Origin of the sequence: Clostridium sp. CX1, assembly GCF_025398335.1 — a bacterium.
GTDB lineage: Bacteria > Bacillota > Clostridia > Clostridiales > Clostridiaceae > Clostridium_AM > Clostridium_AM tanneri.
In genome coordinates, this window is sequence record NZ_JAODOO010000014.1 from 1 (window position 1) to 57671 (window position 57671).

Annotated in this window: 53 protein-coding genes and 1 pseudogene; 41 read left to right on the forward strand and 13 right to left on the reverse strand. The window is 32.4% G+C overall.

Features of this window, described 5'->3' with window-relative positions; all coding sequences use genetic code 11:
- The 6 genes from N4T77_RS14675 to N4T77_RS20300 form a co-directional block, all read left to right on the forward strand.
- The coding region (locus N4T77_RS14675; protein WP_261672584.1) for a hypothetical protein at window positions 1-197 on the forward strand (197 nt) is incomplete at its 5' end.
- A 100-nt stretch (window positions 198-297) separates the two neighbouring features.
- A complete protein-coding gene (locus tag N4T77_RS14680) occupies window positions 298-3285 on the forward strand; it encodes a DEAD/DEAH box helicase family protein (RefSeq protein WP_261672585.1) in 2988 nt (995 codons plus the stop codon).
- Window positions 3286-3443: 158 nt separating this feature from the next.
- Window positions 3444-3641: an alpha/beta-type small acid-soluble spore protein gene (locus N4T77_RS14685; protein ID WP_261672586.1), complete on the forward strand. Its 198-nt coding sequence runs from the start codon at window positions 3444-3446 to the stop codon at window positions 3639-3641.
- Window positions 3642-4048: 407 nt separating this feature from the next.
- Window positions 4049-4642 (forward strand): TetR/AcrR family transcriptional regulator, encoded by a 594-nt coding sequence (locus tag N4T77_RS14690; protein WP_261672587.1) that lies wholly within the window; start codon window positions 4049-4051, stop codon window positions 4640-4642.
- 146 nt (window positions 4643-4788) lie between these two features.
- The gene (locus tag N4T77_RS14695) at window positions 4789-7917 is read left to right on the forward strand and encodes an MMPL family transporter (RefSeq protein ID WP_261672588.1); all 3129 of its coding nucleotides are present in this window, start codon (window positions 4789-4791) and stop codon (window positions 7915-7917) included.
- A gap of 10 nt (window positions 7918-7927) precedes the next feature.
- The gene (locus N4T77_RS20300; RefSeq protein WP_396125142.1) at window positions 7928-8023 is read left to right on the forward strand and encodes a YjbQ family protein; all 96 of its coding nucleotides are present in this window, start codon (window positions 7928-7930) and stop codon (window positions 8021-8023) included.
- 103 nt (window positions 8024-8126) lie between these two features.
- Here N4T77_RS20300 and N4T77_RS14705 read toward each other — a convergent pair whose 3' ends face one another.
- Together N4T77_RS14705 and N4T77_RS14710 are read right to left on the reverse strand one after the other, a co-directional pair.
- Window positions 8127-8981: an AraC family transcriptional regulator gene (locus N4T77_RS14705; RefSeq protein ID WP_261672589.1), complete on the reverse strand. Its 855-nt coding sequence runs from the start codon at window positions 8979-8981 to the stop codon at window positions 8127-8129.
- A 524-nt stretch (window positions 8982-9505) separates the two neighbouring features.
- Window positions 9506-10363, reverse strand: a complete 858-nt coding sequence (locus N4T77_RS14710; RefSeq protein WP_261672590.1) for a hypothetical protein — start codon at window positions 10361-10363, stop codon at window positions 9506-9508.
- Window positions 10364-10770: 407 nt separating this feature from the next.
- Here N4T77_RS14710 and N4T77_RS14715 point away from each other — a divergent pair, with 407 nt between their 5' ends.
- The 4 genes and pseudogenes from N4T77_RS14715 (at window position 10771) to N4T77_RS14730 (ending at window position 14185) form a co-directional block, all read left to right on the forward strand.
- The gene (locus N4T77_RS14715; protein ID WP_261672591.1) at window positions 10771-11661 is read left to right on the forward strand and encodes an SPFH domain-containing protein; all 891 of its coding nucleotides are present in this window, start codon (window positions 10771-10773) and stop codon (window positions 11659-11661) included.
- Between the two features lie 331 nt (window positions 11662-11992).
- Window positions 11993-12820: pseudogene (locus N4T77_RS14720) on the forward strand (class I SAM-dependent methyltransferase).
- A gap of 226 nt (window positions 12821-13046) precedes the next feature.
- Complete coding sequence (locus N4T77_RS14725) at window positions 13047-13550, forward strand: flavodoxin family protein (protein WP_261672592.1); 504 nt, start codon at window positions 13047-13049, stop codon at window positions 13548-13550.
- Entirely contained in the window at window positions 13547-14185 is a 639-nt protein-coding gene (locus N4T77_RS14730; RefSeq protein WP_261672593.1) for an NAD(P)H-dependent oxidoreductase, read from the forward strand. Before N4T77_RS14725 ends, N4T77_RS14730 begins: the two co-directional genes overlap by 4 nt.
- Window positions 14186-14325: 140 nt before the next feature.
- On the opposite strand, the gene N4T77_RS14735 is transcribed toward N4T77_RS14730, so the two are convergent.
- Both N4T77_RS14735 and N4T77_RS14740 read right to left on the reverse strand, forming a co-directional pair.
- A complete protein-coding gene (locus N4T77_RS14735) occupies window positions 14326-14982 on the reverse strand; it encodes a DNA alkylation repair protein (RefSeq protein ID WP_261672594.1) in 657 nt (218 codons plus the stop codon).
- Window positions 14983-14994: 12 nt separating this feature from the next.
- A complete protein-coding gene (locus N4T77_RS14740; RefSeq protein ID WP_261672595.1) occupies window positions 14995-15387 on the reverse strand; it encodes a pyridoxamine 5'-phosphate oxidase family protein in 393 nt (130 codons plus the stop codon).
- Window positions 15388-15777: 390 nt separating this feature from the next.
- Between N4T77_RS14740 and nagZ the strand changes: the two genes are divergently transcribed.
- The 4 genes from nagZ (at window position 15778) to N4T77_RS14760 (ending at window position 20535) form a co-directional block, all read left to right on the forward strand.
- On the forward strand, window positions 15778-16983 hold the full coding sequence (gene nagZ / locus N4T77_RS14745) for a beta-N-acetylhexosaminidase (protein ID WP_261672596.1): 1206 nt from the start codon (window positions 15778-15780) through the stop codon (window positions 16981-16983).
- Complete coding sequence (locus tag N4T77_RS14750) at window positions 16980-18716, forward strand: DUF4153 domain-containing protein (protein ID WP_261672597.1); 1737 nt, start codon at window positions 16980-16982, stop codon at window positions 18714-18716. The genes nagZ and N4T77_RS14750 overlap by 4 nt, the downstream gene beginning before the upstream one ends.
- A 272-nt stretch (window positions 18717-18988) precedes the next feature.
- Window positions 18989-19186, forward strand: coding sequence for a cold shock domain-containing protein (locus tag N4T77_RS14755; RefSeq protein WP_261672598.1), 198 nt, complete (start codon window positions 18989-18991; stop codon window positions 19184-19186).
- Window positions 19187-19275: 89 nt separating this feature from the next.
- Entirely contained in the window at window positions 19276-20535 is a 1260-nt protein-coding gene (locus tag N4T77_RS14760) for a DEAD/DEAH box helicase (RefSeq protein WP_261672675.1), read from the forward strand.
- A 91-nt stretch (window positions 20536-20626) separates the two neighbouring features.
- Here the strand turns inward: N4T77_RS14760 and N4T77_RS14765 are convergent, their stop codons facing one another.
- The gene (locus N4T77_RS14765) at window positions 20627-20821 is read right to left on the reverse strand and encodes a YwbE family protein (RefSeq protein ID WP_261672599.1); all 195 of its coding nucleotides are present in this window, start codon (window positions 20819-20821) and stop codon (window positions 20627-20629) included.
- 262 nt (window positions 20822-21083) lie between these two features.
- Between N4T77_RS14765 and N4T77_RS14770 the strand changes: the two genes are divergently transcribed.
- From N4T77_RS14770 to N4T77_RS14785, 4 genes are all read left to right on the forward strand, one after another.
- Window positions 21084-24266 (forward strand): DUF3427 domain-containing protein, encoded by a 3183-nt coding sequence (locus N4T77_RS14770; RefSeq protein WP_261672600.1) that lies wholly within the window; start codon window positions 21084-21086, stop codon window positions 24264-24266.
- Between the two features lie 35 nt (window positions 24267-24301).
- Window positions 24302-24679, forward strand: a complete 378-nt coding sequence (locus tag N4T77_RS14775; protein ID WP_261672601.1) for a nucleotidyltransferase family protein — start codon at window positions 24302-24304, stop codon at window positions 24677-24679.
- Window positions 24663-24920, forward strand: a complete 258-nt coding sequence (locus N4T77_RS14780) for a hypothetical protein (RefSeq protein WP_261672602.1) — start codon at window positions 24663-24665, stop codon at window positions 24918-24920. Before N4T77_RS14775 ends, N4T77_RS14780 begins: the two co-directional genes overlap by 17 nt.
- A 341-nt stretch (window positions 24921-25261) precedes the next feature.
- On the forward strand, window positions 25262-25495 hold the full coding sequence (locus tag N4T77_RS14785; RefSeq protein ID WP_261672603.1) for a hypothetical protein: 234 nt from the start codon (window positions 25262-25264) through the stop codon (window positions 25493-25495).
- A gap of 217 nt (window positions 25496-25712) precedes the next feature.
- On the opposite strand, the gene N4T77_RS14790 is transcribed toward N4T77_RS14785, so the two are convergent.
- The 6 genes from N4T77_RS14790 to N4T77_RS14815 all read right to left on the reverse strand — a co-directional run bounded on the left by N4T77_RS14790 (window position 25713) and on the right by N4T77_RS14815 (window position 29791).
- Window positions 25713-26273, reverse strand: coding sequence for a LysM peptidoglycan-binding domain-containing protein (locus N4T77_RS14790; protein ID WP_261672604.1), 561 nt, complete (start codon window positions 26271-26273; stop codon window positions 25713-25715).
- Window positions 26274-26650: 377 nt separating this feature from the next.
- Entirely contained in the window at window positions 26651-27715 is a 1065-nt protein-coding gene (gene rsmH, locus N4T77_RS14795) for a 16S rRNA (cytosine(1402)-N(4))-methyltransferase RsmH (protein WP_261672605.1), read from the reverse strand.
- A gap of 163 nt (window positions 27716-27878) precedes the next feature.
- Window positions 27879-28022, reverse strand: coding sequence for a hypothetical protein (locus N4T77_RS14800; RefSeq protein WP_261672685.1), 144 nt, complete (start codon window positions 28020-28022; stop codon window positions 27879-27881).
- Between the two features lie 199 nt (window positions 28023-28221).
- Window positions 28222-28860, reverse strand: coding sequence for a pentapeptide repeat-containing protein (locus N4T77_RS14805; protein WP_261672676.1), 639 nt, complete (start codon window positions 28858-28860; stop codon window positions 28222-28224).
- Entirely contained in the window at window positions 28847-29095 is a 249-nt protein-coding gene (locus tag N4T77_RS20305; RefSeq protein ID WP_396125139.1) for a hypothetical protein, read from the reverse strand. Before N4T77_RS20305 ends, N4T77_RS14805 begins: the two co-directional genes overlap by 14 nt.
- A gap of 153 nt (window positions 29096-29248) precedes the next feature.
- On the reverse strand, window positions 29249-29791 hold the full coding sequence (locus N4T77_RS14815) for a tyrosine-type recombinase/integrase (protein WP_261672607.1): 543 nt from the start codon (window positions 29789-29791) through the stop codon (window positions 29249-29251).
- Between the two features lie 366 nt (window positions 29792-30157).
- Between N4T77_RS14815 and N4T77_RS14820 the strand changes: the two genes are divergently transcribed.
- The 21 genes from N4T77_RS14820 (at window position 30158) to N4T77_RS14920 (ending at window position 52814) form a co-directional block, all read left to right on the forward strand.
- Complete coding sequence (locus N4T77_RS14820) at window positions 30158-30289, forward strand: hypothetical protein (RefSeq protein ID WP_261672608.1); 132 nt, start codon at window positions 30158-30160, stop codon at window positions 30287-30289.
- 105 nt (window positions 30290-30394) lie between these two features.
- Entirely contained in the window at window positions 30395-30958 is a 564-nt protein-coding gene (locus N4T77_RS14825) for a Uma2 family endonuclease (RefSeq protein ID WP_261672609.1), read from the forward strand.
- A 365-nt stretch (window positions 30959-31323) separates the two neighbouring features.
- Window positions 31324-31446, forward strand: coding sequence for a hypothetical protein (locus N4T77_RS14830; protein ID WP_261672610.1), 123 nt, complete (start codon window positions 31324-31326; stop codon window positions 31444-31446).
- Entirely contained in the window at window positions 31424-31636 is a 213-nt protein-coding gene (locus N4T77_RS14835; protein ID WP_261672611.1) for a hypothetical protein, read from the forward strand. Before N4T77_RS14830 ends, N4T77_RS14835 begins: the two co-directional genes overlap by 23 nt.
- A 4-nt stretch (window positions 31637-31640) precedes the next feature.
- On the forward strand, window positions 31641-31856 hold the full coding sequence (locus N4T77_RS14840; protein ID WP_261672612.1) for a hypothetical protein: 216 nt from the start codon (window positions 31641-31643) through the stop codon (window positions 31854-31856).
- Between the two features lie 161 nt (window positions 31857-32017).
- A complete protein-coding gene (locus N4T77_RS14845) occupies window positions 32018-33295 on the forward strand; it encodes a hypothetical protein (RefSeq protein ID WP_261672613.1) in 1278 nt (425 codons plus the stop codon).
- A 373-nt stretch (window positions 33296-33668) separates the two neighbouring features.
- Entirely contained in the window at window positions 33669-34133 is a 465-nt protein-coding gene (locus N4T77_RS14850; RefSeq protein WP_261672614.1) for an N-6 DNA methylase, read from the forward strand.
- A 594-nt stretch (window positions 34134-34727) separates the two neighbouring features.
- On the forward strand, window positions 34728-35189 hold the full coding sequence (locus N4T77_RS14855; RefSeq protein WP_261672615.1) for an ATP-binding domain-containing protein: 462 nt from the start codon (window positions 34728-34730) through the stop codon (window positions 35187-35189).
- A 475-nt stretch (window positions 35190-35664) separates the two neighbouring features.
- Window positions 35665-37899: an McrB family protein gene (locus N4T77_RS14860; protein ID WP_261672616.1), complete on the forward strand. Its 2235-nt coding sequence runs from the start codon at window positions 35665-35667 to the stop codon at window positions 37897-37899.
- Window positions 37892-39172 carry an McrC family protein gene (locus tag N4T77_RS14865; RefSeq protein ID WP_261672617.1) on the forward strand — a complete coding sequence of 427 codons (1281 nt, stop codon included), beginning with the start codon at window positions 37892-37894 and terminating at the stop codon, window positions 39170-39172. Before N4T77_RS14860 ends, N4T77_RS14865 begins: the two co-directional genes overlap by 8 nt.
- Window positions 39173-39371: 199 nt before the next feature.
- The gene (locus tag N4T77_RS14870; protein WP_261672618.1) at window positions 39372-40052 is read left to right on the forward strand and encodes a hypothetical protein; all 681 of its coding nucleotides are present in this window, start codon (window positions 39372-39374) and stop codon (window positions 40050-40052) included.
- Window positions 40045-40491 carry a DUF6508 domain-containing protein gene (locus N4T77_RS14875; protein ID WP_261672619.1) on the forward strand — a complete coding sequence of 149 codons (447 nt, stop codon included), beginning with the start codon at window positions 40045-40047 and terminating at the stop codon, window positions 40489-40491. Before N4T77_RS14870 ends, N4T77_RS14875 begins: the two co-directional genes overlap by 8 nt.
- A complete protein-coding gene (locus N4T77_RS14880; protein WP_261672620.1) occupies window positions 40469-41275 on the forward strand; it encodes a hypothetical protein in 807 nt (268 codons plus the stop codon). Before N4T77_RS14875 ends, N4T77_RS14880 begins: the two co-directional genes overlap by 23 nt.
- A gap of 328 nt (window positions 41276-41603) precedes the next feature.
- Window positions 41604-41816 carry a hypothetical protein gene (locus tag N4T77_RS14885; RefSeq protein ID WP_261672621.1) on the forward strand — a complete coding sequence of 71 codons (213 nt, stop codon included), beginning with the start codon at window positions 41604-41606 and terminating at the stop codon, window positions 41814-41816.
- 846 nt (window positions 41817-42662) lie between these two features.
- Window positions 42663-44072 (forward strand): Wadjet anti-phage system protein JetA family protein, encoded by a 1410-nt coding sequence (locus N4T77_RS14890; protein ID WP_261672622.1) that lies wholly within the window; start codon window positions 42663-42665, stop codon window positions 44070-44072.
- 40 nt (window positions 44073-44112) lie between these two features.
- Window positions 44113-44727 carry a DUF4194 domain-containing protein gene (locus N4T77_RS14895; protein WP_396125140.1) on the forward strand — a complete coding sequence of 205 codons (615 nt, stop codon included), beginning with the start codon at window positions 44113-44115 and terminating at the stop codon, window positions 44725-44727.
- Entirely contained in the window at window positions 44696-47932 is a 3237-nt protein-coding gene (locus N4T77_RS14900) for an ATP-binding protein (protein WP_261672624.1), read from the forward strand. The genes N4T77_RS14895 and N4T77_RS14900 overlap by 32 nt, the downstream gene beginning before the upstream one ends.
- Entirely contained in the window at window positions 47919-49136 is a 1218-nt protein-coding gene (locus tag N4T77_RS14905; RefSeq protein WP_261672625.1) for a DUF2220 domain-containing protein, read from the forward strand. Before N4T77_RS14900 ends, N4T77_RS14905 begins: the two co-directional genes overlap by 14 nt.
- 260 nt (window positions 49137-49396) lie before the next feature.
- Window positions 49397-50260, forward strand: coding sequence for a hypothetical protein (locus N4T77_RS14910; RefSeq protein ID WP_261672626.1), 864 nt, complete (start codon window positions 49397-49399; stop codon window positions 50258-50260).
- Between the two features lie 35 nt (window positions 50261-50295).
- Window positions 50296-50565 carry a hypothetical protein gene (locus tag N4T77_RS14915; protein WP_261672627.1) on the forward strand — a complete coding sequence of 90 codons (270 nt, stop codon included), beginning with the start codon at window positions 50296-50298 and terminating at the stop codon, window positions 50563-50565.
- Between the two features lie 572 nt (window positions 50566-51137).
- Window positions 51138-52814 carry a hypothetical protein gene (locus N4T77_RS14920; protein ID WP_261672628.1) on the forward strand — a complete coding sequence of 559 codons (1677 nt, stop codon included), beginning with the start codon at window positions 51138-51140 and terminating at the stop codon, window positions 52812-52814.
- Between the two features lie 363 nt (window positions 52815-53177).
- On the opposite strand, the gene N4T77_RS14925 is transcribed toward N4T77_RS14920, so the two are convergent.
- Both N4T77_RS14925 and N4T77_RS14930 read right to left on the reverse strand, forming a co-directional pair.
- Window positions 53178-54074: an IS3 family transposase gene (locus tag N4T77_RS14925; RefSeq protein WP_315903176.1), complete on the reverse strand. Its 897-nt coding sequence runs from the start codon at window positions 54072-54074 to the stop codon at window positions 53178-53180.
- A complete protein-coding gene (locus N4T77_RS14930) occupies window positions 54068-54754 on the reverse strand; it encodes a helix-turn-helix domain-containing protein (RefSeq protein WP_261672629.1) in 687 nt (228 codons plus the stop codon). Before N4T77_RS14930 ends, N4T77_RS14925 begins: the two co-directional genes overlap by 7 nt.
- 437 nt (window positions 54755-55191) lie before the next feature.
- On the opposite strand from N4T77_RS14930, the gene N4T77_RS14935 reads away from it, so the two are divergent.
- Together N4T77_RS14935 and N4T77_RS14940 are read left to right on the forward strand one after the other, a co-directional pair.
- On the forward strand, window positions 55192-56331 hold the full coding sequence (locus tag N4T77_RS14935) for a DUF3883 domain-containing protein (protein ID WP_261672630.1): 1140 nt from the start codon (window positions 55192-55194) through the stop codon (window positions 56329-56331).
- Between the two features lie 63 nt (window positions 56332-56394).
- On the forward strand, window positions 56395-57285 hold the full coding sequence (locus tag N4T77_RS14940) for a DNA adenine methylase (protein WP_261672631.1): 891 nt from the start codon (window positions 56395-56397) through the stop codon (window positions 57283-57285).
- Window positions 57286-57671: the final 386 nt, after the last annotated feature.

Below are 57671 nucleotides of genomic sequence, written 5' to 3' on the forward strand. Positions count from 1 at the left end.
AGCTTCACAGTGCCGATGGTACTGCTCGGGAGACTGAGTGGAAGAGTAGGTCGCTGCCAGGTTATAGAAAAAGGACTAATTCAAAAGAAAATTTTGAATTAGTCCTTTTGTGCTATCTAGATGAAGCAACTATTTGTTTAGGTTTTATAAGTAAACACGCCACCTTAAAAAATTTCCAACTAGTGACTATATTTTAAGAATTTGTTATAATTGTTGGAGATAGATTCCTGTAGAATAATGTAAAATAGTGAAGTTATTATTTCCGTAATTTAATAGACATAAAGTTTGGGGGAGATTATGGTGGAAAAGGTACTAAATAAAAATGCAGGTATTATTAAAGTAAAAGCAGGGAAGAACCCAAAAAATCTTTATTTACATCAAAATGAGGCTATTAAGGCCTTGAATCAAAGTATAAATAAAAGAGATAACTTTAAAGGTTTATTAGTTATACCTACTGGAGGAGGAAAAACTCTCACAGCGGTACAATGGGTGTTGAAAAATATAATAGATGAAGGGAAGAAGGTTTTGTGGATAGCCCACAGACATGAGCTTTTAAATCAGGCCCTAGACGCAGTAGTTAATAATTCCTACTCAGATATTATGAAAAATAGAAAGCAATTTTCCTTTAGAGTATTATCTGGTATGCATGATAGACCTGTAAATATAAAGGAAGAAGACGATTTTATAATTGCCAGTAAGGATAGTTTAAATCATGGTATCAATTATCTTATAAATAATTGGGTTGGAAAAAACTTAGATAACCTGTTCTTAGTAATAGATGAGGCACACCATTCTACTGCTAAGTCCTATAGAAAAATTATAGATAGATTGTCTGAAGAAAATAAAAACTGGTTTAAGCTTCTTGGCCTTACTGCTACCCCTTTTAGAACCTCCGAAAGTGAAAAGGGATTGCTTAAAACTGTTTTTGAAGACGATATTGTGTATGGTGTGGATTTAAAGACATTGATAAATAGAGAAATACTAGCAGATCCAGTTTTTATTGAGTTAAATACTAAAATTGATATGACTAATGATTTAACAGAAAGGGATATAAAAAGTATACAAGCTTTTGACAGCTTGCCAGAAGATATTGCAGAACAGATTGCTAGAAACAAGGACCGTAACAGTTTAATTGTAAATCACTACCTAGAGAATGAAGATAAATATGGTCAGACCTTAGTCTTTGCAGTTAATGTAGAGCATGCTATTGAGTTAAATGCACTATTTAATAAATACAAAATACCTTCTGATTTTGTGGTGTCTTCAATAAAGGACATGTACACAGGAGTTACCATATCTAATGAAGAAAATGCAGAAAAGCTTCAGAGATTTAGAAATGGGGAGTTAAAGGTATTGGTTAATGTAAATATACTTACGGAAGGTACAGATTTGCCAGGGGTTCAGACTGCCTTTTTAACAAGACCAACTACTTCTACCATATTAATGACCCAGATGATAGGCAGAGCATTAAGAGGGAAAAAGGCTGGAGGAACGGACAAGGCATACATCGTCAGCTTTATAGACAGCTGGAAGGACAAGATTTCTTGGGTTAACCCGCAGAGGCTCTATGACGGCATGGGCACTAATGAGCCAAATGAAAGAGAAAGAAAAGAGCAGGTAGCAAGGCTTATTGCCATAAGTAAAATAGAGGAATTTGCAAGAATTATGGATGAAACGGTAGATACAGCGGATATTGAGAACTTAGATTTTGCTGAAAGAGTTCCTGTTGGTGTTTATTCCTTTTCAATTCTCATTCCTTCAAAGGATGGTGAGCCAGACGAAAAGAACTGTGACATATTGGTTTATGATTGTTTAAAGCAGGCTTATGAAGATTTTATTAATGATCTAGACTATATCTTTGAGGAGAAGAAAGTAGAGGAAAAGGAATTTCTTGATGATTATGAATTAGACTACCTTTGCAACTTTGTAAAGAAGGAATACTTTGAAGGCTATGATAAAACCTTAGGATATAGAGATGAGGATATTAAGGATATACTTCGTTACTATGCTTTAAAGGAAACAAAGCCATCTATGCTTAAGCTTGAAGATAGGGAGAATTTCGATGTTTCTAAAATAGCTAAGTATATGTGGGACGAGGATATGGGAGCTAGAACTCAGCAGAAGTATATAGATGCACTTTGGACGGCGGAGGGTAGCTTCTGGAAATTATTCTTTGGCAGTAATAAAAAGTATTTTGTAAACGCTATTAACCTAGAACTTTATAAACTAAACAATGATGATGATGAATTAGAGAGAGAAAGGCCGGAAATAATAGAAGAACAGATTGAACTTTCTAAGTTAAGCTTGTCAGAGATTAGAAGGATAAATCCTGTTTATTGGAGGAAAATAGTTAACTCTGTTTATAATAGAAGCAGAGACAGTGAAGGCTACTACCACAGTGCTATAAGTGATTTCAAGAGTAATAAAAAAAGGGATTTTCAAATTGACCATATTAAGCCTATGTCTAAGGGAGGTTTAACAGAGTTAAGCAATTTACAGCTTTTAACCAGGGCCGAAAACATGATAAAGGGAGACCAATATCCTTTTTATGATGTGCTGGAGGAGACTGCTGTTGATAAAGAAGATACTAAGAAACAATTTGAAGCCTTTAAAAGCTTGGTGAAAGCAGTAAACCTAAAGCTAGTGGAAGAGGATAACATAGATAAATTCAAAAAGATTTTACTTAAGGCTCCTTTAGAAAGTGACATAAAGGTAGATTTACAAAAAATTAAATTAGACATAAAGGCAGTTTCTGAAACCTATTCTTCAGAGAGGTTTGAAGACATGGAGGAAATTTTATTTTATGGAGAAGAGGAAAGTACAGATGTTTTAGAGGTTAAGGGACAAAAGCACCAGATGTTCTTGGCAGTTGGTCCTTGGGGAACAGAGGGGAGATTTCCTAATTCACATATAACCTTAGGTACTACCTGCAGTAAGTTTGGGGAATTTTTCTCTCAAATTGAACTTTCTCACTGCTTAGAAGATGAAAAGAGAATATACATAGTAAAAAGTATATCTAAGCTGGCAGGACAGGGAGCTATTTCCCGTTTAAATAATGGACTTAAAAAGGACAAGGACGCTAAACACAGGAGAAGAGAGCTTCTAGTTGAAAGATTTGAGGGAGAGGTTTTGAGGTTTAATGGTGACGATTGGCTTTCTATCTGCAGCATAGATAAGGAACAATTAGAAGATGAGATGAATGGAGAGCTGCTGGTTAAGTTTTTAGATAGATTTCTAACTTATTCCCTGCTTATAGAAGAGATAATAATGGAAAAAGGGAAGTAATGACACTTTTAGTAAAAATAGATGCAAATTAGTTATATTGTTAACTGATATGTGGAATACAATGGATACTTTTCCTCCAATTATTAAGTTTAAGTAATAGTTATTCGCATATAATATTAATGCTTAAATAATTCATATATAAAAAGGAGGAAAACATTATGGCAAATAGAAATAGTAATAGAGTATTAGTACCAGAGGCAAAGGCAGGGTTAAATCAATTCAAAATGGAGTCCGCAAGGGAAGTTGGGGTAGATTTAAAAGAAGGCTATAATGGAGACCTAACTGCAAGAGAAGCAGGATCTATTGGAGGACAAATGGTTAAGAAGATGGTTGAGGCTTATGAAAGAAATCTTTAAAATGAAATTAGCCTATTAAAAAGTTTATATAAATAAGGAGCTGTTGTACTAAGAATAAATACTACGATATGTTGTATGTAAATTACTTAATGCAGCAGCTCCTTCTTTAGCTGCTTTAACTTAATGTTTACAATATAATTATTAATAAAAGTGTTGAAATGGAGAACTTAAAAATGGAGATTTTCAAATAAAGTTCATTATTAAAGAATGAGCAATATTCATTTCTCTTAGCTATTTTTCTGGAATAATAGTAAAGTGAATAGATAATAATACAAAACTGGTATAATAAAATATTATATGAAGACTTGCACAGTGTAGCAATAAACTACATCATAAGCATCAAACAACCTATTTACATTCTTCAACGAATAGAATACAATTAAATAAAAATGAACGGAGGTTCATTGATGCAGTATTTAAAAGAAGACGTTAAAGAAAAAATACTTCAATCAGGGTTAAAGGAATTCAAAGAAAAAGGATACTTAGATGCTTCTGTGAGAAACATTGCACAAAATGCAGGAGTTTCTGTTGGAAGTGTCTATAAATACTTTCAAAACAAAGAATGTCTATTTAATACAATAGTTGAGCCAGTATATGATAAGCTAATGAATTATGTACTGAATCTCGGGAAGGTAGACACAAGCTACCAAGACCCCATATGGGAGTTAACAAATATAAAAAATAAGATAATAGATATATTTAAGGATAACAGCACTGAACTTTTAATTTTAATGGATAAAAGTAAGGGAACTAAGTATCATGATATAAAAGAGGATTTAATATTACATGTACACGGTATTTTGAAAGATCAGCTTGTGCAGCAACTAAAAAGTAAGGGAATAATACTTAAGTACAAAGATATTACATACATACTTGCTGCTACTTTGGTGGATGGAGTTTGTATGATACTTAGAAACAATGATGATGGGATGAAAATAAGCTATCTTATTCAGCAGCTTATAAATATTTACTTTGATGACATTGAAAAAAGAATACTATAACCTAGATTTTCATGCTACCGGCATGAAAATATTTTTGCGCTAAAAATGAACAATTGTTCATTTAGATAAATTTCAGTTTTAGATAGGCATAAGATTTAGAAATATAATTAGTTACAATGTAGCAAGAGTCTAAGGAGGATCAGTAAATGAAAAAAATATTAAAGCTCCGCTGGGTGATTTTTATCCTGTGGATTACAGCAACTATTTTACTAACTATGTTCCAGCCGGATGTTAATGCAATACTAAGAATGAGGGGACAGGAAACTATAAGCAATGACAGTCCTTCTAGGGTGGCAGATTCCATATTGAAAAAGATGGGCACAGATAAAGGTAAAAGTGACATAATTGTTTTTTATGACAAAGATAAGATATCAGATAGTGAGATGAAGGAAATACAAGCTGGGGTTGATGTAATAAGGGCAAACAAAGATAAACTCGGCATAGATGACCTTCTAGATCCTTTTGGTAAGCCAGAAGCTAAAAGCTCCTTGGTATCTGAGGATGGTACCACACTTATGGTAACTTTTAAATTAGATAAAAAAGGTAGAGAAGCTTCTGACATTAAAAAAGAATTTGAAACAGAGCTTAAGAATATTAAAGTAGAGCACTACCTAACTGGGGAGGATTTTATTAATGATGATTATTTAAAAGCTACTCAAGCAGGAGTAGAAAAGAGTGCTGCAATCACAGTACTATTTATATTGGGAATATTGATGTTTATGTTCAGATCAATAATTACTCCTTTAATATCTCTAGCGGCAGTAGGGGTTTCCTACCTTTGTTCAATGGGAATTGCAGCACAGCTTATTGATAAGGCAGGCTTTCCTGTAACAAGTTTAACTCAAATGCTGCTTGTATTGATACTATTTGGTATAGGAACTGACTACAACATACTTTTGTTTAATAGGTTTAAAGAAGAACTTTCATACGGACATTCAGTAGATGATGCCATTGTAAACACTTATAAAACAGCAGGTAAGACAATAATTTTTAGCATAATTACAGTGTTTATTGCGTTCTTAAGTTTAAGTTTTGCTGAATTTGGAATATACCAATCAGGTAATGTAGTGGCTATAGGTTCGGCTATACTTCTCTTGGAGATATTAACCTTAACTCCGTTTATAATGAAGGTTTTAGGAAAGAAGCTTTTCTGGCCATCAAAAAGTGTGAGTGGACATAAGGATAGTAAGCTTTGGGAAAAGGTAACTTCTGTATCTGTAAAACATCCTGTATTATCTCTGCTGGTAATAATAACTCTAATAATACCAACATTTTTATTTAGCAATACAAACCTATCCTTTGATACATTAAAAGAGCTAGGAAATGCGTACCCTTCATCTAAAGGTTTTAACATAGCAGCAGAGCATTTTGGTAAAGGACAGGCATTGCCTACAACGGTAGTAATAGAAAATGACAAAGCTATGGACAACAACGATTCTCTAGCAGCCATTGATCAAATAACTGAGAGAGTAAAGAGCCTTAATGGAGTTAAAAAGGTTTTAACCATAACTCAGCCAATAGGTGAACAAATAAATGATTTTTATATAAGTGATCAAACAAAAACTGTAGTAGGAGGAATTTCCGCCACGAAAGATGGTGTCAATAAGATTCACGATGGGCTAAACCAAATGAATAATAGTTTATCAGCTCCTGATTTTTCAAGTGTAAATGATCTGGTTAAAGGAACAGGAGAGCTTCAAAAAAGTTTAGGCAGCATCACTGATGGGCTGCAAAAGATAGATAATGGTATAAGTCAAGGGGATAGTGGCGCTTACAGCATAAGCGAAGGAATTGGCAAGCTGAGGGATGGGTTAGAGGCTGTAAGCAAAAACACAAATAGTATAGCAGGTGGCTTAACTCAGCTTCAAGGAGGATATGCTAAGCTTGGAGAGGGGTATAAAGGTATTGAACAAAGCATATCAGGAATACAACAAGGCTTAACAGGAATGAGCCAGCTGGTGAATTCACTGGAAGACACCGCTGTAAATCCAGATTTGGCAAACCTAATTGTAAATGATCCAAGATACGATAACCTAAAGAGTAGTGTAAATCAGCTCTCAAGTGGGATAACGCAGCTTAAGGGAGGACTTCAGCAGTTAAATACAAATTACACTGAGCTTACAAATTCCTTCGCTCAAGCAAATGATGGCCTGAAAAAGATAGGGGCTGCACAAGCTCAAATGGTTACTGGTCTTGACGAATTGCAGAAGGGAGCTGCATCTTTAGCGGAAGGACTTAAACAGGGAAGTGCAGGGCAAAAATTAATTATTGAAAATATGTCTAAGGTATCATCTGGTGTTGGCAAGATCAAGGGTGGACAACAGATGTTAAATAGCGGTTTGGAAGAACTATCTGGAGGTATGGGTAAGCTGAAGGATGGCATAGGCAAGAGCGGAAACGGATTAGGAGATGTTTCTGAAGGCCTTGATAAGACAAATAATTTCCTATCCCAGCTTAATAGCAATAAAACCTTTTTTATACCTAAGGAAGCATTAACAAGTAATGACTTTAAAAAGGTTATGGACAACTACATGTCCGGTGATAGAAAGATAACAAAGATGATGATCATATTAAAAGATGACCCATATTCAGTATCTGCTGTAAAAACAGTACAGGAGATAAATGATACTGTATCAAGTGGATTAAAGGGAACAGTTATTTCTAAAGCTAAATTCGGAACATCTGGACCTAGTTCAACAACAAATGATATGAATAATGTGCTTACCAGGGATTTAAACAGGACAACAGTAATAGTGCTTGTAGGTATATTTATAGTGCTGCTTGCTGTGATAAGGTCTTTCTGGACTCCTGTATATATAATAGGGTCACTTATGGCAGCATACTATTCGGCTATGGCAGTAACGAATTTTGCTGTATCTAATATATTAAAGCTTGATGGAATTTCTTCCTTTGTGCCTTTCTTTGCCTTCATAATAATTGTTGCGTTAGGTGTAGATTACAGTATATTTATAATGATGAGGTTTAAGGAATATACAGAACTTTCACCTAGGGAGGCGATTGTTCTAGCATCGAAGAATATAGGTGGTGTAGTAATGTCAGCAGCAATTATATTAGGAGGAACCTTTGCTACCTTAATGCCGTCAGGGCTATATCTACTGATTGAACTAGCAATAGCGGTTATAACAGGGTTGGTAGTACTATGCTTTGTATTACTACCGATATTCCTACCTGCACTGATATCTTTAACTGAACTTATTTCAAATAAGCTTTCTAGAAAGAAAGTTAATCTAGATTTAGAAACTGAAGTTTCATAAAGTTGTCGATATCTTCTCTAAGCTAAAGTTAGGAAGCTGGAAGAGTATATATTTCTGTGAATTTGATGAATCAAGAAATAGGAAGTTCTATGTAAAAATAATTTAAAAGCCAATGCTTAGCAACTAAGCATTGGCTTAAAATTTCTAAAAATAATCTCAAAAATACCGGTACTATAACTTTGACAACTTTATCATAGTATTACGTAATTTTACTTCCTTACAGGAATCCAAAGTTCACATCTATAATCAGGGGAGGACATATCTCCTATAGGAAATACATCAATATCCGGTGCACAATCATGCTGATATCCAGTAGAAGGCATCCACTCTGAATATATTCTTCTAAGAAGCTCATGTAAAGATTCAGGAACTGGACCTACTGATTCAAATACAGCCCAGGTTGCAGCAGGGATGGTTGCGGAAATATATCCTTTCGGAAGGGGATCCTTTATTTCCTCAACTGCTATCATATAATTAAATTCATCTGTAAATTTATCAAAGTCCTTAGATACACCTAGAACACCAAGCTTGCCTGCCTTTGATGTAAGCCAATCATAGGAACCATCAGCCATACAATCGTACCAAAACTTAGGCACTTGTTTAAAGTTCTCTTCTCCGGACATTGTCATTCTTTTCTGCTTACCTACTACTTTAAAACTTCCTTTTTCAACAATCTTATAATTCATATCTTTATCTCCTTTTATTGAAATATGAAAGGACAGCTTAGGATATGCCTTGAGACTTGCTCCCTGCTCTCGAGCTGCAGTAGGGCTTATTCCATGCAGTTTTTTAAAAGCCTTTGTAAAGGACTCTGGTGTTTCATAGCCATACTTATAGGCTACATTAATTATTTTTTCACCGGACAAAATATCCTGTGTAGCCAGTGTAAGTCTTCGTCTCCTTATATATTCTGCTACTGTAACACCGGTTATCATATGATACATACGCTGAAAGTGAAAAGGAGACGATAAGGCAATTTTTGATACCTTTTCAATATCAAATTTTTCATTAATGTTATCCTCTATATATTCAACTGCATTGTTCATTGCTTTAAGCCAATCCATAAAGCCACTCCTCTCTACATCTATAATAAATCTTTTACAGTTAGTTAGCCTGTCTTTAAATGCTATCTGATGACAGCTTTAAATAAGTATTGATGTTTACTAGTTCTATTATTTTAATAATATTTTACCATATAGAAGCAAGGATAGAAGTTTTTACTACGATTATAATAAAAAATATACGAAAAAAGGACAATGTTTTACTATAAAAATCCTGTCCCTTTTTGATTTTTTGGTGATTTTTAAAACAAATAATAACATAGGTATTATGGAATAGAATTGTAAACTAATTATAAAAAATAACAATGAACTTGTCTTAATATGGAGAAAAGTAATTTACTAAAAATCTCAACAAATTTGGCAAAAAAGGAGTATGTATTATGTGAAAAGAATTAAAAACATATATTCTTTGATGTAGTTTTTACCAAAGGCATAGAGAAGAGGAAAACGTTTATCGCCTTTAGTCATTAGTAAAGTGATTAGTTTATCTTTGCACAGTTTAGCACTTTCAGAATATCAAAATTAAACTAATTTAAATCTGGTTTTAAGGTATATTTTTCAACCAGAATGAATGCTGCTATAAATATTTCATAGATGATCAGCGTGTATAACAAATTCCAACCATTCTTCATAATCAATATACCCATCCTTGCAAGTATACTTTGAACTGTAATAGAAATAATAAAGGGCAGCATCTTCCAATACCATTTTTTAAGTATACAAGTGAATAATACTAAAAGGATAGATTCAATTAAATGATAGAAAAATATAATTACGATACTGGACAGGTATAAATCAACAAATAATCTATTTACTAAACTTATTTGGTAATGTTGTTTCTCCAACAGCAATAAAATTGGGCTGGGGATATGTATAATTATCATCGCCACAAAGTAGAATGTTATGGATCTTATTAATCCATAGCGCTTTTTATTCATTTCCGAAAACCATTTGCTGTAAAATGATAGAATGCCAACAACTGTAATAATCGTCATGTAGTATCTCCACCAATGATGCACATATAGTCCTTGTTTCACAAACAAATACTCTATAAAGGTGAAAAAAGCTGCAACAAAGAAAATCCAGCCATACCGAAAAGAAAATGCTACCATCACAGTTGCTGTTGCTGGATAAAGTGTAGTATTAAGTAATAAATGCCCTAACAGGTTTTGAGCCCAAGGGTTTGAAAACACACCAGTTTTGTAAGCATAGGAATTAAATAAGCCAAGCACCAAAAATTCACCAATCCATGCAAGACTTCCTGAGAATAAATAAAAAACCAAAAGCGTGGAAACTTTATATTTGTTCCTTTTTATATATATGGCATAGGCAGCAATACTTACACCAAGAACGGCTAAACAAATATACCAAAATATATTTTTCATAGGACACCTCTAAAACATTAATTATATGTATAGTAATCTTTATTGTTTACTTTTAAGTGGTGTGATATTCAACAAAAGGCTATAGTCCCTTTAAATAGGACTTTCTTTGGTCGTTATGAATAGTCTTATGGTACAGGTGTGCTGATACATTGATTAATTTAAAAGGTATGTTATTATTTGTAATAAGATGAATTTTTAACTAAGGAAAATGATGGGAGAGGACATCAAGTGAATTCTGCTGCTTACCAGTAAAATCTGTGATATATAGATAATATTAACTAATCTTAGCCCAAGTAGGATATAATAAATTATAGACTAAATACATTATATGCAGTCTATGTATAAATTAAGTAAAATAAATAGGTATATAGTAATATGTACTAGATATTTTAAGGAGGTAGTTACTTATGAAGGAAGTGGAAATTAAAACTAGTTCGGGGATTAGCATATTCTTTATTAATTTACTATTATTTATTTTAGCAGCTGCCCTATTTATTATAGGTATTAATGCAGGAAACAATGGGTCTACAAAACTATCTGTAATATTAATTATTATTGCCGTCATCAGCTTTGTAATATGGATACTGATGTTTCCGGGTTTTTTCATTCTTCAACCTAATGAAGGAGCTGCACTTGTCCTTATGGGAGCATACAAGGGAACAGTTAAACAATCAGGTTGGCATTGGGCAAACCCATTTTATACTAAAAGGAAGGTTTCTCTACGGTCTAGAAATCTTAATGGTGAAAGGTTGAAGGTTAATGATGAAATGGGTAATCCCATTGAAATTGCCACTGTTGTTGTTTGGAAGGTTAATAATACTGTGGAAGCATTGTTTAATGTTGAAAATTACTCAGAATTTGTAAAAGTACAAAGCGAGTCTGCCTTAAGGCACCTAGCTGGCATGTACCCTTATGATATAACTGATGATACAAAACAAATTTCTCTTAGAGGAAGTGCAGATGAAGTTTCAGAAGCACTAAAAAATGAGCTTCAGGAAAGGGTTGGAAAAGCAGGAGTGATTGTTGAAGAAGCAAGGCTTAGCCATCTTGCCTATGCCCCAGAAATTGCCGCATCGATGCTTCAAAGGCAGCAGGCAGCTGCTATAATTGCAGCACGCCAGAAGATCGTTGAAGGAGCAGTGGGGATGGTTGAAATGGCTATTAATAAATTAGGTGAAAATAAAGTAGTAGATTTAGACGACGAAAGAAAAGCAGCTATGGTAAGCAACTTAATGGTTGTGCTTTGTGGTGAAAGGTCTACCCAGCCTGTTGTTAACACTGGAACACCTCATAATTAGAGGCTGCATAATAGTAATATAACTGCCCTAGTAGTGATAAAGTATAAATTGAAAACATAAATTGCTAATTCAGGAGTTGAATATGTAATTGATCATATAACAGCAAGCCAATGCTTAACGTAAAAAGCATTGGCTTGAAATCTCTAAAGATAACCTTCAAAATACTGACACCTATCTTTCGATAGGTGGGTACCCCCAGAACTTAACACAGTTGAAGCGAACAGCTGCTTGGACTTTAACCCTAGTATATGATATAATACCACTTAACCCCACAAAGAAAGATTTTGTATTTAATAATTTTAAAAATAAAACAGAAGAGGAAGATAAAAACATGACAATGGAATTGGAGAAATACTATAATAAGTTTTGTGAGGATAAGAGATTAACGAGAAAATATGGACAAGTTGAATATATAACTTCTATGAAATATATTCATGAGTATTTAGGGAATAATAAGAACGCAAAAATCTTAGATGTTGGTGCAGGGACAGGCAAATATTCTGTACAGTTAGCAAATGAAGGATATGATGTTACTGCAATTGAACTTGTGAAACATAATCTAGGTATATTAAAGTCAAAAGGAAGTACAGCAAAAGCCTTTTAGGGAACAGCATTAGATTTATCAAGATTTTCAGAAAATACTTTTGACATCACCTTAGTGTTTGGACCAATGTATCATTTATATACATTGGAGGATAAGGTAAAAGCCCTTCAAGAGGCAAAAAGGGTAACCAAGCCTAGTGGTGTTATCTTAGTAGCATATTGTATGAACGAATATAGTGTGTTAACCTATGGGTTTAAGGAAAATAATATTCGTGACTGTATTGACAATGGGAAACTTACTGATGATTTTCATGTTATATCAGAACCAAAAGATTTATATGATTATGTAAGAATTGAAGATATTAATAAATTAAATGAAGAAGCAGGACTTAAGAGAATAAAAATAATTGCAGCGGATGGACCAGCTAATTATATGAGACAAGTTATAAATGTTATGGATGAAGAGACATTTCAAGCTTTTCTTAATTATCACTTTTCCACCTGTGAAAGACCAGATTTGCTTGGAGCAAGTGCACATACATTAGACATTTTGATAAAGGAATCAAGTGAGGAAGATGCAGTAATTGAGCCTAAAGAAGTGGAATTACTTGATTGAAAATAATAAATCACATGAGGATTGAACCTTATGTGATTTTTTGCTACAACTCTCAAAAATGGTAAAAAAGAAAATTATTACAGGTAGAAAAAGGATGTAATATTAAAACATGTAGTATAATTAAAGCAGAGGAGTTTAGCTAGGCAAGACACAGCAATCACTATTTTAAAGTTAAAATATGAAACCATAAAACAATATTAATTATTAGTGAAAGGAATTGTTAGACATGAAATTACTCATACATGATTTAGAAACTAAGGATTTTGAAAAATTATATCCTAATTCATTAGATGAGACAATGGTTATTTCTAATGACGGTACTATACATCACTGCATAGGATGCTTTGGATGCTGGGTGAAGACACCTGCAGCCTGTGTAATAGGTGATAAATACGGAGATATGGGAAAATATCTATCAAAATGTAAAGAGGTAACTATTATAAGCAGATGTTGTTACGGTGGATTTAGTCCATTTGTAAAAAATGTGTTAGACAGAAGTATTTCCTACGTACACCCTTACTTTATAACAAGGAACGGAGAGATGCATCACCGTAGACGATACGAAAATCATTTTGATATGAGGGTATGGTTTTATGGTGAAAATATAATGGAAAGAGAAAAGCAAACTGCTAAAAGGTTGGTAAAAGCAAATTCTATCAATTTAGATTGTAATGTTTGTGGTATTACATTTGTTAACAGTATTGAGGAAATGGAGGGGCAGATTCTATGAAGATAGCTCTTATAAATGGAAGCCCAAAAATGAAAGACAGTGCGTCTAACTGTATCTTACATGAATTGAAGGCTTTTTTGGAGAAGAATAGTAATATAATTACTGAATATTACTTTAGAAAGCCGCAGTTGAGTAAAGAAGAGATGGAGGAACTAATAGAGTATGATATTTTAGTATTTGCATTTCCTCTATATGTGGACGGAATTCCATCTCATCTGTTAAATTGCCTTATTCAATTAGAAGGGTATTTTGCAAACATAAAGGAAAAAGAAATTATGGTTTATTCCTTGGTTAACTGTGGGTTTTATGAAGGTCATCATAATGAATTAGCAATTGAAATGATGGAAAATTGGTGTGCAAAAGCAGGACTTAGGTGGGGACAGGGGATTGGTATTGGAGCAGGCGGAATGCTTCCAGCTTTAAATAATATTCCAATTGGCCATGGGCCTAAGAAAAACCTAGAAAAGGTATTGAAACAACTTGCAGATAACATAGTTAAATGTGCTTCAGAAGAGAATATATTTACTACAGCAAACTTTCCAAGAGTATTGTATAAACTTGCCGCAGAAATGGGATGGCGACGATCAATTAAAGCAAATGGTTTAAAGAGAAAAGATCTATTTTTAAGAAAATAGGAAGGTTTCAAGTGCTTAAGAAGATTTATGAAATAAAAAGTAGATGTAAAAAACCTATGCTTAAAGATTATTAAAGCATAGGTTTTGCACTGCGTAAATAATTAAGCTTAGAAGAAAATTTCAAATAAATCTTATTATGATTATAAATATTTACTGCCTTCTTTTACACTTAGGGGATGTAAAGTATTATTATCAATAAAACTTTTCACCCATTCCTTGTTTGTTTTGGAGAATTCCCTTAGTATCCAGCCAATAGCTTTATTGATAAAAAATTCTTTAGTATCTTTGTTTTCAAGAATAATCTTTTCTAAAAGCTTAGTATCTGTTTTTTCCTTATATTTAAGCTGAAAAAGAAGAGATGTACGTCTTAACCATATATTGTCACTGATACACCATTTCATAATATATTCTTCAATTAAATAGGGATATTTACTACAAAGTTCCCCTACTACCTTTGGTGCTAGAATATCCGCAGCATCCCACCAGGACTTAGTAACAATAAGCTTTTCTATTTTTTCAATTTCAGTATCTAACATATAATCTTTCATTGCTACTAGGTAGTCAGCAGCGAGATATTGAAATTCACGCTCTGGCAAAGCCCAGCATTTAAATACAAAATCCCAGTCAATTTCCTTTTTCTTTTTAGCTTCCTTTATAAAAGCTTTTTGTAACTCATTTCGTTTAGGTCTTTTCAACCCAAGAAAAGGGAATTGGTTTTTCATATATGCAGACATAGGTAAAGCATTTTCCTCTGATTTATTTCTATAAAAAATCTCAATAATATCAACTTGATTCATGGCGATTTTAGGTTAAAATTTAACTACTCTAGGAGCAGTTGTAAATGAAGAGATTGTAGCTACTACATCTTTTAGGTACAATACTTGAGTGTTGTCATCTGTTGCAGAATACATTGATTGTAAACTAGGATAACTGTCAAGCATACTTTGTTTTGCTTCTATACGGTCATCTTCAACGGCTACTGCCTGAACACGAATCCACTGACCATCATACATACCACAAATTTCAATCTTAGGATTTTTCATCATTTGCTTGGAAACATCTTTAGACTTTCCTGTCTGAATATATAATTTGCCTTCAAATATGTTAACTGTTCCAAAAGGACGTACTCTTGGTTGATCACCATCCATTGTTGCCAGATAGTAAGTCTCACATTTCTTTAAAAATTCATAAACCTCTTCCATTAGTAATACCTCCAATACTTTAATACTTACATTTTTAGTACTTATAGTAGAATTATACCACTAAGACTGCTAAATACAAGTGATGTATGCAAGTAAAAAATAGCCCAATGGGCACATTTTACAGGACTTGCTATATATTGTAGTTTGAAAAGGTTCCCAAATTTATCACCTACATGTAAATATCTATAATATTAAAACGATATAATATATAATTAAATAAACTATAGTAATTTATTATTATAGAACAAAATTTATATTTTATATTGGATACATATGAATGTTAGTATTGAATTAGTTTAAACTATATGAAAAATTAATATAAGATATAGAGCATCAAGTAGTGGAATTTTTATCTTTATTTTAAATAAAAAATTAAAATATTGAAAGAAGATGAATGAATTGATTAAAAAACCAGCATATTTTATAGTTGCAATTATGGTGTTTTTAACATTGGTGGGATGTAAAAAAATTAAAATAGAAAGCGATAATACAAGCATAAAAGTGGATAAGGCATTGGAACAAGTTAAAGGAATGACTCTGGATGAAAAGATAGGTCAGATGGTAATTGCAGGTGTGGATGGTTATATAAATGACGAGCATTCAAGTGAGCTAATTACAAAATATCATGTTGGTGGGTTCATACTGCTTGGTAAGAATGTAGAAAATACCAATCAGGTCCTGAGCTTGCTTAACTCTTTAAAGAAAATCAGCGTAGAATCTGGGAGTAAAATACCATTATTTCTGGGAGTTGATCAGGAGGGTGGAAGGGTAGACAGAATGCCTCCTGAATTTGAGAAACTTCCTACCAATAAGGCTATAGGTCAAATAAACAATAGTGCATTTTCATATTCTATGGGGAAATTACTTGGGCAGGAGGTGAAAGCCTTCGGATACAATATTGATTTTGCTCCGGTTTTGGATATAAATAGCAACCCTAAAAATCCTGTAATAGGTGACAGATCCTTTGGCCCTACTTCAGATATTGTAACAAAACTTGGAATTGAGACCATGAAAGGAATTCGCTCTGAAAATATTATACCTGCAGTAAAACATTTTCCAGGTCACGGGGATACTTCGGTAGATTCTCATACAGGGCTTCCAGTAGTTAACAACGACTTAACTAGATTAAAGAACTTTGAACTAGTTCCCTTTGCGGAGGCAATAAAGAATAATGTTGATATTATAATGGTTGCCCATATTCTTTTTCCTAAAATAGATCCAAAGTACCCTTCATCTATGTCAAAAACCATAATAACTGATGTTTTAAGAAATAGTATGAAATACGATGGAATTGTAATAACCGATGACATGACTATGGGAGCAATAGCAAATAATTACAACATAGGGGAGGCTGCGGTGACATCTGTTAACGCGGGAAGTGATATTATCTTGGTATGCCATGATTTTAATAAAGAGACCCAAGTAATCAATGCATTAAAGGCGGCAGTTCAAAATGGCACTTTGACTCAGGAAACAGTTGATAATAGTGTATACAAAATATTGAAACTAAAGCAGAAATACAATATATCTGATAAAAACATTCCAACCTTGGATGTAAATAGCATAAATAATTCAATTAAGGAGGGGATTAAATGAAAGTTGTAAAGTACATTAGGAGCATTTTCGCTGGGATTTACGCAAGTCTTAAAAGGTTTCCAATAACTATATTGTTTTCAGCTTCTGTAGCTGCCATGCTTATAGTAATATCGGAAACTACTCCGCGAGAGGATATTTTAGGAAGAATAGCTATGATTCTTGGACTGGGGATTCCTATTTCACTATGTATAAAGCTTTTCTTTGAGAAAAGAGATGAAAAAAATATCTACAAGTTTGCAGCAGGTTATATAAGTGGTTCTTTATTCCTGATTTTATATTACTTTTTATTCTTAAAGAACATGACCATGGTTCCTGTTACAAGGTATGTTGGGGTAAGTCTTATACTATATCTAGCTTTTCTTTTTATACCATACTTTATAAAAAAAGAACAATTTGAACTGTACGTTATAACTGTATTTACAGGGTTTTTTATTACTATAATTTATTCAGTTGTATTACAGGGTGGACTTTCCGCAATTTTGTTTACAATAGATAAACTTCTTGGAATAAAAATTTTAGGTAAAGTTTATTATTATACATGGCTGCTTGTAATTTTTTTATTTGCAGTATCCTATTTCCTTTCAGGAATACCACTTAAAACTGGAGAATTAAATCTAAAATCTTATCCGAAGCTGTTAAGAATACTACTTTTATACATTGTAATGCCACTTTTGACTATATATACAATAATACTATATATATTTTTTGGAAAGATAATAGTAACAATGCAGTGGCCTGTAGGATTAGTTTCACATCTGGTTTTATGGTATTCAGTTATTGTTACTATAGTACTATTCTTTATTACACCTATAAAAGATGAGAATATATGGCAAAATAAGTTTTTTAAATTTTCTCCTAAAATAATCTTACCTCTTATAATAATGATGTTTATTTCCATCGGTATAAGAATAAATGCCTATGGGGTAACAGAAAAGAGATATTTTGTTGTTATCTTAGCTTTGTGGGTATTTTGTATAATGCTATACTTCTCCTTTGCTAAAAAGTTGAGGAATATAGTAATTCCTATTACTCTTTCTATTGTTACTTTGATTTCTATATTTGGTCCTGTTAGTAGTTACTCTATTTCAAAGATGAGTCAGAATAATAGGTTTGAAAAAATTCTTGTAAAAGATAATATGATCAAGGATGGAAAGATACAAAGTTCTCTTGATATATCTCAAGAAGATAAAGCTCAGATAAGCAGTATACTTGATTATTTTAACAGGAATCACAGCTTAAAAGATGTTAAATATCTTCCAGAAAACTTTAAGTTAGAAGATATGAAAAAGGTATTTGGATTTGAATATGTTGTTCCAAACTATCTAGGTCCTGAAGGATTCTTTAACTTTATGAGAGATCCATCGGAAAGGGTTGTAGATATAAAAGGATATGATTATCTATTTGACATGAGGACTCTTAATGGAGAGGGTACTGTATCAAATGCTCCTTTAACTGCAAATTATAATTATGAAACTGCCGTTGTAAAAATAAATTATCATGGAACTGAAGTATATACTAAAGATTTAAACTCTTTTGCAAGGAACCTTTTCCATAAACAAAGTGCAGCTTTAAATAAAAACTTTATATCACCAGAGGACATGACATTTGTAGAAGAAAACGATAAAGTAAGTGTTAAATTTATTCTCTTAAACGTAGCAGGTAGTAAAAATCCATCAAGTGGAGAGTTGAATACTAATGGAATTGAATTCTATATTCTTGTAAAAATCAAGTAGCATGGCATTTCTTCAGAGATTTCACATTTAAATTCCAGTAAAAATAAAATTTTTACTGGAATTTAGATGCAAATCTCTGTATATTAATTAAAGTAGTTTGCTTTATATAATAAAAGATGATATACTTAGTAAGTAACTTAAATAAATAGTATTAATTTAAACACGAATATATTTCAATGAGTACTTATAAAATAGTATAATGATATCGAAATTTTATTAGTGAATTATTACAAAGAATTTAAGAATAATAAAGTTTCGGAGGTACACATTATATGAATGGTACAGTTAAATGGTTTAACGCAGAAAAAGGATTTGGATTTATTACAGGAGAAGATGGAGTTGATGTTTTTGCACATTTTTCTCAAATAAATTCAGATGGTTTTAAATCACTTGAAGAAGGTCAAAAAGTTTCTTATGACGTAGTTAAGGGACCAAAAGGACCTCAAGCAGAAAATATTACAGTTATTTAATTAATGAATATTTTACCCCTTAAATAGATAACTATTTAAGGGGTTTTTAGTTGTTAAAAATTAAAAACACCAATTTAAAAGGAGAACAAATGTTATTTGAAAATTTAAACTTAATTAAGCCTATTCAGAGGGCTTTAAAAGCTGAAGGATACACAAAACCTACACCTATACAACAGAAATCTATTTTACCAATTCTAGAAGGTAAGGATTTTCTTGGATGTGCACAGACAGGTACTGGAAAAACAGCAGCTTTTGCTATTCCAGTATTGCAAAATCTTTTTAATGATAAAATAACCTCTGAGAAAGGAAAGCGATATATTAGAGCATTAATATTAGCTCCTACTAGAGAATTAGCTATTCAGATTGAAGAAAACTTCACAGCCTATGGAAAATATATGGATCTTAAAAATACAGTTATTTTTGGCGGTGTATCACAAAGTTCTCAGGTAAGGGCGCTAAAGTCTGGAGTGGATATTTTAATTGCAACGCCAGGCAGACTACTTGATTTAGTACAACAAAAATACATTGATCTACACCATATAAAATATCTTGTCCTTGATGAAGCAGATCGTATGCTTGACATGGGGATGGTCCATGATGTTAAACGAATAATAGCAGAGGTGCCGAAGGTTAGGCAAACTATGCTGTTTTCTGCAACCATGCCAAGGGAAATTACTAAGTTAGTAGACTCTATTCTTATAGATCCAGTAAGAGTAGAAGTAACACCAGTTTCATCCACTATTGATACTATTCAGCAAGGAGTATACTTTGTACAAAAGAAAAATAAGAAGTCTCTGCTTATTGATTTGCTAAAAGATAAATCTATTGTCTCTGCTTTAGTATTTTCACGAACAAAACATGGGGCAAATATGATTACTAGATATCTTGACAAGGCGGGAATAAATGCACAGGCTATTCATGGAAATAAGTCTCAGTCTGCAAGACAACTTGCCTTAAATAATTTTAAGGAAGGAAAAACAAGGGTATTAGTAGCAACAGATATAGCTGCAAGAGGGATTGACGTAGAGGGATTATCCTATGTAATTAACTATGACTTACCTAACATACCAGAAACCTATGTTCACAGAATTGGACGTACTGGAAGGGCAGGGCTTAAAGGAATTGCAGTTTCCTTTTGTGATGAGGAAGAAAAGGAATACCTTAGCGATATTCAAAAGCTTATAAGAAAAGTCATACCAATAATTGAAGATCATAAATATCCAGTAGAAATTACAGAACCAGTAGTAAATATGACTAAACCTAAAAGGGATTCTAACAAAAAGAGTAATTCTAACAGTAATTCTAACAGGCGTAAAAGTGTAGCTAAAAGTAATGGTTTTAAAAAATAAAGAAGCTTTGAAGCATTAGATAGTATTATACTTCTCGGTAAATATTAGTAAGGGTACAGTAATAGGATTTACTGTACCTTTTTTTTGTACATTATTCTATTATAGACTGCACTCTACCAATACTGCCATCTTGCAATCTTACTTTAATTCCTCTAGGATGAAATTTAGAATTTGTTAGTATATCTTTTACAATACCCCTTGTTAGCTTACCTGTAGGTTGATCTTTCTTAAGTACTATGTCAACAACTCTTCCAGTATAAATATTTTCTCTATTTTGTCCGTTCATATTTTTTATCTCCTTAATTTTGCTTGTGCAATATTGTATATTTTGTTACTCGTAGATTATAGCATTATTTTTAAACTAAGTGAAATTTATTAAACTATGAAGCAAATAAAGGTAGCAAAGAAAGATTTTAAGATGCCTTATAAAATGTAGAGGGAAAGGTAAAGAAAATTGGCATTTTTACATGACATTACCAAGATGTGATAAAATAGTAATATATTATGATGTTATAAAAAGGCTGGAATAGGCAGGAGGCATATTAGCAATGATAAAAGAAGGAATTTACGAGCAGCTTATATACGAAGATCTTAAAAATAAGTTGAAGGAATTAGATTTAGATAAGTATCTTATGCAAAAAGAGACCATAGATGTAGAAGAAGCTAAAACTATATTGACAAGTTACATATCCTCAGTGGTTAAAAAGTGTCTAAGGTTTATAAGGGAAAATAACAAACAAAATGATAAGGAAGCCCTGCTTTCACAAATAAAGGCCTGCAATGAGCTTATCAAAAGCTTAAGTAAGGTGGCAGATGAAAAAAATATTGAAGGTCTAAAGATTGATGAAGAAGGGGAAATGCTTACAGCCTTATATTCAAAAATAAACAATATCAAAGCTGTAAAAGAAACAAAGGCAGTAAGACCTGTAACCCCACTTTCCCAAAGCTCACTTTTCACTGGCTCAAAGCAGGAGCCTAACATGATGAGTGAGTTGAAGAAGGAAATACTATGCTGTGATTCTATAGATATGTTAGTGTCCTTTATTAAATGGAGCGGTTTAAGATGTATAATTGAGGAGCTTAGGGAGTTTACAGAACAGGAAAACCATAAACTAAGAATTATCACCACTTCCTATATGGGAGCCACTGATTATAAGGCCATAGAAGAACTTAGTAAGCTGAAAAATACAGAAATAAAGGTATCCTATGATACTGATAGAACAAGGCTTCACGCAAAGGCTTATCTTTTCAAGAGAGAAACAGGCTTTACTACAGCTTATATAGGCTCTTCTAATTTATCTAGTGCAGCTCTTACTTCTGGTTTAGAATGGAATATAAAAGTTACTGAAAAGGATTCCTTTGATATAATTAAAAAGTTTGAAGCTACCTTTGAAAGCTACTGGAATGATGATGAGTTTACTATATTTAATGGAAGCCTAGAAGAAGATAAAAAAAGACTTAGAACTTCTCTTAAGAAGGAAGGCAACATTGGTGGTATTACTGACACTATATTTAGCTTAGATATACATCCCTACTACTATCAGAAGGAAATATTAGAAAAATTAAAAGCTGAAAGAATACTATTTGGTAGAAATAAAAATCTTATAGTAGCTGCTACAGGAGTTGGAAAAACAGTTATTGCAGCTTTTGACTATAAAGACTTTACAAAAGAGAATAAAAAAGATAAAAACAGACTTTTGTTTATAGCTCATAGAGAAGAAATATTGAAACAGGCCAGGGATACTTTTAGGGCTATACTAAAGGATAACAACTTTGGAGATCTATATGTAGGTGGTAACATACCTGAGTCCATAGATCATTTATTTATGAGCATTCAAAGTTTTAATTCCTCAAAGCTTTATGAGAAGACTACTGCTGATTTTTATGACTTTATTATTGTAGATGAGTTTCATCATGCTGAAGCACCATCCTATGGAAAACTTCTAGATTATTATAAACCAAAGATATTACTAGGTTTAACTGCTACTCCAGAAAGAATGGATGGTAAAAATGTTTTAGAACGGTTTGACGATAGAATAGCAGCGGAAATGAGATTGCCAGAAGCTATAGATAAAAAGCTCTTAAGTCCTTTTCAATATTTTGCAATATCAGATAACATAGATTTATCAAAATTAGAATGGACTAGAGGAGGCTATGACAAACAGGAACTTGAGAAGGTATATACAAGCAATGACCTTAGAGTAAATGGAATAATAAGCAGTTTATATAAATATGTTACGGATATGGATGAAGTTATTGGACTTGGTTTCTGTGTAGGTGTAGAGCATGCTAAATATATGGCAGATAAATTTACTAACAGCGGTATACCTTCAATTACAGTACTTGGAGAAAGTAATAGTGAGGAAAGAAACAATGCTAAAAGAAGACTTATAAATGGTGAAGTAAAATTTATATTTACAGTAGACCTATATAATGAAGGTGTAGATATACCAGAAATAAATACTGTATTGTTTTTGAGACCAACAGAAAGTTTAACAGTGTTCCTACAACAATTAGGAAGAGGCCTTAGACTATGTGAAGGGAAAGAATGTCTTACAGTGCTTGACTTTGTAGGTCAGGCTCATAGGAATTATGATTTTGAGCAAAAATTCAAAGTACTTATTGGAAAGTCAAAGCATTCAGTGGAGTATAACATAAATAATGGATTTTTAAATTTGCCTAAAGGCTGTTACATACATCTAGAAAAGCAAGCTAAGGAATATATATTAAGAAATATTAAAGCTGCGAAGCTAACAAAAGCTAGTATTATAAGTAAATTAAAATATTTTAAAGAAGATACAGGTAAAAAGTTAACCCTGGGTAATTTTTTAGAGCATTATAACTATACCCTTATTGATGTTTACGGCAAAAATGGGGATAGAAGTTTTACTAGAATGAAGGTTGAAGCAGGTCTAATAGAGGATTATAGAAATAAAGATGAAGAAGTTCTTACAAAGAGAATTAAAAACCTGTTTCATATTAATTCAAGAAAGCTTATAGAATTTGCAGTGAAGACGTTAACATCAAAACCTAAACTAAAAAGCAGTAATTTAAATGAAGAAGAAAAGCTTATGCTAGGTATGTTATATTACAGTTTTTATTTAGATGCACCAGAAAAACTAGGTTTTAAGTCTTTCGCAGATGCTTTATATAATCTTTATGTTCATAATAAGGAAATGATAGAAGAAGCTCTAGAAATCATTCAATATAACTATTTACATATTGACTTTGTAGATAAAAATGTTGACCTAGGATTACCTAGTCCTCTAGATTTACACTGTACTTACTCTATAAATCAAATTATGGCTGCGCTAGGTTACTTTAATGAAGATAAAAAACCATCCTTTAGAGAAGGCGTAAAGTATTTTAAGGAAATGAAGCTAGATGCCTTTTTCATAACCTTAAATAAATCAGAAAAGGATTACTCACCTTCTACTCTCTATGAGGACTATGCTATAAATGAAAAGCTATTTCACTGGCAAAGTCAAAGCAGGACTTCTGTAGAAAGTGAAACTGGTCAAAGGTATATTAGTCACTTGAAGACAGGCAACAAGATAATCTTGTTTGTAAGGGAGAATAAAAAGAAGGACGGATTAACAGCACCTTATACTTATCTTGGAGAGGCAGAATATGTAAGTCACAGCGGTAATACACCTATTAGCTTTGTGTGGAGAATGAAGGAAGAGATGCCAGCGGGGATGATGGGAGCGGCTAATAAGGGAGTAGTTTAGGAGAAGGATATGAAAAAAGGAAGCGAGACTATTATATGGATTTAAGAAGCATAATAACAAATATTGCTGATAAATATAACTTACAGTCTATTGGTATATTTGGAAGTCGTTCTAGAGGAGATTATAGAGAAGATTCGGACTATGATATTTTTATAATTGGAGACTTGGATCTAGATGAAGAATTAAAATTAGAATCAGAATTAGAGGAATTACTTAATTATACCGTTGATGTAGTAAAAATAAGCGAGAATACTGACAAACTATTACTGAAAAACATCGTTAATGATGCAGAGGTTATTTATAACAAAAATAATTCTTACGAAAACTTATATAAATTTGTTGAGAGATTTTTTATAGAAAATAGTGATTTTATACAGATAAGAAAGGCCGACTTACTTGATCAACGGAGATAGGATATTAAAAGAGTGTGCTTTAAAAGAATGGGAACTGGATTTTAAGGAATGTTTAGCTTCAATAAATTCTAGTGAGGAAAATATAAAAAAATTTCTTTATCATAGCATAAGAGCGTATTTTTTAGATTTTCATATACTATGTGAGGACTATATATCAATAACCTTAAAATATCTGAATAAGTTTAAAATTGATATATCAGCAATAGAGGGTATGGAGATGATTAAAATTCTAATAAAGTAAGCAAGGAGTTTTTTGAATTTTATAGCTCATCAAGAAAATTAAGAAACAGATTAGCACATAGATATAAGATGCCAAAAGACGAAGATTTGCTTTTAAACTTGAAAGATAACCTAAAATATTTAAGAGAATTAGAAGAAGCATTGAAAGAGTTGTTGAAATAAAATATATGTTTGATACATTAAAATATAACGAATGGCTCGTAATGGGAGACAAAGATTTAAAGGGAGCAAAGATTCTCTATGAATATGATGGAGATAGATAACACTTGCCCATAGATAACAGATAGATTATACTATAACTTAGAAATCATCCCAATTAAATAATAGATTTGAGGTACTCCTATGACAAATGATGAAATATACCAACGTATAATGGTTATGCCTAGTGTTAAAAGTGCAATTGCTTATATTGAAAAATGTAATATATCTAAAGCTGACTTAAGTAAACTATGTAAGAGATATAATATATCTATAGAAATCAAAGTTACTAAAGAAAAAATGATTGATATATTTGTTAACTCTACACTAGGTGTGAAACTAAGAAAGAAAGCAGTTTATAAATATAATAGAAAATAAAGAAGCCCAGTCACTTTGCCCCTTCGCAAAGGTACCTGGTCCCACCCGCAAAATTTCATAATTTCAGAAGTTGTCCTAAAGAAAATATAAATATATAAACAATGTTTATGAAAAATTATCAAAAAGCCAATGCTTAGTTTTTTTAAGCATTGGCTTTAAATTGAAAATTTATATCCAAAAAATCGGTACTTTGATTTTGACCCCAGGGGTGTAAAATTTAATTAGAAATTGTACCTTGCAATACTGTGATACCAAAGGCCCCGGTAACTGAATTGGAGGGCCGTATTACTGCAATTGAGTTTGGCATGACTGATGCAACAGTAGGAAGATCAATTCTAGTTGACCAAACTGGTGGATCTTGAGGATTTGCAAATAGCTGATTACCAAAGCCTCCAATGCCCGGTATAAATATTTCACCAGTATAAATGTCAAAATTACCGAAATTTGAAGGCTGTGGCAATGTTGCCATAAAGCTCACTGCCTGACCTCCTCTGGGAGCAAAATTTACACTAACTATTCCATTTGCACCAAAGGGTATAGAGGTACGAGGAGATAAAATAGTACAGCAGGGATAAGATATAAAGCCTGGGACACAAAGGACATCACCTGGGAATAATACATTTGGATTTGGGATATGTGGGTTATTTGCCGCAAGTGTTTCTATTCTTACCCTGAAAATTTGAGCAATGATATAGAAAGTATCCCCAGGAAGAACGGTATAATGGCCTAGAAAAGCTGGGGGACAGTTCTGTGGAACTCTTGGTTGTTGCCTTAGCATGAATGCTACCTCCATTATATTGATTTCCTATTAAAAAAAGCTGAACCTTAGATAGCTTAACTAATAAAACCTTTAGAATATAATATGATATAGATTTTTATTAGATGCCTAGTAAGCATAGTAGTGATGGCAATTCCTAGAACAGTCAAAATTTGTGTATTGATAACAATTGGAGTACTTCTTGGTATGATAGATTTTAGAAAAAGAGCACTTTAGATTAGTGAAATATCTAAAAAAGTGCTCTTTATATTAATTATTATTAACATTTTAGGGGAGGAAAAATGAGTTAAAAATACTTCTATTTGATTTAGACGATACATTGTTAGATTTCAATGCTATTTGAAAACAGAACCTTATTTAGTGAGGTTAACTACACCTTACGATTTGATTGCCCAACGTAATTTAGCACAACTTGCTCGACTATTGGCACGACATTCTTCTGCTGATGGGCGAATAGGCTCTGGTGCTATTTGGGAATACACACCTTCACGGAAAAAATGTTGAAAAGATTTTTTAACACGGCGATCTTCTCCTGAGTGAAATGTAAGAATGGCAACACGGCCGCCAGTTGCTAAGACACTAGGGAGTTTTTCTAAAAACTCATCTAGCACTTCAAACTCATGATTGACATTAATTCTGAGAGCTTGAAAGGTTCGCTGACAGGATTTTTTAATATCACTATCTTTGATTTTTGGAACATATTTCAGAGCCTCTTTGATGATATTTTTAAGTTGTGTTGTTGTGGTTATATCCATTCCTTTTTTTATGGTAGAAAGAATGGCGCGAGCGATTACTGCGGCATGAGGTTCGTCAGCATTTTCAAGGAGCATATCCTCTATTTCAAATAGTGTCATTTCTTTTAAAAGATCTGCTGCAGAGATACCCATATTCGGATTAAGTCTTAAGTCTAGGGGACCCTCAGCCTTAAATGTAAACCCTCTTTCAGGATTGTCTATTTGCATAGAAGAAACACCTAAATCTGCTAATACAAAATTAAAGAACTCTGATTTTGGAGTAACCTCATTTATTTTAGAAAAGTTCATTTGCTTGATCTCTAAAATATCGGAGCCATAGCCCAAACGTTCTAGACGCTCTTTGGTGCGTGGTAATTCAATAGGATCTACGTCAAGTGCGTACAAGCGTCCTTTTGAATCTAAACATTTAAGCATCTCTAAAGTATGGCCGCCATAACCTAGTGTTGCATCTAAACCGGTTTGACCTGGTTTAATTTGTAAAATTTCTAATATTTCTTTGACGCAAATTGAAATATGCATACCAGCAGGAGTGTTGCCCTTCTGAATAATCTTTGCTACATCATCAGCATATTTTTCTGGCTGTAATTCTTTGTATTTTTCTTTAAAATTCTTAGGGTGAGTGCCTTTATATCGAGGACGCCTCTGATGTTTAGGCTCTTTCTCATCCAATGTGTTATCTGCGCTCATTTTCTTACCTCATTTTCATCATATATTTTTGTAATTTTGTTATAAATTATATGATAGCAGATGCAATTTGTTAAAGCAATACCAACAGTGTAGCCTCTAATTTTCAGGTTAAATGTTTATTTAATGTTCAAAAGTATTTTATTTGTTTAAAGCAGTAAAAAGCTTAAAAATACTTGTCTTTTGAAACTGCTTTTTTCCAAACGAAAGTATACTTGTTAGCACATGCCTCTATCTTTGTACCATCAATAAATATGGTATCTCCTAATATTTCTCCAATCTCATAAAGAAAATTTGTCGTTTCAGCCATAATTGTTTCTGAACAGGGAGCAAAGTGAAGACTACGAAACCTTGCAAAAGTAGAATGATCTGGTACTGGTGAACCATATCATAAGTAAATTAGGTTTATAGCTTTAACCATTGATAGTACTTGGTTAAAGCTATTTTTAATTATAAAAGGCAGTGGTACAAGCAATGCTGTTTTTGCAGAGTATAGTTATTAAGATTTCTTACATATTCTTCAAAAATTTTATTATATAACTTAAAGTGTAGAATTCCCTATCAAGTTTTGTAACAATTAACTTTAGTCCTGTAATTATTGTTTCTTCATTAAAGTTTTCTAGTAGAAGCATAATATTTAACGTATTTAGACCACCATCTTTTGTATCAAAAACTCGTGCTTTCGCTACATACTTGTTTTCCATAGCAGTCAAAATAGCAGATCTTAATTCTTCACTGATTTCCAATTTAGGCATTTCTTCAAAAATTTTGATGCCTGTAGTATTTACATCTAGTTTTTTAGCTTTACTTATATCAGTAGATAAAAATATTGTATTTATAAACTTGGCATCCTTGAAGTTAGCATTTTCTAGTTTCGCTGAGTCAAAAATGGCATTTTCGAACACCGCATTTTTAAAGTCACTATCCTTTAAATTTGTTCCAACAAATTCTGCATATTTAAAGCTGCACTTGAAGAAATTAGTGGATTTAAAATGTGCTCCTCTAAAGCTTACGAAATCAAAAATCGAGCCTGAAAAGTCGCAGTTATAACAGTTGCTTCTCTCTAGGTTTTTGTACATAAAATTTTTATCTTTTTTCTCTATATTATTGTAGTTAAAATTTCCTGTAACACTTCTATTTGTAGCCATGGTTCTCTTCACCTAAGTCCCTTCGTGATATTTTAAATTTAATAGCTTTTTCTGTTTCTTTAAGTCTAAGGCTGTCCTTTGGATCAATAAATAGGCAGGTGTAACCTTCCTCTCCAGCTTTTTCATTCTTTATAAAACTGATACTTTCTGCCTGAACCGGTGCTGGTTCTGTGATACCATTGTTTTTTAATATTTTTACTATATCTTCACTGATTACTAATTGGGTAAAATTCATTATATTCTACCTCCCTTGTTATAGGGTTCCATTTCTATAGTTAAATTAATACATGTGGAAGAAGGTTTTGTAATTAAGAGTATATAGTGTGAGGAGAAAACAAAAATGAGGACATACATAATAAAAGTTTATGTATGTCCTCACTTTTATTTATTATTGAAAAAAATCCTCAATGGTGGTGGCTTCAATATCAGCAATACCTATATATCTAAGAGTCATATCAGAGGTAGAGTGACTAAATAAGTTCTGCAACAAGGCGACATCGTTATGCTTTTTATAATGGTGATATCCAAAGGTTTTTCTGAGTGTATGGGTGCAGATATCATCTAGGCCAAGTTTGCGGCTTGTTTCACTCAGACACTTATGGGCTTGCTTGTTTGTTATAGAACTTTTTCCACCTTGTTTACTTGGAAAAAGCAGCTCTCCTGCAGACATTCCAGATATAAACTTCTGAATTTCTTTGTGAATTTCGGGAGATAGGGCATATTTCAAGGACTTTCCGGTTCTACCTTCCTTTATTTCAATTTGAGACTTGTTTTTCACATCCCAAACTGTAAGATTTATTATATCTGTAATCTTTAAGCCTGTATTTATTGCTATATCAAATAGCAAATAATTTTTATATCCGACCTTAAGTAATTCCGATTTTAGCGTATTAATTAAGTTAATATCCTTTATTGGCTGAATAAGTTTCATATTGTTTCTCCCTCTCAATGGAAGCTCAATTAGAACCTTCTAGCTGCCATACCTTTTAATCATACACTATTCATAAGGATTATACAAATAATTAATATAAATGAGCTAATTAGAAAGAAGCTCAGTTGCTTTGCTCCTTTGCAAAGGTACCTGGTTCCACCCGCAAAATGTAATAATTTCAGAAGTTGTTCTAAAGAAAATATAGATATATAAACAATGTTTATGAAAAAGTATCAAAAATCCAATGCTTAATTTTTTTAAGCATTGGCCTTAAATTCAAAATTTATATCCAAAAAACCGGTACTTTGATTTTGACACCTATTCCTCAGTAGCTGAATGTCCTCATAGATGTCTTAATCGCTTCTAATGTCGCAGGAGATTCAGAAGAGTGCACTAGAAAAACGAACTATTCATTACACTGAAGAACTGACAGAGATAAATGCTGATAACATACAAGAAAAGATATTTAATAGATTTTCAGTGCTCTGTTTATACTAATGTAAGACTATTCACATAATATGGTATCTTCTGTTATAATATTAATATGTAAAATCTCTCAGTGTTCAGGTTCTACACTAGATGCATTAAGGAGTTGAAAATTTTATGAGTTTACCAAAAGAAAAATTAATTACTATTGATGAATTCTATAAAATGAAGGAAAGCACAGATAACATATTAGAATACATAGATGGAATTGTATATATGTCTCCTTCGCCTTCTACAAAACATCAAAGAATATCAGGTAGACTATATGCTAAATTATTTAATTTTTTAGAGGGAAAAGAATATGAAGCATTTTCAGCACCTTACGATGTACAACTGCATCGACAGGACATTCAAGATGATAAAGTAGTAATACCAGATATTTCGGTTATTTGTGATAAAGATGGAATAGAAGATAATAAATATATAGGTGTTCCAACTCTTATAATGGAGATATTATCGCCTTCTAATCAGTCAAATGATTTGGTTGTGAAATTAAACTTATATATGAAATACGGTGTCAAAGAATATTGGATCATAAATCCCATGATTAATACGGTTCAGATATATAGTCTTAATAGTGATGGACTATATGATCAAATTGATGTTGTTAAGAATAGCGGCATTATAAATTCTAGTATTTTTAGTGGATTTACCGTGGATATAGAAGAACTGTTTAAGTAGGATTTGAAATTATGGGTCTCCGTTGTCTGGCACCAGAGATTTGTATACTCTTTTTAAACGGCAACTTAAAAATTCCTAAAATAATTTAATTATAAGCATATGACAAAGCCTTTAATCAGCTATGGATTAGCTTTTACTCTGAGTTAACGAAGAGTTAAAGCTAGTCCATAGCTTCTTTTCGGTGTGAAGATAAGCTGAATAATCTTTATTTATATTTATAGCTATATAAGTAGTCTCAAAAATGATATATCTATAACATTTAGATATATGGAGAATCATACAAACTTTTAACTAATTATGTTACAATATAGTTAATTATTGGACTGAGGGGTGTAATTTTGAACAACTAACAGGCGGTGAAAAAGATGGAGGCTGTTGGTGCTAATTATGATAATGGAAGGTTTAAACTAATACCAGTAAGACCAGACTGGTCTGATGCTACGGATTTGCTTGGCTACAAAAACCTTGTTAAGCAAAGAGCAGTTTAGAAGGGATGAAAGAGCTTTTGATAAGTATGGAGATGTAAATATACCACAAAATCTATACATAATAGGTACTGTTAATATGGATGAATATTTCGATAACAGAACCGTTCTAGTTGGAGCCTTAAGAAATAAAGAACAGTTGGAAGTAAACCTGAAAGGGAATTATAGAAGTGTCAGGATATCAGGTGATTAAAGTAATGTATATCACTGAATTCTTGCTGAAAAACTCACGGATAGTTACTGAACTTTGTATCAAGTCAAAGAAAGAATATAGGTTATGGCAGGAACTTAAGAGAATTAATTCCGATGTTTACACAAAGGTAAATAAAAAGATTGATAGTGATAGCAGAATTGATGGTTTTAATATATGTGTAAATGATGGAGTTATTAATGACATTGCCCCTGGGGCGTAAACAGGATTTGAAAATATAATGTAGAAAGGTTGGTGAATACGTTATTGGAATTGTACCCCTGATATCTTACATGGTTTAATGGATTATATTGTTTTTAAAAATAAGGTAGTTAACAGCAGTGAAGTATTAGGGCCGTAAAATTTTAGATAACGGAGAGTATAGTGAATAGAGAGCTTATAATAACAGTGAGAGATCTAATAAATAAACATGGTCAAGAAATATACACAAATAGTAAGAAATTAAGGGCATTTTTAAATGACTATTATCCAGAACAGTATACAAGAGAAAAAAGATTGATGGTAGATTCGGTAGATCAAAAAATACCTGAGATTATAATTGATTACTCCGGAACTGAGATTGACAACCTAATATACATTAATTTAGTAAAAAAGCTATATGATAACTTAGGGGTGTCTCAGGATTTAGCAGAAATTACAGTACAAGGTTGGTGCCAAATATTTGATAAGACATTTGTGAGGTTTGGGAACATGACGCAAAATCCTATAAATAACCCATGGAGTGGAGGCATATCAAGTAATTCTCAGGGCAGTGGACCTTATGGAAGTAATGGTATGCCCAATGGAAATGTATCTAATGGAATGATGTATAGCAATATGAATAATTCTCAAGTAAGGCCGGGAGTATCAATGAATGCTAACCAACAGGGCTACGAAGGACAAACAGTTTTTATGGATCCCATGGCACAGAATAATAGTCAACAGCCATATAAATCCGGTAACAGTAGGAAAATTATTATAGGAGCAGTAGCCGTAATGATAGTAGCCGTTATTGGAATAATAGGATTTTTTAGTAGTGCTAATAAGGGGGCAGTCAGTGAAAAGAATGTAGCTGCACAAGCAACTACAACTGAAACAAAGACAGAAGGGCAACAAACACCGAAGTCTAGTAAACAGGAACCAGTAAAGGAAAATGCAAATAATAGTTCAAATGTTCAAGGGAAACAGCAGGTGAAAACAGATAACGACAGTAATACTACAAATATAAATACAACAGAACAACAAATAACATATAATTTTTATAAAAATTCAAGGTATGAATTTTCAGTAGAATATCCTGGTATACTGCAACCTCAACAATTACCGGCAAATGGTGATGGAATCCGTTTGTCAACTCCAGATGGCAGTACTGAGCTGGTTGTGTCTGGTATAAATAATGTTCTAAATTATACCTCAGTTTCGCTATATAATGAATTACTAGAAGAAATCGGCAGCGTATCATATAAGCAACATCAGGATAACTGGTTCGTAGTATCCTGGGTAGAGGGCGATAGAATAGTTTATGAAAAATGTGTAGTGGGAAATGGTTCAATTAACTCATTTATTTTTAAGTATCCAGTAAGTAAAAAGGATTATTATGATTCAGTTGTTTCTCATTTGAATTCTAGTTTTAATACACCAGGAATAAATGATTATCACTAGTTTAATTATCTAGACTATTGGAAGAACGTGGAGTTTGAGTTATATGAATTAATGTAGCCTCTAGCTAATGCATAGTTTATCCAATATATTTTCTGTGACAACAACAAATTGTAGTGTTCCACCTAATGAAGTTATTGAATTTGTAGATGATTGTTTAGAGTTTGAAGATCCAATGAAGAATTTTATAAAGAAACTTATTAAAGAATGAAGAAAATTTACTAAGGGGGCTGTTGCACTAAGAAATTAGCACAACAGCTTTTTTCGTACGAGATATTTGTAATTCTTCAAAGGCAACTCTGCACTAAAAAACAGTCCATAAAGTAATATTGACAATATAAATACTTAGGAAATAAATAAAGAAATATTTAAAGTCATGGAAGATATTTATTATATATGTGATATTAAAGCAACCTTAGAAAATGTTGATTCCCTAAATAAAAATGTAGAAGGAGAAAAGGATTTAGTGGTATTTAACCCTCCTTACTCAACAAAATTAAGTGTTCAGGAATTGGCGATGGAAGAACTTAAGGACAGAAAGATAAACAGGATAAGCATGGAAAGTGCATTTTTGCTTAAGGCAATACAATATGCAAAAAAAGGTGGAGTAATTGCTGCAACTATACCATCATCCTTTTTGTTCAATGTATCTAATAAACCAATAAGAGATATTATTTTAGAAAAAATTCAGGTCCTAATGATTTTAGATGCACCAAAGAGAACCTTTGAAAATAGTGCAGTCAGTGTATCAATTATTGTACTTAAAAAGAAGCAAACAAATGGGGAAAAACCTAAAGAGCTTCTTGTGGCTTCTCTAGAGGATTTTCTCCAAACAGCTTAGAGAATGAATCAATAAAGTATATAGAGCTTAGTTGTATAGATAAGGAGACAGGTAGGATAACTAGATTTAATAAAATTGAAAGTAGTGATGCTTCTGCTAGAGCAAGATTTTATTCTAATAAGGGTGATATACTAGTTCCACATATTAAGAATTTTGGCTTCATATCAACAATTGTAGAGGAAGATAACTTAGTTATATCTGATAACTTTGGCCTTATAGTCCCTAAATGTGATATTTATTATTTACTATATTGCTTGGAACATCCTGAAGTTTTAAAGCAGGTTGAAAATTCTTATAGAGGCAGTGGAGTACAAAGAATAGCTTTAAGTGCACGTTTTGGACCGTCATATTCAAGCATTGGCTTTAAATTCAAAATTTATATCCAAAAAATCGGTACTTTGATTTTGACACCTATTCCTCGGTAGCTGAATGTCCTCATAGATGTCTGAATCGCCTCTAATGTCGCAGGAGATTCAGAAGAGTGCACTCAATTCTCCGAATTGAGTGCACTAGAAAAACGAAATATTCATTACACTGAAGAACTGACAGAGATAGCAAGCTCAATGTGAACATCTCGCTATGGGGGCAGACCCCATGGCAGTAACTGGAAGTTACTGCTTGCTACTTATTGTGTATATTGGTAATAAAAGTATTCGAGGAAAAATAGGTAAAGCAGTAAATAAGTCAGATTTAAATTATTATGTACCACAGGCGCCCAGCAATAATGTTATAGAATATGATTGGAGAGATAAAGAAGGGGACAAATTCTGGAATGATGATGCAGTTACCATTGCTAATATATATGAAGCAAAGGGTAATGAAGCGAATATGGTTTATGTTTTAGGAATAGAAAATGTTGAAAAACATGAAGGAGATATGAATACCAGAAATGAGTTATTTGTAGCTTTAACTAGGGCCAGGTGTTGGGTTAAGGTTATGGGAGTAGGTAGTTATAGATTTTATGATGAGTTTAGGAAGGCTATTGAGACTAAGGGGAATTTTGAGTTTGTGTATAAGAAACCTAGTCAGGTTGTTGATGATTTAGAGAATAAGTAGTTATTGTACAAATAACGAATGTATCCCAAATTCTATATTTACTCTTTCAGTAAAGGTATTAGTATAATTATATTGAAGCCAATTTAAAAATGGTCCTTCATCAACTTTGGTGAAGGACCATTTTTAAATTTTATATTAATAAATACAGTAGTCTATTACGTAAAGTTGATAGATAACAAATTTTTTACATTATATGGTATAATATAGTGAATGATTGGTTTTGTAACCATAATTTCACGATTAGTATTCACAAAGATATTGCAAAATATTTAAGGAAGGAAACAAGAGAGTAGGTGGCGGTAACGAAAGAGAAAAGTATTGAGGAAAAAAGCAATGGTGGTTTATTTTCTAAAATTAAGGGATTGTTTGGAAGATAGATATGGGAATTGAATTGATTGAGTAAGAGAAGAATTCTGTAGAACACCATTATTTGACATAAATTAAAATATAAGTACAAAAATTAGGAGAGGTTACTATGAGACAAAAATTAAAAGAAAAGTTTTTACAATGCTTAAATGATGATAAAATAAAAGCTTTAGCTACTGACGAGGAATTTCATTATCAAAAAGCAGTTGAAAAATATGAAGAATTAATGCACCTTCCAAAGCTTGGTGAAACAGAAACTCAGGAACTTATTGAAAAGGTCAAGGAACTTAGAGATGATAATAATTTTAATTATATGAATCTCTTAAATAGCTTTAATAAAGATACTAACACTTATAAAGTGGTACTTTGTATAGGTGAATTAATAGCTTATATAGATTTTCAAGCTGCAAATAAAAAAGACTTTAACAAGTACACAGATACTAGAACAATTGCTAAGTCTTTTGTCAGACAGAATGTTTGGGTATCTAATCTATTGAATTATAAACAATATGAGGATGTAAATGAGTTGCCAGGTGCAGTTAAAAATGCTATTAAGTTCTTAATAAATCCAGAAAAAGTCATTAACGTTTTATCTGAAAAACATAGAAAATTAATTTGTCTTTTTTTATTTCAAGATGCATCTACTATCAATAGATTTGAGGACTTCATTAGAAGTGAAATGGCTGATTTAAATTTATCTGTTGAGAATGAAAAGAATAGAATGGCCTATTACGAAAAATTACTCTACTTTAAGGAGATTAGAAAGTTATGGGACATAGATAGAACTATTTGGAAAATTTCACATGGCAATAATGGTAGTTTTACTGATGAGGAAAGAAAAGAATATTTAAAAAACAAGATTGTAACAGTACATAAGGATACAGGTAAAAATCAAGGTATAAACTTTAGTGAAAAAATGAAAGTTGGAGACTTATTTTATTTATGTTATGGAGGGTCGGAAGTAAAACTTCTTGGTAGAATTACCTCAAATCCTAGAGCACTGCGTGGGACAGAGGATGGCTGGTTAGAGAGAGACTACGAAATTATTAAAGAAAGCTTAAGTAAAGATAGATATAGAGGTGCAAATCTTGGGTGGGCACCAAATTATAATTCTACCTGTATGCCGGTAAAAGATGAACAATTAAATGTATTTGAAAAAGACTTACTTTTACCGTATTTTAATATGAGGGTAGATGAGTTATTGAGTCAATATGGAAATGGGGTAGCTCCTATGGAACCAGAGGAGGATAATGGTAGAATTGAAGAAGAAGCTGAGGAGTTTGGAGTGGATAAATCAATAGATTATTTCGATGAGCTTAACTATATATTATATGGCCCTCCTGGGACAGGAAAGACTTATAACTCAATAAACTATGCTGTAGCTATATTAGAAAGAAAAGAGCCAATAGTTGTACAATCAGATGAATATTCCAGTGTGAAAGAAAGATTTGAGAAATTCAAAGAGCAAGGTCAAGTTTTATTTACGACTTTTCATCAATCTTATGGCTATGAAGAATTTATTGAAGGTATTAAGCCTTGTTTAAATGGTGATGATAAAGCAGATATTTCTTATAAGCTTGAAAATGGAATATTTAAAGAGATATGTAGAAGAGCTTTGGAAAATAAGAAGAAAAATTATGTACTTATAATTGACGAAATAAACAGAGGGAATATCTCTAAAATTTTTGGAGAACTTATTACCCTCATTGAGAAAACAAAGAGAATAGGTACTCCAGAGGAGACATCAACTACTCTACCTTATTCAAAAATTGAATTCGGTGTACCTAAAAATGTATATATACTTGGCACAATGAATACTGCAGACAGGTCTATAGCACTTTTAGATACTGCACTAAGAAGAAGATTTGAATTTATTGAGATGATGCCTGATGGTGATATATTTGCAAAATTAAATAATAACAGCGATTTATTTGTTGAAGGAGTAAATATAAAAAGGCTTCTTAATATGATAAATAAAAGAATAGAAATCTTATATGACAGAGAACATACTATAGGACAGGCTTATTTTATGGATCTTATAAATAATAATAGTATAGATAATTTAGCAGACATTTTTAATAGAAAGGTGATACCTTTATTACAGGAGTATTTTTATGAGGATTACGAAAAAATACGTTTAGTTTTGGCAGATAACCAGGTTCAAGATGAAGAACTACAGTTTATAGGTGTTACTTCAATACCATATAATCTATTCGGCAACCTAGGTGATATTGATTACGTTGAGGATAAGAAAGTATACACAGTAAATAAAGCAGCTTTTTCTAATCCAGAAGCTTATAAAAAAATATACAGCATAAGTAGTGGAGAGGACAATAATGATTAATGGGTATTTCTGCATAATTGAATATGGCTGTCTTTGCAGTGAAGAGTATGCAAAAGCTTCAAGTAAGGGAAATATTATTTTACCTAAGGAGATATTCAAACAGCTTGAAAATTTTGCACTTGAAAATAGTGAATTTCTTACGATAGGCTACAAAAAAGGCTTAGGAAAAATTCTTAAAGCACAAAATTATGTAGGACTTATTCAAACTAAAAGTAATGTAGTTATAGAAATACTTCCTAAGATATACAGTGAGGAAAGTGATGGATCCTATGAAAGGACACGAAAGATATTTTTAAAGATGCTTATGAGTTTAAAAAATACTAGCTTTAAGAGTATTAATCTATCTAGTTTAAAAAGTGGAAAGCTCCCTATCTTTGATGTATTTATTAAGATGTTTCTTGGGGAACTATCAACTCTTATTAAAAAAGGTCTAAAGAGCAATTATATAAGCCTTGAGGGAAATGAGAAGTTTTATAAGGGAAAACTGCTTGTAAATAAGCATATTGCACAAAATATAGTACATAAAGAAAGATTTTTTATAGAATTTGATGATTACAGTAAAAATAGACCTGAAAATAAACTTATAAAAGCTGCACTTTTATTTTTAAAAACAAAAACTAATAACTTCAATCTACAAAGTCAAATAGATAAGTTTATTTTTACGATGAATGAAATAGAAGCTTCTAAAAATATTGAAAAAGATTTAAGCAAATGCACTGGCAGTAGGTTAATGAGCGAATACGATATTATCGTTAAATGGTGTAAGATATTTCTAAAACATGAGAGTTTTACAAACTATAAAGGTAATAATGTGGCATATGCATTGCTTTTTCCGATGGAAAAAGTGTTTGAAAGTTATGTGGCAAAGGCTATGAAAGATAGTCAATATTTTAGAAATTGGGCAATTTATTCTCAGGATAGAGGTCGCTATCTTATTGAGAATCCACAAAAGTTTGCATTAAGACCAGATATAGTTATAAAGCAAAATGACAGTGTATTGATACTAGATACAAAGTGGAAACTTCTAAATAACGAGGCAAGTAACAACTTTGGTATAAGCCAGGGAGATATGTATCAGATGTATGCCTATGCTAAAAAGTATAATTGCGAAGATATATTTTTGTTATATCCTCGAAATGAGTTTGTTATGAATTTGAAAAATGAAATAAGGTTTACTTATGAAGGAAACTTAAAGCTGCACGTGTTTTTTATTGATCTGGATAATATTAGAGGAAGTTTAAAGGAATTAAGTGCAAAAATAAATAAAAAGTAAAATTACGATAACAATGATCTCTTGAAATATAATTATCTTATATAGTTTTAAGGTGAATTTTTGGATAACTAACAGGTGGTGAAAAAGATGGAGACTGAAAAGAAAAAATCAGAGCAAGCTCGATGTGAACATCTCGCTATGGTGTCAGACCCGATGAAAGTAACTGGAAGCTACTGCTTGCTAAAGGAGGCAGCCTAACATGATGATTAGCCCGGAAGGCTACTATGAAGAATATCTCAAAGGAAAAAATAAAGATCAAATTATGAGCGTTATTCGTGGTCTTAAGCAAGCAATAGGTCGTCTTAAAAATATGATGGAAAGCCCGGACTATGGCAAAGAGCCAATTGTGCATCCTAGTGAAGATACCCGCATTCACTGGACTCGTGAATATTTGGACAGAGCCAAGTTAGCCTACGCTGAAGCTGGTGGTAATTATACTTTATCAAAATCAGAAGAAAAGGCTGCTGACTTTGAAATAAATATGGATTTCATCAACAAGATTACTTTTAGCATTGGCGGATACTTCGGTGGTTACCGTAGCTATGTGGTAGAACTATCAGATGGATTGAAAGCCTATACAAAATTATGGGAAGATGAAGAACCACTTTTATTGTTAGATGATGATAACAAGGAGCCTTTCACAAAGGATACTTTCATAGCAGCACTTAAAGATCTCCACATAGGTGAATGGCGAAGACGATATTCAACTATGCGCTTCGGATACACGGTGTGTGATGGTACGCAGTGGGAGCTAGAATTTGAATATAACAATGGCCATAAACCGGTAGGGTTTGATGGTGATAACTCATACCCGTATAACTTCGATAAGTTCCAGATGTTATTTGGCATTGATGATACTGAGGAGGACGAGGATGAATAAATTTGAGCGATTAACAAAATACATACCACTAATCCAAGACGACAAATTTGGCCAGTGGATTATAGATAAGGAAAACGATGGTATACCAGAGCATCGGATCCATATGCCATTTGTTAATTATTCGCAGACGGTGGATTTCTTCCATGAGGACTTATACAAATTCTGCGAGGAGCACCCGGAATATGAACATACCCGTTATGGTGAGACACTCGAAGCTAATGGATTGAAATGGGGTACAGAATCGATGGAAGCTGCTGATGCATCAAGTTTAGATGCCAAATGTGTGATAGCTCTTCTGATGGGAGCTGTACGAGCAGAGCGTTTTTGCGATGGTGCGTTATTAGGATTTTTCAAAAGTGAATGCATATTGTGTTGGCTTCAGCGTTTGAAGGCAATAGATGAAGGTGGTGTTTCTAATGTCGAACAAGAAACTGAGTGAAAAAACATATAAAATATTAGAAACAGAAGGCACTCATACTGTTGCATCAAAAGATACAAGAGGCGCTACACGTGCAATGGAATTTGAGGATGGCACAAATAAGCTTGTCGGCCCTGCAGAACTTGTTGAAGTTGAGTCAAGGACTCCAAAGCGTTATGAAGACTTTTCTACGGGAGGACAGTTGGTTATTGGTGTGGCAGAAATAATAGTGCCTAAAATAACAGGTTATCTAACGGAAAAGGCAATTTCAAGTTTTGATAACTGGTTGAAAAATCGTAGAAAGCAGAATAAGAAAAAGCAATCTGTGAAAAAAGAGTCTATCACAACACGAAAAACAAAAGCTGAGCAGATATTGGAAAGCAAAAATGCAAAGATAATAGAAATGGCTCGGTGTGAATCTCATATACCCTCCACAGAGTTTGATTCCGTTTATGAAGAGTACCGTATAAACATGACAAGTGAGGAAGTCCAAAAGGAACTGATTGATATTTTTATGCTTGAGGTAATACGGGCAAAAAAGATATGGAAAGTTTCTCACGCAAATATTGTAGACGCACAAGATTCTAATGGTGCGTATTTAGAGGGAAAAGTTTTGATTGAACGGCTCAGTAATCCAGAAGTACTGAGTAATATCAATACCTTATTGGAAAGCAAATCGGAATTGCTTGAAGAGTGGGAAACAATAGCGCTTTCTGATATTCTAGGCAGAAGCCTTGTTAAGGATGGACAATTTATACCAATTGAGAGTGTTAGTTTTAAGAATGCACTTACAGTAAGTAGATAGGGGGTGTGGCAGAAGAATGGATATAAAGGAAAAGAACCAAATAGTATATAGGACTGCCTACCGATATTTACATGAAATAAAACCAGAGTAGATCACCAATGATGAATTGAATAAATACTTTGTGGGAGACCGTAAGGATTTCAGCACCTTGGAAGATGTGTTTGAACAGATAATTTATTCCGCCCAGAACTATCAGAGGATGCCTAATGTAATCAAATATCAGGAACGAAGAGAGGGCATTAAAAGTATCTTGTATAATTTTGACTTAGAACGCATCAGTCAGTATGATGTAGAGGAATTGTACCAGAAATTCTGATATGAGTTTGATGTGACTAGTACGGATAATAATTTCAATAGCTGGCATAAATGGACTAAGTCAATAGTAGATGCTGCAAAGTTTATGTCTGACTTTAAGGAGATTGAAGACTTCAAAAGCTTTGTGGCTAAGTTTGATTATAACCTTCTGACAAGGATGCAATGCCATTACTTATCTCAAAAAAGATTAGTGGTTTGGGATTTGCATTGGCTTGCGACTGCTTAAAAGAATTAGGATACATAAACTAGCAAGCTCGATGAGCATCTCGCTATGGGGTCTGACCCCATAGCAGTAACTGGAAGTTACTGCTTGCTAAACTACAATAGTTCTACATAAGTTGGGTGGTACCGCGTACCTTTGTGGGAGCGAAGCGAGCACTTGCTATTAAGCCATCTTTGACTATATCTCTAAAAATAGTAACTGGATTTAATAAAGGGCCTTTATTATCACTATAAGTAGTATTAAAGCCATCTACTTTAATTGAGATAGTAACGCTGACATTTATTTTATCAGATTTATCCTGTAAATTTTCAATCAGTTATAGTAGTTCCTTTATATTTTCAATATTAGTTTTAGGGGTAGGAGAATTCGGGTACTTAAATAATTTTAGAACCTGATTAACGTATTTTTTTGTAAATCCTTTTTTAGGGGAAAGGTGCCTGCCACCAGAGATTTCCGGCTAATGATGATGCTTGCAAAGGAGGTGTTCTTAATACTTATTCTTTAAAAAGTATAGTAGAAAATCAAAATTATCAGCTAAAATTGATAGTTTAAATAGTAAAAATACAAAATGATAATGCTTACAGCACCCTCTAGGAGGTTTTTTTGCGTGCAATTTTTTCCGGAAAGCTTGAGCTAATAGTAAACTCCATTTAGAATTGGTAAAAATCTCATATAAAAACAATAAGGAAGTCATAAAATCTTAGGTATTTATCCAATAAATTGAAGAAACTGGTAAATGATAAAATTTATGCTTCAGCTATGCTTAGCTATATAAATTCTTGTAAATTAAAACTCAAAAATTGTAAATTATAGATAAAGATTTTAGGTTTCAACCTTAGCAAATAAAAAATGAAACATCTAGATAGGGAGAAAAAGATGCTATTTAAAAATTTACCGGAAAATTTTTTTACGCCGTTATCCTGTAAGAATAAAAATATATATTGGGATTGTATTTATATATTATATTCTATCATGAATAGCCGCCTGTCTTTCGGGGTAGAGAGAGAACTAGTGATAGATGAACTTCAGGACTATTTTGATAGCTATGCTTCTGATATTGTGGAGGATAACATAACTGTGGCGGGCAGCAGAGACAAGGCTAATCTGTTTATAAGGAAGCTTATTGATTATGGATGGCTCACCAATGAGACTACCTACAGCCATGTACAGCTTATTCATTTTAACGATTATGCTGTAGAGATTGTAAAGACATTGGATAGAATAGTAAATAATACTAAGTTAGAGTATCAAGGGTATATTTACACCATTTATACTCTTATACATTCAAGTAGTGAAAGCAAGGGTATTTTATTGAACCAGATATTTGAGAATACCGATAAGCTAATAACAGGACTTAAGACTTTAAATTCCAATATTAAAAAATATATTGATGAGCTTACTAAGTATTCTACGGTGGTGGAAATTATGGATATTCTCTTCAATGATTACCGGGCAAATATTATCGATAAAGCTTATCACCGACTGAAAACTTCCGATAATGTTTCTAAGTTCAGACCAGAGATAGTGGAGGCTTTGGAGGCTTATATGAAGGATGAGGAATTTATAAAAATTGCTGCAAAGGAAATCAGCGAAATAAAGGAGTTATCAAGTGAAGATAGTAAGGAAAGAGTTAGGGATATTCTGAGAGAATTGGTGGATGCTTTTCATAATATAGATTTTATTATAGAAGAAATTGATAACAAGAATTCCCAGTATCAGAGATCAGCTATAAACAGAGCTAAGTTTTTGCTTTCAAACAGTGAGGATTTATCTGGTCAAATAAAAGATATACTTCTTTATATGTCTGAGGAGATTGCTGGTTGTGATATAAGTCTTAACACCATTTATTCCTTGGACTATGTAGAAAATTTATTTAAAATCTACAGTCAAGGCTTTGTAGATGAGGCTTCCTTTTATGCACCTGTCGAAGGAAAGAAGGATTTCAAGCCTGAGGCACTTGTTGATATCACTGTTGACTCCAGAAGGCGAAAACAGAAGCTAGACAACATGAAGAACAAATTAAAGGACTCCATGAACCCTGGGAACATTGAAAAATATGTGGCAGAGATCCTTGACAGCAAAGAAGTAATACTAGCTTCAGCTATGCCTCTTAATAATATTGAAGATTTCATAAAGATCATTTACGTAAGGCTTTATGGACAGAGGAAACGGGTGTCCTACAGGATTGTTAACAAGGATGAGGTTAATATAAAGGGATATAAATTCAGAGATTTTGAAATTTGGAGGCTAAAGGATTAATAATCCTTTGGTGCATATAAGGAATACAGGAGGGGTGAATTTGGAGTTTTTAAATAAGTTATCTGCAAGGGAGATGGAAGAATTTAAAAAGATAAGCAATAAGCTACTTAGTGCATGTTTTCTTTGTAAGAAGAATGAGGCAAGTAAAAATGATTACTATTCCATTCTTAGGCATAAGGATGAGTTTAACAGCTACTTCAAAATTTTAGGTTTTCAGGTGGAAATCAATGAGGAATATGGTGTTGTTCAGCTGGTAAATACCCTGAATTTTAACAGAATTCAGCTAAAACTTTTTGATTCCATAATACTTTTGCTTTTAAGAGTACTTTTTGATGAAAAAATCAGGGAATTGTCCCTGGCTAATGATGTAGTAGTGACAGTTGGTGAAATACAAGAGAAGTTTATGGCGTTAAAAATAAGAGATAAGCTTATTGATAAAACTACCTTAAACAACTCGCTAAAGCTGTTTAAAAGGTTTAATATAATAAACAATTTGGATAAGGATCTTACAAATGAAGATTCTAGAATTATAATATATCATTCTATTTTAATGGCTTTGAGAGTAGATGATATCAAGGCGGTTTATGACAAGATAAACATCTATAAGAAAGGTGGTGAAGCCGATGAAGAAATTGAAGAGGATGAGGTTGATTAATTGGCATCGTTTTTTGAATGAAACTATTGAAATAAACAATTCTGTTCTGCTGTCAGGTGAAAATGGAGCTGGTAAATCAACTATTCTTGATGCTATTCAACTTGTGCTTACTTGCTCCAAGAATAATTTTAACAAGGCTGCCAACGAGAACGGTAAAAGAACCCTGGCAGGCTATGTAAGGTGTAAAACTGGTAAGGAGAGCAAACCTTATGAGAGAGAAGGCCAGGTTACAGCTCATATTGCTTTGGAGTTTTATGAGGAAGAAAAGAATAAAACCTTCCTTGTAGGTGCAGTAATAGACTCTGCATCAGAAACCAAGGAGAAGACAGTATGGTATAGAATAGAAAATCAAGGTATAGAGGACGACTTGTTTTTACAGGGCAATAAGCCGAAGAATATCGATATATTTAGAAATACAAACAAGAAGGCACAGATTTTCAATCAAACAGATGCAAAGAAGGATTTTAAAAATCGCTTTGGACGTCTTGAAGATAAGTTTTTTGAACTTATACCTAAAGCACTGGCTTTTAAACCTATTGATGATATTAAAGATTTTGTCTATTCCTACGTTTTGGATAAGAAGGAAGTTAATATTGAAGTCTTGAAGGAAAATGTTAGAAGTTATCAGGAACTGGAGAAGATGCTGAGTATCATAAAAGTTAAGATACAAAAGCTGGAGGCTATTAGTGAAAGTTATGATAAGATAGTGAGTTTTAAAGAAAGAGAAAAAGTTTATGACTACATTATTAAAAGAGCTGATGCGGAGATTTCAAAAGAGAATATTTCAAGGTTTGAATTTAATATCAAAAAACTCAACGATGAAATAGATGCACTGGAAGCCCAGAGAAATAATATACAGAACGAAATTTATGACAAAAATGATACAAGAGATAAGCTGGAATATGAATTGCTGCACAATGAAGAATATTTGGCTATAAAGGATTTGGAGAGTAAGATCAATGCTCTTGAGCCTCAGGTTAAGGAACTTGAAGGGAAGAAAAACAGCCTTCTTCTAGCCGTAAAGGAATCCATTAAAAATACGGAAGCTTTAATGGCAAAGGAAGAAGATTTTCCAGCTGCCATTAGCTATCTTCATGGGGCAAGGCAACTTGTTCAAAATTTTGCAATTTCCTCTGTCAGCGGCATAATTGATGAATTTATAAAGGATAAGCGAGAAAGGGCTGAGGAAGTTTCAAAGAAGGTTTATAAGTCGGAAGCTGAGAAGGATGACTTTGAAACAAGGCTTTCACAGGTGAATAAAAAAATAGCTGAACTGGAGAAGAAGAAGCTTCAGTATAAACCAGAAATCACAATGCTTTTGGAGGAAATAAAGAAAACCTTTAAAAAGGCAGGAAAAGGCAGCGAACCAATGATTTTATGCGAGCTTTTGAGGGTAACGTATGAAGGTTGGAAGAATGCTGTAGAAGGTTATTTAAATACACAGAGGTTTTATATTATAGTGGAGCCAGAGGATTTTGATCTGGCGTTAAATGTATATGAGAACCTTAGAAAAAATAGAGGATTGCATTCTGCAGGCTTGATAAACACAGGTAAGCTAGATGGATATGACAACTGCGGTAATAATACCTTGGCTGCTGTTGTAACCTCTCAGAGTATATGGGCAAAGCGGTTTGCTAATATGATACTTGGAAAGGTTGTTCTTTGCGAAAAAGTTGAAGAGTTAAAGCTTTATCAATGCTCTATTACTCCCGGTTGCATGCTTTATCAAAATCATGTTGCTAGGGCAATAGATCCAAAGGTATATAAAACTCCTTACATTGGAGAAGATGCCTATAAAATTCAGCTGAAGCAGGCTCTGGAGGAAAAAAGTGTTTTAGAGGAGCAGAGAAAAGCTATAATAGATAGCTTGAAGAAGCTTAACAAATATAAGGAACTCTTGGGAAGAGACAAAGAAACAGATATAAAATATAATATAGAAGTTTTGCCAAGGCTTAATGCTAATAAGGAACAGCTGGAAAGTCTGAAAAGAAAAAAATCTGAACTTGAAAAAAACAATAACTTTTTTCAAAAGCAGATGGCTATTGAGGAGTTAAAGAGGGAAATAGAAAAGCTTGAAAAGAAAAAAGAAGATATTATAGGCAAAAAAGGATCCAATGATAATCAAATAAAAAATGAAATTAAGGCAAAGGAGCAGGAAGAGGAAAGACTGGGAAGGCAAGCAGAAGAGCTTAACAATTCGGAAAAGACTCTTGGGGAAAAACTTGAAAAAGAACAAAAGGAGTATGAGGGGATTCTTGCCTCGAAAAAACCTGTGAGAAAGATAAAAGAGGATTATGAAGGAACGAAGAAGAGAACAGAAACCTTGCGTAGTACACAGGAAGATTCCTTAAGAGACATGCAGTATAAATACAAATCTGAGCATGACTTTGGTGCGGAGGCCACCTATGAAGGTGCAAGACTATTTATTGAGGAGTTAAATAAGCTGAAGGGCTCGGAACTTTTGTCCTATGAAGAAAAGGTATTTGAGGCTAAAAAAGGAGCTGAACTTGAATTCAAGGAGCAATTTTTGTCAAAGCTTCAGGAGAATATAAAAAAGGCTCAGGGAGAATTTAAGCAGCTAAACAAGGCACTTAAGTATATCAAATTCGGAAGTGAGTCCTACGAGTTTAAATATTCGGAAAGCAAGCGCTTCAGTAAATATTACAAAATGATTATGGATGATTTTAATATTGTAGAGGGCTACTCTCTTTTGAGCGGGCAGTTCAATGACAGGCATAAGGAAGTAATTGAGGAACTTTTTGAAAAACTTACTTTGGACGAGGAGAACAGTTCAAAAACCCTGGAGGAATTTACGGATTACAGAACCTATATGGATTATGATATACATATAGGTCATGGTGACGGCACAGAATCCTTTTACTCAAAGGTTGCCAGAGAGAAAAGCGGAGGGGAGACTCAGACACCTTTCTATGTAACTATAGCTGCTTCTTTTGTCCAGCTTTACAGTCAAGGCATTGGTACTGAGAGTATAGGGCTGATTCTTTTTGATGAAGCCTTTGACAAGATGGATGACGAGAGAACCACTGGTGTGCTGGAATTTTTGAATAACCTGCCGCTGCAGATGATAATAGCGGCGCCGCCAGAAAAGATTCAATATATAGGTCCTCAGGTTGACAGTACTCTCCTTGCTTTGAAAGAAGATAATATAAGTTATGTAGAGGTATATTCTTATGAAAAGATATGATGAGTTTTTAATTAACAGGCTTTTGGACTCCTATGAAGGCAGCGCACTATACACTGAAAGCAATAAAAATAATCAAAGGATTTTCTTTACTTTTAACAAGAAGAACATTCCAGATTATTTTGATGAAGAATCCACTATTTATGAGGATATAAATCAGATGACAATGGACCTGCAGTACAAAGAATTGATAGAGATTATCTGGAAAAATCGACGGGAAGGTCACATTATAGAAAGAGTTGTTCTAAATACTAATAAGCTTGATGAAGCATATAAATACGTTAAGAGAAAGCAAAAGAAATCTTTGGAGAACAAGGTACTTGACCTACTTCGTAATTTTCCTTCCCAAGATGAGACTGTGGCTGAATTTATATTATCAATGACGGAAAGAATACTAGAGAACAAATCTGTGAAAAAATATTTTGATCTAAATGATTTAAAGTATGTAGAGGAGCTTCTTCTTGCTGTTCAAGCTGTTACCTGCAATAAGGAAGAAATATATTTAAGAGAACTATCGATGAAAGTTTTTAAGAATTCCAAAACCTTGGAGGTTATGGAAGGCAAAATAAAAAATATAATCCTGGGGTTTCATCCTAATAATGAATATCTATTGGAAGTTGAAGATTTGCTTGGTGAATTCAATATACTCAAGAATCCATCCTATGTAATGTTCAAGGGAAGCGGAACAATCAAATTTAAGAACAGCACCATTGATTTAAGTGATTTTGAAAACGGAATGGGTATAAGCAGTAAGGATTTGGAAACTTTGCAATTTGAAAGCTGCCATCAGGTTAAAAGGCTTATAACTATCGAAAATTTAACAACTTTTAATAGGTTCAAGGATGAGGAAGCCATAATTATATATCTAGGTGGATATCACAATGAGAGCAGAAGAAAACTGCTTACGAAGCTTTATGATGCATACCCTAACATTGAGTATTACCATTGGGGCGATATTGATTGTGGAGGTTTTAGGATTTATAGGCATCTTAGGGAAAGGACTGGAGTACCATTTAAACCTATGAATATGGGAGCGGATGTACTGAAAAAATACAAAAGTTACACAAAACCACTTACTGAAGCAGATAGAAAAATTTTATTAAATATGGCAGAAGACATTGATTTTGATGTGTTTGGTGACTCAATAGAAATGATGCTGAAAGATGGAAGAAAGCTAGAGCAGGAAATTGTAGGGTATGATTTATAAAAAGCGGTAAACATCTACGGGAGAGGGGTCTAACCCCATGGCCGCTATAACAAGTAGTGGAGGTAAGCTTTAACTTTTCTCCATTTTTTACTGTTAAAAATAATTCATGTGTTGCAAAATGATAGTATAAATTAAAATTATATATCAAGTCGGAAATTAGTGTATTTATAAAATAAATCTTACAAGCAGGTGAAATCATCGAAGGCAGATCAGGCGGATGGATAGAGGTTAGTGGAGAAGATATACTAGGTAAAAAGTTAGTGGATAAATCAATTTTTAGGCATGGTACAACATTGCCCAAAGATGAAATATACAAATATTTTAGTGCTGTTAACAGTGAGTATCTGCAAAGACGAGAAAATGAAGCTATGGTTTTTAGTTTTGATATGTTTTTAAAAACAATAGCAACAAGTAACAATGGAATTAGGAGTGCTTCAATTAAAATGTCTCCAGATTATAAAAATATAATTACTTTAGATTTTATAGTTGAATTCTATCGTGATATTGTAAAAGAGCCCAAATCAATATATATAAATAAACTACAGTCATTTTCTGAGGATGATTTTTATCAGAATCAGATGTTTAAGGAATACTTCCATTTAATAGAAAATGATGGGCAAATTGATAAAGCAATAGAAAAATATTTTTCTTTTATTCGTTTGCATTTAGATTATAAGGTTGTTAATAACGAAGATAATAATTCAAAAAAGCCAAAATTGGCAATGCCTTATGAAATTTTTGTGCCACTAGATGGAGATGAAAATCAGTTGTACAAGTATTTATTAGTTAATAAATATATTTCGTCAAGCGAAAAATATGTGTTAGAATATATGGAAGTCAATAGAACATATTCAAGTAATTACCAATACTTAATTGGTAAATTAGATGTTTCAAAAGCTAAATTTTATGATATAAACGAAAATGAAACTACTGATTTGCCAAAGAAAAAGTGTAAAGTTTTTTTCAGTAATGAATTAAATCAAATTTTTTTGCTTAATGAATTTAGTAATACTATAAATATACTCAAAGAACTAATTGAGATAAAAAATACGTCCATACTGATAAGAAATTTCCTTTGTAGCAAGCTCGATGTGAACATCTCGCTATGGGGTCTGACCCCATAGCAGTAACTGGAAGTTACTGCTTGCTATATTCATCAGTGAATGAAAAAGGAATTATAAGAGCTATTAAAGAAATGGAGGACTTTTTAGGTGCAATAACGGGAATTGGTTTCCTTGCAAATAGAATATTTGAAATTAATATTCTATTATGTGTTCAGAATAAAGACAGAGAAGATGTGCTAAACAAAAGTGTAAGGTCATTAGAGAGTACCGATGTGAATATTGATAATTTAGTTTACGGTATATCGGGCTTTATAAATATAGGGCAGTTAAGAGTAAAAAATTTAAAAATTGATAGATTTTTTTAGTAATGAAGGATTACCTAAAAAACAAATTAGAATAGCAAGTGTTTAAATATATAAGCACTTGCTGTAGCAAGCTAGATGTGAACATCTAGCTATGGGGTCAGACCCTATGGAAGCAACTGGAAGTTACTGCTTGTTGAAGACTCAGAGAACGATGAGAGAAGAACTATATTGAAGTTAATGTATAAAATTATGTGGAAAGAACTACTAAATAATACAAAAAGATAATATTTATATTTTAAGCAAGATTAACAGAGCAACAAGCCTGAAATTTTAATCATAATACAGATACTAACTATATTCACTAAAGGTAAATTTAGTTAATAATAGGAAGAATGGTTTATATGCAATAAATCACAATAAAATTGACAAAATATTGTAATTTGTTGGAGTTATGTGTATAATAATATATATAAATTATTAATTAAAATTAAGATAAATATATTGAGAATATTAATCATGTTACAAATAAAGTATGGATATGTAGCAATGTAGATAGCATAGGTGATTAATTAGGGTTCTAAATATTTATATAAATCCATTATTTAAAAAATTCAATATTTAGGGGGGACAGTATGTCAAGAAGAACAATATTATTTAATGGAGTATCTGGTTCAGGAAAGAGCACGATAATTAAAACATTAACCGCACCATCATATAGAGATACTTTAACTACGATTTCACCTGCTAATTATCGAAAAGGAACCACGTCTACAAGTGTAAAATACACTTTTGGGGCATTTCATATCCTAAATATAGCAGGAGTTGTTATTAATGATTTTGTTGATGAGTGGACTGAGCACAGTAAGAAGAGAAAAGAAGAATGCACTACAAAAGATCAGCCATATAATGAAAATAAAGAGAGAACAACATTTTTTACTAAGATAAATAATGAATTTAATAATGCACATTATATTCATGGTGCAATGATTGATTTTGATAATGGCGCTTCAAGAAATCAACTTGAAAACATTATCAAATCAATGAAGATTAGTGATGTATTGACTCTAATAAATAAAAGTAAGATTGATGAGTATCTTTTTTGTATAGAAATTAATGTACCTATCTCAAGTGATTTGACAAGTGTGCTTCAAAACCATAACCTTGATCAATTGAGTATAATAGATACAAAAGGTTTGGGACAAGATGATAGATCAAGACACCTTGATTTCTCTAGTATTGATGGAATGATATTCATTAATGATGGTAGTAGGCTTACGGATATTTACCAAAGTGAAATTAAAGAGGATTTTGAAAGTTGCTTAAAAAGTACACCTATATTAATTGCGTTAAGACATTCTTTTGATTTGCCCTTTGAAAGTTTATCTGGTTTTAATAATTCATTATTGGCAACTGAAAATGTTACACATTATATACAATGTCTTGAGAGGTATTGCTCCAACGTCAATAATAATACATATAATGAAATTAAGGAAATTTTACAAAAGTGTGGATTATATAACAATGGATTTGTTAGAAAAATTGTAGACAAGTATGCCTTTAATGCACTTCCACAAGACTACTCAAAAGATAACTCAATGCAAGGTGTATATGCAAGGAAAACAGAGGATTTTTATGTTGCGGCTGTTTTAAGGATGATTGATAGGTGTTTACTGGCTATTGATGAATATATGAATGTATATACTCAAGCAAGTGCAGTACTGAAAATGCAAGGCCAAATCATAAACTCTTGGTTTACAGATGTATCCAAGTATGGATGCGATATGGTAAGACAAATAGATAGTGAAGGTAGATTGAATGCAAAGATTTTAAGGGCGTATCCTGATCAACTAGGTAGATATGGTTGGTTAAGGTATGCATTATCAAATGATAGTTATGAAAAAAAGAGATTAAGAATAACACTTTTCAATATTGTAGATATGGCTATAGATTATAGTTTGGCTAATCTAGTAGATAACAAAATTATAACGGAAGATATAGCTGAAATTTTATCTGTATATTTTTCTATTGAATTAAAAACTAAGAGTTCATGGGTTAGTATGGGATATTATAGGTTGGGAATAAACATAGATAGCTTGCGAGATGCAGTGGATTATCTTGTTGATAAAGAAAAACAGAAAAACTATCAACGCTTTGGGTGGTATTACAAAGCTATAGATAAAATAAATCAAAAAAATCGTTGTGCCGCATCAACAATTTTTGAGCTTTATCTAGGGCTGTTTAGTTCTTTAAATTTAGTTACATTTAATCCAAGTGTTTTAGATGAGGCGATGGTAGTACCCAGGCCTTAATAAAAGCTTATTTGAATTGTTACTATACTGACTAAATTTATTATTACATGGAATTTATTCCAAGAAAATAAATTCGATTTTATTTGCCGCTGATACGACGACAAAATACCGACGACTATAATAAGTCAACAATAATTTGATGAAACTAAACGTCATCAGCACAACTCGAAATCAGGCGTGCAAATAATATATATACTTAATAGTGGATTTCAACTACTGCGCTTCACCTCCACCATACATAAACTATAATTTTGATACAATAGAAAGTCCTTGATTTTGAACCGCTCCCTGTCAAGTGGACAGTTTAAAAATTAAAAGATTTATGGCTTAAATATCTCCAATCAGAAGTTGTTGGAGATATTTTTATGCTACTTTTTCCTGTAAGAACTTTCTGTACTCTACTGGTGTCATGCAGTTAAGACGTTTCTGATAACGAAGATTATTATAATAATCTATATATTGATTGATAGATTCAACCAGTTCTTCATAAGTATTAAACTTCTTAAGATAATACATTTCTGATTTTAGCATTCCCCAAAATGCTTCCATTGGACCATTATCAATGCACCGACCTACTCTGGACATGCTTTGTTTCATTCCAGCCTTATCTAACTTCTTGCGAAATGATTTTGACGTATATTGGTAACCGCGGTCACTGTGAAATAGCGGTTTGGCATCTGGATAGTTCTCATGAGCAATATCAAATGTATCAAAAACAAGATTATTGTTGTTAAAATGACTTACAACAAAAGAAACTATACCCTTATCAGAAAGATCAAGTATTGCACTTAGATAAGCTTTTCCTGAAATTCCGTATTTGAACTCCGTTACATCTGTAAGCCATTTCTCTCCAAACTTACCGGAAGTAAATTCTCTATTTAAAACATTTTTCGCTGTAACCTCTGGCGTAGATTTTATATAATTTTTTCGTGCTTTGCGACATACAGATTTAAGATGCAAAATTCTCATTAATCGCAGTATTCGTTTTTCATTCACACGGAATTTATTTTCACGATTTAACTTAATCGTCATTTGGCGATAGCCTAGAATACCATTTGCTCCTTCATAATTATTCTTAATTAAATCGCATAGATGTTGATTAAACACTTCGTTTTTTCCTGGTATCCTTTTTAGCCATTTATAGTAAGCTGAACGAGATATCCCTGCAATTACACAAAGCTCCATGATAGAACATTTCTTTTTATCAAGAATTTCCTTAATTGCAAAATATACGGTCTCATTCTGTATCTGTCCTAATATCGCCTCCTTTTGATCTCTTCGAGTTTTTTTAACAGTTCATTCTCCAGTTCTATCTTTCGATTTTCTGCACGAAGCATTCGGTTTTCCAATTGCAACTTTTCTAAATCAGACATATCAGCTTCTGATTTTGCTTTACCTCTACGATCCTGTAATGCTCCAATTCCTTTTTCCTGATATTTTTTTATCCATGAATATACTTGCTGATATGATACTTCGTATTTTAGTGCTGTTTCAGCATAATTATTATGATGTTCAATACAGTATTCAACAATAGCTATTCGTTCTTCATAAGTAGTTTTTCTCCCTTTATTATTAACCATATTCACAACTCCTTTAGGTTTTGAATCAGTGAGTTCCATATGGTTATTATACTGCTTAACCCATTGAAGTACAGTAGAAGCAGCATGAATTTTAAATCTTATAGAAATATCTTTATATGAGCCTTCTCCGTTGAGATATGCTGCTACAACTCTCTTCTTAAATCCGGCAGAATAGTTGAGATTAGCACAGTTCATCTCAAATACCCCTTCTCCAAAGGCTTGATATTTATTTACCCACTTTCGAATAGATGATTCATCAACTTTATATTTGCGTCCAATTTTGATATATGATGTTCCACCGGTCAGGTATTCTTTGACAATCATTATTTTCTCTTCAGGTGTAAATTTATTCTTAGACATGAAAATACTCCTCCTATGATAACAGTTTTACTATTTCAACTGTCTACCATAAGGGGAGCATATCATTTCAGGGGCTTTTGTTGTTTTTGAGTGAAAATGTAAGGTTAAATTACAGCATATAGATATAGATATAGCTATTGAAATAAAATAAATACATACCCATAATAGGTTTATATTAAGAGGGGTGCATTTTTAGCTTGGAGTATGCACTTTTTAGCGATGTGAAGGGATTGAAAAATATGCTATCTAGTACGCAAGAAAAATGAAATATAAGGTAGCTTAATCTTAGAAGTAGGATAATGTAAGAAACAAGGTTATTATTGTAAGATTTAACATTAGCTTCACTTTGCAGAGATGTTGTTTTTATACTATTAAGAAGTATCATGTTTAAAAATTAATATTACTACAGATAATAATGCATAGATAGGAGGATATCTATGCATTATTATTTAACACGCGGTGATGAGAAAAATATAAAGAGTTCAATATTAACGCCAATAAACAAACATATAGGATTGGAAGATATTAATGAAGAAATTTATGGATGGGCCATATCAAGAGGTGCCGGTAAAAACAAACAAAAGAATGAAAGATATTCAAAAGAGATGAGAGATGGGGATAAAATAATAATATGGCCTAAAGGGGAGAGTAAAAGGATATATTCAGGAACAATAGTAGATACAATAATTGGAATAGATATACCGAAAAAAATTTGGGGAGAAAGAACAGATTCGAAGTATGATTGTGCTATTTTTATTAAGGGAGTTAAAGAAACGACTATTGATAAAAAAGATTTGATAGAAAGATTAGGTTATAAAGGTGCGCCACAGGGAATTGGAGAGTTGAAGGGCCAGAAGGTAGAAGCAATAAAGGATGTATTAAAGTATACAATAGAAGATAGATTAAAGGAAAATGATATAGATGAAGGAAAAAGTGCATTAATAGAAAAAAATTTAGTGGGTAAATATTGGAACGATGATAAAAATGAGGAGATAAAATGTAGTTGGAGCACTAATTTAAACAATCAAAGCAGTATGGACGATAAGAAAATAACAAAATCTAAAAAAAGTCATAGAATAAAGAATCAAAGTTCTAGAAGCGTAAAAATAATAGGACTTACAGGAGAAAAAAAAGCCAATGAATTTATTTGCGATAATAAAGAAGAAGTACTAGCAAAGCTGGGGATTAGATATCAAGACATAAATGATGTAAAAGTTAATTGGTTTAATACTAATATTGAAATAGAAAATGTTGAAAAAGAATCTGATAAATCAGTAGGAAAGGGTTATGATATAGAAATACTAGTGGATGGTAAGATAGTTAAGTTTGAAGTAAAGAGTAGTTATGAAGGAGATGTAAATGAAATAGTTTTAACAAGAAATGAACTTATCGAAATGAAGGCCAGCAATTTAAATAATAATGAGTTTTATTACATATTATTGGTCAGCAATTTGAAGGTTAATCCACGAATTACTATAGTTAAAAATTTTTCGAAAGAATTTTCAGAAGACTATTTATCGATATCCAGTAAGCATGTCGTATATATCAATAAAATTAGCTCAAAATATATAGTTTAAAAGTAATAACAAAATTAAACTCCTAATATGCTTTAATAATAGTAATTATTAGGAGTTTTAAATTTGATAAGAAAAATAACTGATTCACCGATAAATTGGTATGGAGGCAAAGGTGGTAATACTCAAAGAAAACTTTTAAATAGGATATTAGATTTGATTGACAGTAGCAAAGCTAAAAGATTTGTTGATGTATTTGGAGGAAGTGGAATTGTAAGTATTAATACTAATATTGGAGAAAGAGTATTTAATGACAAAAACTTATATTTAACACATTTCTTTAGAGTTTTAAAAGATGAAAACTTAAGGAATGAGTTTCAGAAAAAAATAACTCTTACTTTATATAGTGAAATTGAATTTGATGAAGCAAAAAAGAGGTTTTTAGAACAAAAAGCATTAAGAGAAGAATTAGAACAATCAAATATAGATGTAGATGAAATAGTGGATTTTTATATTGCTACTATGCAAAGTAGGGAGGCTACTGGAGCAATGGATGCTAAACAAACTTGGAAATGTAAGGGTAATAATAGAAGAGGAATGGCTATGGCAGTAAGTAGTTGGCTTAAAAATATAGATGAGAATTTGCCAGATGTAGTAGAAAAGTTAAGGGAGATAGAAGTAACAAATCAAGATGTATTTGCCTGCTTAGAAAGATGGGATTATGAGGAAGTCATCTTTTACTTAGATCCTCCATACGATATTAATACAAGAAAAGCAAAAAAAGCTTATGGAGATTTTGAATTGAGCAAAGAGGAACATGTAAAAATAGTTGAAAAGTTATTAGTAATTAAAGGACAAGTAATTGTAAGTGGTTATGATAGTGATATTTATAATAAACTAGTTAATTATGGGTGGAATAAAGAGGAAGTATATTTGAAAACATCTACAACTGTTAAAGGTAATAACAATGGAAACCGTAAAGAAATAATTTGGTATAAAGTTAAAAATAGAATATAAAAGTAAACTGTCAACATTGCTTGATATATTAGACCAGTAACTATAAATGTTTTATATACTATATTTAACGCATACTATAAGATGAAAATAACTAAGTAATCTGTATTTTTGTTTGCCAATATTTCAAATAAAAGGTTTTAAAGGATATTTTCCATATATAATTATTAATGCTTGGATTCAATTTATGTCAAAAGTAATAAAAATGCGGGTAGTAATTCTGATGAATGATTTATTTAAAATAGCAATATGTTTCCTAGCACGAGCCACGTTGAGACAGTTGTTAAGCTAGTAAAGAAATAGGCTGATATCAAAGGCTTTGAAGGATTTTATGTAAATATTGAAGTGTGTTTTATGTTCCCTCAGACTTAGGTTTGAGGGAATTTTTG

Excerpts from the sequence above, each read along its gene's own strand:
- N4T77_RS14750 (WP_261672597.1), top strand. The coding sequence starts at position 16,980 with ATGAAAGTTGTAAAGTACATTAGGAGCATTTTCGCTGGGATTTACGCA.
- N4T77_RS14875 (WP_261672619.1), top strand. The coding sequence starts at position 40,045 with ATGAATAAATTTGAGCGATTAACAAAATACATACCACTAATCCAAGAC.
- N4T77_RS14815 (WP_261672607.1), bottom strand. The coding sequence starts at position 29,791 with ATGAAACTTATTCAGCCAATAAAGGATATTAACTTAATTAATACGCTA.
- N4T77_RS14930 (WP_261672629.1), bottom strand. The coding sequence starts at position 54,754 with ATGTCTAAGAATAAATTTACACCTGAAGAGAAAATAATGATTGTCAAA.
- N4T77_RS14730 (WP_261672593.1), top strand. The coding sequence starts at position 13,547 with ATGAAGATAGCTCTTATAAATGGAAGCCCAAAAATGAAAGACAGTGCG.
- N4T77_RS14905 (WP_261672625.1), top strand. The coding sequence starts at position 47,919 with ATGAAAAGATATGATGAGTTTTTAATTAACAGGCTTTTGGACTCCTAT.
- N4T77_RS14920 (WP_261672628.1), top strand. The coding sequence starts at position 51,138 with ATGTCAAGAAGAACAATATTATTTAATGGAGTATCTGGTTCAGGAAAG.
- N4T77_RS14775 (WP_261672601.1), top strand. The coding sequence starts at position 24,302 with ATGGATTTAAGAAGCATAATAACAAATATTGCTGATAAATATAACTTA.
- N4T77_RS14880 (WP_261672620.1), top strand. The coding sequence starts at position 40,469 with ATGTCGAACAAGAAACTGAGTGAAAAAACATATAAAATATTAGAAACA.
- N4T77_RS14870 (WP_261672618.1), top strand. The coding sequence starts at position 39,372 with ATGATGATTAGCCCGGAAGGCTACTATGAAGAATATCTCAAAGGAAAA.
- rsmH (WP_261672605.1), bottom strand. The coding sequence starts at position 27,715 with ATGAGCGCAGATAACACATTGGATGAGAAAGAGCCTAAACATCAGAGG.
- N4T77_RS14900 (WP_261672624.1), top strand. The coding sequence starts at position 44,696 with ATGAAGAAATTGAAGAGGATGAGGTTGATTAATTGGCATCGTTTTTTG.
- N4T77_RS14805 (WP_261672676.1), bottom strand. The coding sequence starts at position 28,860 with ATGGCTACAAATAGAAGTGTTACAGGAAATTTTAACTACAATAATATA.
- N4T77_RS14820 (WP_261672608.1), top strand. The coding sequence starts at position 30,158 with ATGTCGCAGGAGATTCAGAAGAGTGCACTAGAAAAACGAACTATTCAT.
- N4T77_RS14755 (WP_261672598.1), top strand. The coding sequence starts at position 18,989 with ATGAATGGTACAGTTAAATGGTTTAACGCAGAAAAAGGATTTGGATTT.
- N4T77_RS14790 (WP_261672604.1), bottom strand. The coding sequence starts at position 26,273 with ATGCTAAGGCAACAACCAAGAGTTCCACAGAACTGTCCCCCAGCTTTT.
- N4T77_RS14705 (WP_261672589.1), bottom strand. The coding sequence starts at position 8,981 with ATGGATTGGCTTAAAGCAATGAACAATGCAGTTGAATATATAGAGGAT.
- nagZ (WP_261672596.1), top strand. The coding sequence starts at position 15,778 with ATGAATGAATTGATTAAAAAACCAGCATATTTTATAGTTGCAATTATG.
- N4T77_RS14890 (WP_261672622.1), top strand. The coding sequence starts at position 42,663 with ATGAAACATCTAGATAGGGAGAAAAAGATGCTATTTAAAAATTTACCG.
- N4T77_RS14715 (WP_261672591.1), top strand. The coding sequence starts at position 10,771 with ATGAAGGAAGTGGAAATTAAAACTAGTTCGGGGATTAGCATATTCTTT.
- N4T77_RS14695 (WP_261672588.1), top strand. The coding sequence starts at position 4,789 with ATGAAAAAAATATTAAAGCTCCGCTGGGTGATTTTTATCCTGTGGATT.
- N4T77_RS14765 (WP_261672599.1), bottom strand. The coding sequence starts at position 20,821 with ATGAACGGACAAAATAGAGAAAATATTTATACTGGAAGAGTTGTTGAC.
- N4T77_RS14800 (WP_261672685.1), bottom strand. The coding sequence starts at position 28,022 with ATGGCTGAAACGACAAATTTTCTTTATGAGATTGGAGAAATATTAGGA.
- N4T77_RS14680 (WP_261672585.1), top strand. The coding sequence starts at position 298 with ATGGTGGAAAAGGTACTAAATAAAAATGCAGGTATTATTAAAGTAAAA.
- N4T77_RS14855 (WP_261672615.1), top strand. The coding sequence starts at position 34,728 with ATGGCAGTAACTGGAAGTTACTGCTTGCTACTTATTGTGTATATTGGT.
- N4T77_RS14865 (WP_261672617.1), top strand. The coding sequence starts at position 37,892 with ATGATTAATGGGTATTTCTGCATAATTGAATATGGCTGTCTTTGCAGT.
- N4T77_RS14840 (WP_261672612.1), top strand. The coding sequence starts at position 31,641 with ATGTATATCACTGAATTCTTGCTGAAAAACTCACGGATAGTTACTGAA.
- N4T77_RS14725 (WP_261672592.1), top strand. The coding sequence starts at position 13,047 with ATGAAATTACTCATACATGATTTAGAAACTAAGGATTTTGAAAAATTA.
- N4T77_RS14710 (WP_261672590.1), bottom strand. The coding sequence starts at position 10,363 with ATGAAAAATATATTTTGGTATATTTGTTTAGCCGTTCTTGGTGTAAGT.
- N4T77_RS14685 (WP_261672586.1), top strand. The coding sequence starts at position 3,444 with ATGGCAAATAGAAATAGTAATAGAGTATTAGTACCAGAGGCAAAGGCA.
- N4T77_RS14825 (WP_261672609.1), top strand. The coding sequence starts at position 30,395 with ATGAGTTTACCAAAAGAAAAATTAATTACTATTGATGAATTCTATAAA.
- N4T77_RS20305 (WP_396125139.1), bottom strand. The coding sequence starts at position 29,095 with ATGAATTTTACCCAATTAGTAATCAGTGAAGATATAGTAAAAATATTA.
- N4T77_RS14760 (WP_261672675.1), top strand. The coding sequence starts at position 19,276 with ATGTTATTTGAAAATTTAAACTTAATTAAGCCTATTCAGAGGGCTTTA.
- N4T77_RS14770 (WP_261672600.1), top strand. The coding sequence starts at position 21,084 with ATGATAAAAGAAGGAATTTACGAGCAGCTTATATACGAAGATCTTAAA.
- N4T77_RS14830 (WP_261672610.1), top strand. The coding sequence starts at position 31,324 with ATGGAGGCTGTTGGTGCTAATTATGATAATGGAAGGTTTAAACTAATA.
- N4T77_RS14690 (WP_261672587.1), top strand. The coding sequence starts at position 4,049 with ATGCAGTATTTAAAAGAAGACGTTAAAGAAAAAATACTTCAATCAGGG.
- N4T77_RS14785 (WP_261672603.1), top strand. The coding sequence starts at position 25,262 with ATGACAAATGATGAAATATACCAACGTATAATGGTTATGCCTAGTGTT.
- N4T77_RS14850 (WP_261672614.1), top strand. The coding sequence starts at position 33,669 with ATGGAAGATATTTATTATATATGTGATATTAAAGCAACCTTAGAAAAT.
- N4T77_RS14935 (WP_261672630.1), top strand. The coding sequence starts at position 55,192 with ATGCATTATTATTTAACACGCGGTGATGAGAAAAATATAAAGAGTTCA.
- N4T77_RS14740 (WP_261672595.1), bottom strand. The coding sequence starts at position 15,387 with ATGGAAGAGGTTTATGAATTTTTAAAGAAATGTGAGACTTACTATCTG.
- N4T77_RS14860 (WP_261672616.1), top strand. The coding sequence starts at position 35,665 with ATGAGACAAAAATTAAAAGAAAAGTTTTTACAATGCTTAAATGATGAT.
- N4T77_RS14735 (WP_261672594.1), bottom strand. The coding sequence starts at position 14,982 with ATGAATCAAGTTGATATTATTGAGATTTTTTATAGAAATAAATCAGAG.